General features: G+C 44.6%; 55 protein-coding genes (1 of these 55 running past the window's edge). 39 read left to right on the forward strand and 16 right to left on the reverse strand.

Annotated elements, in window-relative coordinates; translation table 11 throughout:
- From ICN35_RS00980 to ICN35_RS00995, 4 genes are all read left to right on the forward strand, one after another.
- On the forward strand, window positions 1-459 hold a 459-nt coding region (locus tag ICN35_RS00980), incomplete at its 5' end, for a proton-conducting transporter membrane subunit (protein ID WP_304608866.1).
- Between the two features lie 10 nt (window positions 460-469).
- Entirely contained in the window at window positions 470-1,969 is a 1,500-nt protein-coding gene (gene nuoN / locus ICN35_RS00985) for an NADH-quinone oxidoreductase subunit NuoN (RefSeq protein ID WP_216123540.1), read from the forward strand.
- Window positions 1,970-2,103: 134 nt separating this feature from the next.
- Window positions 2,104-2,703, forward strand: a complete 600-nt coding sequence (locus tag ICN35_RS00990) for an NUDIX domain-containing protein (protein ID WP_216123542.1) — start codon at window positions 2,104-2,106, stop codon at window positions 2,701-2,703.
- A 66-nt stretch (window positions 2,704-2,769) separates the two neighbouring features.
- The gene (locus ICN35_RS00995) at window positions 2,770-3,255 is read left to right on the forward strand and encodes a DUF1178 family protein (RefSeq protein ID WP_216123544.1); all 486 of its coding nucleotides are present in this window, start codon (window positions 2,770-2,772) and stop codon (window positions 3,253-3,255) included.
- Window positions 3,256-3,322: 67 nt separating this feature from the next.
- On the opposite strand, the gene ICN35_RS01000 is transcribed toward ICN35_RS00995, so the two are convergent.
- The gene (locus ICN35_RS01000) at window positions 3,323-4,843 is read right to left on the reverse strand and encodes a CoA-acylating methylmalonate-semialdehyde dehydrogenase (RefSeq protein ID WP_216123546.1); all 1,521 of its coding nucleotides are present in this window, start codon (window positions 4,841-4,843) and stop codon (window positions 3,323-3,325) included.
- Between the two features lie 161 nt (window positions 4,844-5,004).
- Here ICN35_RS01000 and ICN35_RS01005 point away from each other — a divergent pair, with 161 nt between their 5' ends.
- The 5 genes from ICN35_RS01005 (at window position 5,005) to ICN35_RS01025 (ending at window position 11,214) form a co-directional block, all read left to right on the forward strand.
- Window positions 5,005-6,126 (forward strand): NADH:flavin oxidoreductase/NADH oxidase, encoded by a 1,122-nt coding sequence (locus tag ICN35_RS01005; protein ID WP_216123548.1) that lies wholly within the window; start codon window positions 5,005-5,007, stop codon window positions 6,124-6,126.
- Window positions 6,127-6,204: 78 nt separating this feature from the next.
- Window positions 6,205-7,134 carry a tripartite tricarboxylate transporter substrate binding protein gene (locus ICN35_RS01010; RefSeq protein WP_251370100.1) on the forward strand — a complete coding sequence of 310 codons (930 nt, stop codon included), beginning with the start codon at window positions 6,205-6,207 and terminating at the stop codon, window positions 7,132-7,134.
- A 167-nt stretch (window positions 7,135-7,301) separates the two neighbouring features.
- Window positions 7,302-7,964, forward strand: coding sequence for a SprT family zinc-dependent metalloprotease (locus ICN35_RS01015; RefSeq protein WP_216123552.1), 663 nt, complete (start codon window positions 7,302-7,304; stop codon window positions 7,962-7,964).
- Between the two features lie 75 nt (window positions 7,965-8,039).
- The gene (locus ICN35_RS01020; RefSeq protein ID WP_216123554.1) at window positions 8,040-9,131 is read left to right on the forward strand and encodes a tartrate dehydrogenase; all 1,092 of its coding nucleotides are present in this window, start codon (window positions 8,040-8,042) and stop codon (window positions 9,129-9,131) included.
- 19 nt (window positions 9,132-9,150) lie between these two features.
- Window positions 9,151-11,214, forward strand: a complete 2,064-nt coding sequence (locus tag ICN35_RS01025) for a glycosyltransferase family 41 protein (RefSeq protein ID WP_216123556.1) — start codon at window positions 9,151-9,153, stop codon at window positions 11,212-11,214.
- On the opposite strand, the gene dnaQ is transcribed toward ICN35_RS01025, so the two are convergent.
- The 5 genes from dnaQ to ICN35_RS01050 all read right to left on the reverse strand — a co-directional run bounded on the left by dnaQ (window position 11,211) and on the right by ICN35_RS01050 (window position 17,697).
- Window positions 11,211-11,921, reverse strand: a complete 711-nt coding sequence (dnaQ, locus tag ICN35_RS01030; protein WP_216123558.1) for a DNA polymerase III subunit epsilon — start codon at window positions 11,919-11,921, stop codon at window positions 11,211-11,213. The genes ICN35_RS01025 and dnaQ overlap by 4 nt on opposite strands.
- A complete protein-coding gene (locus tag ICN35_RS01035) occupies window positions 11,921-15,019 on the reverse strand; it encodes an efflux RND transporter permease subunit (RefSeq protein ID WP_216123560.1) in 3,099 nt (1,032 codons plus the stop codon). The genes dnaQ and ICN35_RS01035 overlap by 1 nt, the downstream gene beginning before the upstream one ends.
- The gene (locus ICN35_RS01040; protein WP_216123564.1) at window positions 15,016-16,323 is read right to left on the reverse strand and encodes an efflux RND transporter periplasmic adaptor subunit; all 1,308 of its coding nucleotides are present in this window, start codon (window positions 16,321-16,323) and stop codon (window positions 15,016-15,018) included. The genes ICN35_RS01035 and ICN35_RS01040 overlap by 4 nt, the downstream gene beginning before the upstream one ends.
- Before the next feature lie 111 nt (window positions 16,324-16,434).
- Window positions 16,435-16,899 carry a ribonuclease HI gene (rnhA, locus tag ICN35_RS01045; RefSeq protein WP_215320442.1) on the reverse strand — a complete coding sequence of 155 codons (465 nt, stop codon included), beginning with the start codon at window positions 16,897-16,899 and terminating at the stop codon, window positions 16,435-16,437.
- 9 nt (window positions 16,900-16,908) lie between these two features.
- Complete coding sequence (locus ICN35_RS01050; protein ID WP_255535665.1) at window positions 16,909-17,697, reverse strand: class I SAM-dependent methyltransferase; 789 nt, start codon at window positions 17,695-17,697, stop codon at window positions 16,909-16,911.
- Between the two features lie 36 nt (window positions 17,698-17,733).
- Here ICN35_RS01050 and gloB point away from each other — a divergent pair, with 36 nt between their 5' ends.
- The 7 genes from gloB (at window position 17,734) to ICN35_RS01085 (ending at window position 27,622) form a co-directional block, all read left to right on the forward strand.
- A complete protein-coding gene (gloB, locus tag ICN35_RS01055) occupies window positions 17,734-18,543 on the forward strand; it encodes a hydroxyacylglutathione hydrolase (protein ID WP_216123568.1) in 810 nt (269 codons plus the stop codon).
- Window positions 18,543-19,976, forward strand: a complete 1,434-nt coding sequence (locus tag ICN35_RS01060) for a transglycosylase SLT domain-containing protein (protein WP_216123570.1) — start codon at window positions 18,543-18,545, stop codon at window positions 19,974-19,976. Before gloB ends, ICN35_RS01060 begins: the two co-directional genes overlap by 1 nt.
- Window positions 19,977-20,004: 28 nt before the next feature.
- On the forward strand, window positions 20,005-21,888 hold the full coding sequence (locus tag ICN35_RS01065; RefSeq protein WP_216123572.1) for a propionate--CoA ligase: 1,884 nt from the start codon (window positions 20,005-20,007) through the stop codon (window positions 21,886-21,888).
- A 250-nt stretch (window positions 21,889-22,138) separates the two neighbouring features.
- Window positions 22,139-23,326 carry a glutamine-hydrolyzing carbamoyl-phosphate synthase small subunit gene (gene carA, locus ICN35_RS01070; protein ID WP_216123848.1) on the forward strand — a complete coding sequence of 396 codons (1,188 nt, stop codon included), beginning with the start codon at window positions 22,139-22,141 and terminating at the stop codon, window positions 23,324-23,326.
- Window positions 23,326-26,589 (forward strand): carbamoyl-phosphate synthase large subunit, encoded by a 3,264-nt coding sequence (gene carB / locus ICN35_RS01075; RefSeq protein WP_216123574.1) that lies wholly within the window; start codon window positions 23,326-23,328, stop codon window positions 26,587-26,589. The genes carA and carB overlap by 1 nt, the downstream gene beginning before the upstream one ends.
- Window positions 26,590-26,645: 56 nt before the next feature.
- The gene (greA, locus tag ICN35_RS01080; RefSeq protein ID WP_216123576.1) at window positions 26,646-27,122 is read left to right on the forward strand and encodes a transcription elongation factor GreA; all 477 of its coding nucleotides are present in this window, start codon (window positions 26,646-26,648) and stop codon (window positions 27,120-27,122) included.
- Between the two features lie 8 nt (window positions 27,123-27,130).
- A complete protein-coding gene (locus ICN35_RS01085; RefSeq protein WP_216123578.1) occupies window positions 27,131-27,622 on the forward strand; it encodes a DUF4149 domain-containing protein in 492 nt (163 codons plus the stop codon).
- 52 nt (window positions 27,623-27,674) lie between these two features.
- On the opposite strand, the gene ICN35_RS11465 is transcribed toward ICN35_RS01085, so the two are convergent.
- The gene (locus ICN35_RS11465; RefSeq protein WP_216123580.1) at window positions 27,675-28,301 is read right to left on the reverse strand and encodes a YhbY family RNA-binding protein; all 627 of its coding nucleotides are present in this window, start codon (window positions 28,299-28,301) and stop codon (window positions 27,675-27,677) included.
- A 126-nt stretch (window positions 28,302-28,427) separates the two neighbouring features.
- Here ICN35_RS11465 and ICN35_RS01095 point away from each other — a divergent pair, with 126 nt between their 5' ends.
- The 4 genes from ICN35_RS01095 (at window position 28,428) to glmM (ending at window position 33,420) form a co-directional block, all read left to right on the forward strand.
- On the forward strand, window positions 28,428-29,102 hold the full coding sequence (locus tag ICN35_RS01095) for an RlmE family RNA methyltransferase (RefSeq protein ID WP_216123582.1): 675 nt from the start codon (window positions 28,428-28,430) through the stop codon (window positions 29,100-29,102).
- 158 nt (window positions 29,103-29,260) lie between these two features.
- Window positions 29,261-31,138 (forward strand): ATP-dependent zinc metalloprotease FtsH, encoded by a 1,878-nt coding sequence (gene ftsH, locus ICN35_RS01100; protein WP_215297025.1) that lies wholly within the window; start codon window positions 29,261-29,263, stop codon window positions 31,136-31,138.
- A 29-nt stretch (window positions 31,139-31,167) separates the two neighbouring features.
- Entirely contained in the window at window positions 31,168-32,037 is an 870-nt protein-coding gene (gene folP / locus ICN35_RS01105; protein WP_216123584.1) for a dihydropteroate synthase, read from the forward strand.
- Window positions 32,038-32,076: 39 nt separating this feature from the next.
- Window positions 32,077-33,420 carry a phosphoglucosamine mutase gene (gene glmM, locus ICN35_RS01110; RefSeq protein WP_216123585.1) on the forward strand — a complete coding sequence of 448 codons (1,344 nt, stop codon included), beginning with the start codon at window positions 32,077-32,079 and terminating at the stop codon, window positions 33,418-33,420.
- A gap of 216 nt (window positions 33,421-33,636) precedes the next feature.
- Here glmM and ICN35_RS01115 read toward each other — a convergent pair whose 3' ends face one another.
- The 3 genes from ICN35_RS01115 to ICN35_RS01125 all read right to left on the reverse strand — a co-directional run bounded on the left by ICN35_RS01115 (window position 33,637) and on the right by ICN35_RS01125 (window position 35,957).
- Complete coding sequence (locus ICN35_RS01115) at window positions 33,637-34,611, reverse strand: hypothetical protein (RefSeq protein WP_216123587.1); 975 nt, start codon at window positions 34,609-34,611, stop codon at window positions 33,637-33,639.
- A 2-nt stretch (window positions 34,612-34,613) separates the two neighbouring features.
- Window positions 34,614-35,033, reverse strand: a complete 420-nt coding sequence (locus ICN35_RS01120; protein WP_216123589.1) for a hypothetical protein — start codon at window positions 35,031-35,033, stop codon at window positions 34,614-34,616.
- Window positions 35,034-35,126: 93 nt separating this feature from the next.
- On the reverse strand, window positions 35,127-35,957 hold the full coding sequence (locus ICN35_RS01125; protein ID WP_216123590.1) for a hypothetical protein: 831 nt from the start codon (window positions 35,955-35,957) through the stop codon (window positions 35,127-35,129).
- A 304-nt stretch (window positions 35,958-36,261) separates the two neighbouring features.
- On the opposite strand from ICN35_RS01125, the gene pstS reads away from it, so the two are divergent.
- The 7 genes from pstS (at window position 36,262) to phoR (ending at window position 42,888) form a co-directional block, all read left to right on the forward strand.
- Window positions 36,262-37,284 carry a phosphate ABC transporter substrate-binding protein PstS gene (gene pstS, locus ICN35_RS01130; RefSeq protein WP_215320468.1) on the forward strand — a complete coding sequence of 341 codons (1,023 nt, stop codon included), beginning with the start codon at window positions 36,262-36,264 and terminating at the stop codon, window positions 37,282-37,284.
- Between the two features lie 88 nt (window positions 37,285-37,372).
- Window positions 37,373-38,359, forward strand: coding sequence for a phosphate ABC transporter permease subunit PstC (gene pstC, locus ICN35_RS01135; RefSeq protein ID WP_216123591.1), 987 nt, complete (start codon window positions 37,373-37,375; stop codon window positions 38,357-38,359).
- Window positions 38,356-39,222 (forward strand): phosphate ABC transporter permease PstA, encoded by an 867-nt coding sequence (pstA, locus tag ICN35_RS01140; protein ID WP_216123592.1) that lies wholly within the window; start codon window positions 38,356-38,358, stop codon window positions 39,220-39,222. The genes pstC and pstA overlap by 4 nt, the downstream gene beginning before the upstream one ends.
- A gap of 8 nt (window positions 39,223-39,230) precedes the next feature.
- Entirely contained in the window at window positions 39,231-40,067 is an 837-nt protein-coding gene (gene pstB / locus ICN35_RS01145; RefSeq protein WP_216860791.1) for a phosphate ABC transporter ATP-binding protein PstB, read from the forward strand.
- A gap of 13 nt (window positions 40,068-40,080) precedes the next feature.
- Window positions 40,081-40,791, forward strand: coding sequence for a phosphate signaling complex protein PhoU (gene phoU, locus ICN35_RS01150; protein ID WP_216123593.1), 711 nt, complete (start codon window positions 40,081-40,083; stop codon window positions 40,789-40,791).
- 18 nt (window positions 40,792-40,809) lie between these two features.
- Window positions 40,810-41,523, forward strand: a complete 714-nt coding sequence (gene phoB / locus ICN35_RS01155) for a phosphate regulon transcriptional regulator PhoB (protein WP_215320476.1) — start codon at window positions 40,810-40,812, stop codon at window positions 41,521-41,523.
- A gap of 66 nt (window positions 41,524-41,589) precedes the next feature.
- The gene (phoR, locus tag ICN35_RS01160; protein ID WP_216123596.1) at window positions 41,590-42,888 is read left to right on the forward strand and encodes a phosphate regulon sensor histidine kinase PhoR; all 1,299 of its coding nucleotides are present in this window, start codon (window positions 41,590-41,592) and stop codon (window positions 42,886-42,888) included.
- Between the two features lie 13 nt (window positions 42,889-42,901).
- On the opposite strand, the gene ICN35_RS01165 is transcribed toward phoR, so the two are convergent.
- Complete coding sequence (locus ICN35_RS01165) at window positions 42,902-43,102, reverse strand: hypothetical protein (RefSeq protein ID WP_215297043.1); 201 nt, start codon at window positions 43,100-43,102, stop codon at window positions 42,902-42,904.
- Between the two features lie 84 nt (window positions 43,103-43,186).
- The gene (locus tag ICN35_RS01170; protein WP_216860792.1) at window positions 43,187-43,660 is read right to left on the reverse strand and encodes an MgtC/SapB family protein; all 474 of its coding nucleotides are present in this window, start codon (window positions 43,658-43,660) and stop codon (window positions 43,187-43,189) included.
- A 446-nt stretch (window positions 43,661-44,106) separates the two neighbouring features.
- Here ICN35_RS01170 and ICN35_RS01175 point away from each other — a divergent pair, with 446 nt between their 5' ends.
- The 7 genes from ICN35_RS01175 to ppx all read left to right on the forward strand — a co-directional run bounded on the left by ICN35_RS01175 (window position 44,107) and on the right by ppx (window position 50,597).
- Window positions 44,107-44,280 (forward strand): hypothetical protein, encoded by a 174-nt coding sequence (locus ICN35_RS01175; protein ID WP_216123597.1) that lies wholly within the window; start codon window positions 44,107-44,109, stop codon window positions 44,278-44,280.
- Window positions 44,281-44,306: 26 nt separating this feature from the next.
- Window positions 44,307-44,804, forward strand: a complete 498-nt coding sequence (locus tag ICN35_RS01180; protein ID WP_216123598.1) for an arsenate reductase ArsC — start codon at window positions 44,307-44,309, stop codon at window positions 44,802-44,804.
- Between the two features lie 24 nt (window positions 44,805-44,828).
- On the forward strand, window positions 44,829-45,269 hold the full coding sequence (locus tag ICN35_RS01185; protein ID WP_216123600.1) for a tautomerase family protein: 441 nt from the start codon (window positions 44,829-44,831) through the stop codon (window positions 45,267-45,269).
- 62 nt (window positions 45,270-45,331) lie between these two features.
- On the forward strand, window positions 45,332-46,774 hold the full coding sequence (locus ICN35_RS01190) for a DUF2252 domain-containing protein (protein WP_216123601.1): 1,443 nt from the start codon (window positions 45,332-45,334) through the stop codon (window positions 46,772-46,774).
- An 82-nt stretch (window positions 46,775-46,856) separates the two neighbouring features.
- Window positions 46,857-48,602, forward strand: a complete 1,746-nt coding sequence (locus ICN35_RS01195) for an alkaline phosphatase (RefSeq protein ID WP_216123604.1) — start codon at window positions 46,857-46,859, stop codon at window positions 48,600-48,602.
- Between the two features lie 185 nt (window positions 48,603-48,787).
- Complete coding sequence (locus ICN35_RS01200) at window positions 48,788-48,922, forward strand: GDCCVxC domain-containing (seleno)protein (RefSeq protein WP_370625647.1); 135 nt, start codon at window positions 48,788-48,790, stop codon at window positions 48,920-48,922.
- Window positions 48,923-49,034: 112 nt separating this feature from the next.
- Window positions 49,035-50,597, forward strand: coding sequence for an exopolyphosphatase (gene ppx / locus ICN35_RS01205; RefSeq protein WP_216123608.1), 1,563 nt, complete (start codon window positions 49,035-49,037; stop codon window positions 50,595-50,597).
- A 69-nt stretch (window positions 50,598-50,666) separates the two neighbouring features.
- Here the strand turns inward: ppx and ICN35_RS01210 are convergent, their stop codons facing one another.
- The 4 genes from ICN35_RS01210 to ICN35_RS01225 are packed head-to-tail and all read right to left on the reverse strand — an operon-like array spanning window position 50,667 to window position 53,888.
- Window positions 50,667-51,593 carry a GNAT family N-acetyltransferase gene (locus ICN35_RS01210; RefSeq protein ID WP_255535666.1) on the reverse strand — a complete coding sequence of 309 codons (927 nt, stop codon included), beginning with the start codon at window positions 51,591-51,593 and terminating at the stop codon, window positions 50,667-50,669.
- 43 nt (window positions 51,594-51,636) lie between these two features.
- Window positions 51,637-52,041 (reverse strand): diacylglycerol kinase, encoded by a 405-nt coding sequence (locus ICN35_RS01215; protein WP_215297053.1) that lies wholly within the window; start codon window positions 52,039-52,041, stop codon window positions 51,637-51,639.
- 12 nt (window positions 52,042-52,053) lie between these two features.
- On the reverse strand, window positions 52,054-53,082 hold the full coding sequence (locus ICN35_RS01220) for a glycosyltransferase family 1 protein (RefSeq protein WP_215297055.1): 1,029 nt from the start codon (window positions 53,080-53,082) through the stop codon (window positions 52,054-52,056).
- Window positions 53,079-53,888 carry a UDP-2,3-diacylglucosamine diphosphatase gene (locus tag ICN35_RS01225; RefSeq protein WP_370624067.1) on the reverse strand — a complete coding sequence of 270 codons (810 nt, stop codon included), beginning with the start codon at window positions 53,886-53,888 and terminating at the stop codon, window positions 53,079-53,081. Before ICN35_RS01225 ends, ICN35_RS01220 begins: the two co-directional genes overlap by 4 nt.
- A 93-nt stretch (window positions 53,889-53,981) precedes the next feature.
- Here ICN35_RS01225 and ICN35_RS01230 point away from each other — a divergent pair, with 93 nt between their 5' ends.
- The 5 genes from ICN35_RS01230 to ICN35_RS01250 all read left to right on the forward strand — a co-directional run.
- On the forward strand, window positions 53,982-54,773 hold the full coding sequence (locus ICN35_RS01230) for a 1-acyl-sn-glycerol-3-phosphate acyltransferase (protein WP_216123610.1): 792 nt from the start codon (window positions 53,982-53,984) through the stop codon (window positions 54,771-54,773).
- Between the two features lie 59 nt (window positions 54,774-54,832).
- Entirely contained in the window at window positions 54,833-55,738 is a 906-nt protein-coding gene (ppk2, locus tag ICN35_RS01235) for a polyphosphate kinase 2 (protein ID WP_215297058.1), read from the forward strand.
- Between the two features lie 207 nt (window positions 55,739-55,945).
- Window positions 55,946-56,611, forward strand: coding sequence for a hypothetical protein (locus ICN35_RS01240; protein WP_216123612.1), 666 nt, complete (start codon window positions 55,946-55,948; stop codon window positions 56,609-56,611).
- Window positions 56,608-57,174: a chromate transporter gene (locus tag ICN35_RS01245; RefSeq protein WP_216123614.1), complete on the forward strand. Its 567-nt coding sequence runs from the start codon at window positions 56,608-56,610 to the stop codon at window positions 57,172-57,174. Before ICN35_RS01240 ends, ICN35_RS01245 begins: the two co-directional genes overlap by 4 nt.
- Window positions 57,171-57,671 carry the 5' portion of a chromate transporter gene (locus ICN35_RS01250; RefSeq protein ID WP_216123616.1) on the forward strand. Its footprint extends 24 nt past the window's final position, so only the first 501 of its 525 coding nucleotides appear in the window; it begins with the start codon at window positions 57,171-57,173; the stop codon falls past the right edge of the window. Before ICN35_RS01245 ends, ICN35_RS01250 begins: the two co-directional genes overlap by 4 nt.

A 57,671-nucleotide genomic window follows, 5' to 3' on the forward strand; every position in this document is an offset into this window, starting at 1 on the left:
GGTGCGATGTTCCTGTCTATCGGTGTTTTATATGACCGCATGCATACCCGTCAAATTGCAGATTACGGCGGCGTAGTACATCGTATGCCGGCTTTTACTGCCTTTGCAGTTTTGATGGCCATGGCTAACTGTGGATTACCGGCTACATCAGGCTTCGTTGGTGAATTCATGGTGATATTGGCTGCAGTTGATTACGACTTTGTGATCGGTGTCTTAGCAGCAACTGCATTGATCCTTGGAGCTACCTATTCATTGTGGATGGTCAAACGCGTATTTTTTGGCACTATCAACAACGTACATGTTGAGGTACTCAAAGATCTCAATGCCCGTGAATATTTCATGATGACTGTATTGACGATCTGCGTGATTGGAATGGGTGTATATCCAAAACCATTTACCGACATCATTCATCCAGCCGTAATCAATCTGCTGCAGCATGTTGCTGTTAGCAAACTCTGAGTAAAAGCAAATGCAAGCATTCGACCTATACGCTATCCTGCCGGAACTCGTTTTACTGATTGCTACCTGCATATTGCTGGTAGCCAGTGTTTATGTTCGCGAAACAGTCACTTCAACCCCTGGAGTTGAGCAAGATATTTTCCATACACCGCGTGGTGTAGGTTTTGTTTATTTCTTCTCTTTAATTCTGTTGATTTATTTGATTTTTGCTTTTGTGGGTCGTTTGGGTGACGTGTCTTTAGTGGCAATGAACGGCTTGTTTCAGTCTGACCCTTTGTCAAACCTACTCAAAGCATGTTCTTGTGCTGCGGTATTAGTGAGCTTGATTTATTCCAAGCAATATTTATCGGATCGCGCTTTATTCCGTCCAGACTTTATTGTGCTGGTGCTATTGGCTCTATTGGGTCAACTGGTATTAATCTCAGGCGCGAATCTCTTAACCCTTTATCTTGGTCTCGAGCTCATGGCTTTGCCGATGTACGCCTTGGTCGCGATGCGCCATACTAGTGAGAAGAGTGTAGAGGCTGGTATTAAGTATTTTATCCTAGGAGCTCTTGCTTCAGGCTTTCTACTATACGGTATGTCCATGCTGTATGGCGTGACGGGTTCTTTAGATTTAATTGAGATTTTCAAAACAGTTGCTGACCCTCGCGTAAACCATTTAGTCATGGCTTTTGGTCTGGTGTTTATTGTTTCTGGATTGGCGTTCAAGTTAGGCATTGTACCTTTCCACATGTGGGTTCCTGATGTTTATCAAGGTGCGCCAACTGCAGTTACCCTCATGATTGCTGCGGCACCTAAGTTAGCAGCATTTGCATTGTTATTCCGCTTATTGATTAATACCTTATTGCCGTTGATGGGCGACTGGCAGCCAATGTTAGTACTGTTGGCTGTTCTATCCCTAGTTGTTGGCAACGTGACTGCGATTGCTCAGACTAACGTGAAACGCATGCTGGCTTACTCAGCGATTGCGCAGATGGGTTTTGTACTGCTTGGCATGTTGTCGGTGTTTGATGATCACGCCTTTAGTGCATCGATGTTTTACGTCATCACATATGTTTTGACAACCTTGGGTACCTTCGGTCTCTTGATGGCGCTCTCGCGCAAAGGCTATGACTGTGAGACCTTAGAAGGGCTCAAAGGTTTAAATAAGCAACATCCTTGGTTTGCCTTTATTGGCTTAGTTATGATGTTCTCATTGGCAGGCATTCCGCCTACAGTTGGTTTTGCAGCTAAATTGGGCATACTAGAAGCCTTGGTGGATGCGGAGCATACCTTCTTAGCTGTCATTGCCGTAATGGCCTCTTTGATCGGTGCTTTCTATTACTTGAGAGTGGTAAAAGTCATGTACTTTGATGAACCATCTCACGAAGTTACAGTCTCAGGCTCTGCATTTGCCAAGGGATTATTGAGTCTGAACACGATCTTGGTTTTATTAATCGGTATTATTCCTGCCGGATTGATGAGTGTTTGCTTAGATGCAATGCGCCGAACTTTATTGGGCTCATAATTTTATTGACTGGATGAATTAAAGGCTCCCGTGGGGGCCTTTCTTGTTTTAGGTAGCTGGTATGACATTTGAATGACATAAGGCCTTTGTACCATTGCTTAATTATTGATTGAACCCATATTGAAAGATTCTCCATGACCGAAAAATCATTCAAAGACCTACCTGTAGGTGATGAGCATTTACGCGAAGATCGAATTTCTGGCGAAGATATCTATGGTGGCATCTTTTTAAATATGAAACGAGACCAAGTGCGTTTACCAGATGGTGAGTTAGCAGCTCGAGAGTATTTAACGCATCCTGGTGCTGTGGCAGTCCTTGCATTATTAGAGGATGGTAGGGTCCTGCTTGAGCGCCAGTACCGGTATCCAATTGCAAAAGCTTGTATTGAAATCCCAGCTGGAAAATTAGAAATTGGTGAGGATCATCTCTTGTGCGCAAAACGAGAGTTAGAAGAAGAGACTGGCTATACCGCTAGAAAATGGAGTTACATTCGCCGCATTCATCCAGTCATTTCGTATTCAACAGAATTCATTGATATCTATTTAGCGGAAGATTTAGTTCCCGGTAAGAGCAAATTAGATGATGAAGAGTTTTTAGACGTCTTTGCGGCGCCTTTAGAGCAGTTAATTGCTTGGGTGGAAGAGGGTGAGATTACAGACGTTAAAACCACGATTTCGACCTATTGGCTGGATCGTTATCGCCGTGGCTTGATTAGCCCTAGGCCTATTAAATAGGTCATTTTCAAATCCTATTAAAATAAGATCTATTGATTTTGGTAATTTTGCCCCTATATAGGTCTTATGAAAGTCTACAACCTCACTTGCCCCTTGGATCATCGCTTTGAGGGATGGTTTGCCTCAGAGGACGATTGTCTTGCTCAGCAGGATAAGGGTATGCTCGCCTGTCCAGTTTGTGATAGCCCTGAAATCACGCGTATGCCTTCTGCACCTCACATTGCAAGGACTGCCTCTACAGCGCTAACTACTCCCAATGAGAATATTGGCTCTACTAGCGGTGATGTGGTTGCCTTAACAGGAAATGATCATTCCCATTTGGAAGCCCAGGTTCAGGCTGCCTTTTTGAAGGGAATGCGTGATTTGATGGGTAAATCTGAAGATGTTGGTACTTCGTTTGCTGAAGAAGCTAGGAGGATCCACTACAAAGAGTCACCGGAGCGGAGCATTCGTGGACAAACTACCCTAGATGAGGCTGAGTCTTTAAGGGAAGAGGGTATTGAGGTCTTAGCCGTTCCTTTAATGCCGGCTTTCAAAAATACCCTGCAGTAATTTCTTGGCTGCAATATAAAAAATAGCGATCCGAAGATCGCTATTTTTTATTTGGATTGATGAGTGCTTATTTTGAGGTCGGCATGACAAACTCTGCACCCTTGGCAATACTTTCAGGCCAGCGCTGCATGACACTCTTTTGCTTGGTGTAAAAGCGAACACCTTCTTTGCCATAGGCATGCATATCGCCAAACAGAGATTTTTTCCAGCCACCAAAACCGTGCCAAGCCATGGGTACAGGAATAGGCACATTGATACCAACCATGCCAACTTGCACGCGTCGAGCAAATTCACGGGCGATATTGCCATCGCTAGTGAAACAAGCAACACCGTTACCAAATTCACAAGAATTGACGAGGTTTAGTGCCTCAGTGAAATTGGCCACACGCAAGCAAGAGAGAACTGGCCCAAAGATTTCCTCGAGGTATATTTTCATATCGGGGGTCACGTTATCAAATAAGGTGCCACCCAAGAAGAAGCCATTTTCATTGCCGGGAACTTTGAGTCCACGACCGTCTACAAGCAGTTTGGCTCCAGATGCAACGCCACTATCAATATAACCAGTGATGCGCTCTAAAGCGGCTTTAGTAACGATAGGGCCCATCTCAGCATCAAGCTCCATACCATTTTTCACTTTCAGTGTCTTGGTGCGTTCAATTAGCTTAGGCATAATCTTCTCAGCAGCATCACCAACTAAAACAGCAACAGAGATTGCCATGCAGCGTTCACCAGCGGATCCGTATGCTGCGCCTACCAAAGCATCAATGGCTTTATCAATATCAGCATCAGGCATGATTACCATATGGTTCTTGGCGCCACCTAATGCTTGTGAACGTTTGCCAAAGTGGGCGCAACGCTCATAAATATAGTTCGCAATGGGTGTCGAGCCAACAAAACTGATGGCTTGTACGTCAGGATTTTCAATCAAGGCATCAACCGCTTCCTTGTCACCCTGAATCACGTTAAATACACCATCAGGAAGACCTGCTTCTTTTAGTAACTTCGCCATGAGCAAAGATGCGGAAGGGTCTGTTGGACTTGGCTTGAGGATGAAGGTATTACCGCAAGCAATCGCAACCGGGAACATCCACATCGGGACCATGACCGGGAAGTTAAATGGTGTAATACCAGCGACAACTCCTAAAGGTTGGCGCATGACCCAGTTATCAATATCTGTTGAAACCTGTTCGGTATATTCACCTTTGAGGAGTTCTGGAATCCCAGTAGCAAATTCTACGATCTCAATCCCACGGGTGACTTCACCTTGTGCATCTGTGAATACTTTACCGTGTTCAGCGGTAATAATGGCTGCTAATTCATCGCGGTGAGCGTTGAGTAGATCAAGATACTTAAAAAGGATGCGTGCGCGACGCAGTGGGCTAGTTTGACTCCATGAAACAAAAGCCTTTTGGGCAACGGCAACGGCAGCGTCTACCTCCTTACGACTAGCTAATGCAACCTTGCGAGCAACTGAACCCTTTGCTGGGTTATAGACATCCGCAAAACGACCATCTTTAGGGTTAACAATAGAGCCGCCAACAAAGTGGCCGATATCTTCTTTAGATTCAAAGGCTTGGGGTGCATTCATAGTCTTTTTTGCTTAGTTTGGATAGTTTTTCAGGGTAGAAAAGCCGGATGCTAGGTTAGCCTGCGCGACTTTGCTGTCTCGTATATTCTGGTTTTTAGTATTCTATCGCTTTAAGGCATTTTTAGTATTTTGACCCATTTTTCGACCTTTAAGACACCTTTATGAGCCTGCTGTTTTCAAGCTATACCCTTCATTCTCCGCGTGGACCCCTAGCACTTGCCAATCGCATTGTTGTCGCCCCCATGTGCCAATACTCAGCCTCCAATGGCGAGGCAACCGATTGGCATTTAATGCATTGGGGTAACCTGCTCAATAGCGGGGCAGCATTATTTATTATTGAAGCAACAGCGGTTACCCCAGAGGCTAGGATTACCCCGGCCTGTTTGGGATTGTGGGATGACCGCACTGAAGCAGCTCTAAAAGACAAGCTGAGCCGTGCACGTCAATTGGCCCCAGCAAGCCCAGTGTTTATTCAGTTAGCTCATGCTGGCCGCAAAGCCTCGAGTGCAACACCTTGGCATGGTGGTCAGCTATTGCCAGTTGGTCAGGGTGGCTGGGAAACGGTAGCTCCTTCAGCGATCCCTCAGCTAGAGGGCGAGCGTTTGCCGCACGAACTCTCAAAAACAGAGCTTAAAGAATTAATTGATGCATTTGTGATTGCGGCTAAACGCGCAGATCGCATAGGCCTTGATGGGATTGAGCTCCATGGCGCCCATGGTTATTTGCTCCATCAATTTTTATCGCCGATTGCGAATCAACGAACCGATGAATACGGTGGCTCTTTTGAGAATCGCATCCGTTTTCCCTTGGAATTGTTTGCAGCAGTAAGAGCTGCCTATTCAGGTGTATTGGGTATTCGTATTTCAGCCAGTGACTGGGTGGAGGGCGGCTGGACTCCTGAAGAGACTGCGAACTTTGCAAAGCAACTCAAACCTTTGGGTTGTGACTTTGTTCATATTTCTTCAGGTGGAATTTCGCCTAAACAAAAAATTGCCTTAGGACCAAACTATCAAGTGCCTTTTGCAAAGATTGTCAAAGATCAATCTGGTTTACCAACCATGACGGTTGGTCTAATCACTGACCCTCATCAAGCCGAAGCTATTTTGCAAGCTGGTGATGCTGATTTTATTGCCTTGGCTCGGGCTTTTTTATACAAACCGCGATGGGGCTGGGAAGCTGCAGCAGCTCTAGAAGGCACAGTGAATGCGAATGAGCGTTATTGGCGTTGTTTACCACGAGAGGCTCAAGCAGTTTTTGGTAACGTTAAGGTAGGCCAGAGATAAGCTTATTCAAGAAATGATCAGGAGATAGACATGAACACATACACTATTACAAAAAAAGTATTGGCAATCTTCAGTTTTATGACGGCCACCAGTATTGCTAGCGCGCAATCCTATCCCGATAGGGCAATCACCTTGGTCGTACCAAATCCTCCAGGTGGTTTGGTTGATACCTCTGCCCGCTTACTTAGTGAGCCGCTTACAAGAGTGATTGGTCAAACTGTTGTAGTAGACAATAAACCAGGTGCCAGTGGAAATATTGCCTATCAATACGTGGCTAATGCAAAACCAGATGGCTACACATTATTAATTTCATACTCTGGTTATCACGTTGGTAATCCAGCCTTGATGGATAAATTGCCCTGGGATCCTGTTAAGGATTTTTCACCAATTGCTTTACTGACTGTGTCGACCAATGTGATCGCAGTTCACCCTTCAGTACCAGTCAATAATTTGAAAGAATTCATTGCCTACGCAAAAGCCAATCCAGGTAAGCTCAATTACGCCTCACAAGGTAACGGTTCTGTTTCTCATATTGGCACCGAAATGTTTAAGCAAACTACTGGTATTGATATGGTTCACGTTCCCTATAAGGGCTCTGGTCCAGCGATTCAGGATGTATTAGCAGGTCAGGTGCAGGTATTTATCTCTACGCCACCGTCAGTCATGCAACACGTTCAGAGCGGCAAGTTGAAGGGCTTAGCGGTTACTGGTAAGAATCGTCACCCTGGTATGCCTAATGTTCCAACGACTGCCGAAGCTGGTTTACCATCATTTCAGTTGGAATCATGGGTCGCATTATTTGCCCCTGCTGGAACTCCTGCTCCAATCGTGACCAAACTCACTGATTCTGTCAAAAAAAGCTTAGCACTGCCTGAAGTGAAAGAGCGTGCGGATGCAGCAGGTGTGGAATTACGTTATCTCACTCCAGCTCAAACTGAAGCTTTGGTAAAGAAAGAATTGCCTTATTGGAGCAAAGTCATTAAGTCAGCGAATATTACCTTGGACTAAATCTTTAATAAATGAAGCCTGATCTCGTGCTTAGGATCCGGGATCAGGTAATGAAGAGGATTGGGTAACTTGTGATGTGCTTACCCTTTTCAGATCTTCCGCCCATTCTATTTTTGGTGGCGCATAATCGCCGCTTTCCTTTTTTCTTAATCTAAATCTTTATATAAATGAAGCAACATTCTGTTCGTGAAGCATGGTTGGAAGATGCTGTGAGACATCTTGAGCCAGTATTTTCTAAAGCCGGCTATGCTATTCCTCCTGTCAGAGTGTCTTGTGGTTTTCCAGCGTCTAGTAGCCCCAGAACGACTTTAGGGCAATGCTGGCCGCGTGAGCGGTCTGGTGGCGGTGTAAATGAGATTTTTATTTCCCCTAAGATTGATGATCCAGTTCAACTGCTTGATACCTTGGTGCATGAGCTTTGTCATGCTGTAGACGATTGTTTCAGTGGACATGGAGAGGATTTCAAAGGCATTGCCCAAACCGTTGGTCTTGAGGGGCCAGCCAGAATGGCGCATGCTACTGAAGAACTCACCGTCAAACTCATGATGATTAGCCAGGAGCTCGGTCCGTATCCACATCAGGCCATCGTTTTTCCACCACCAAGGCCTAGCAATGCCAGTCGTAGCAAAGCGAAATGTGGTCAATGCGGTTACGAGGTCACATTATTAAAAAAATGGGCCAGTTATGGTGCGCCTATCTGCCCAAAAGACAATATTCGGATGCTAGAGGATGCTCCTGAAACAATTGAAAATACCAGTGATTACGATAGTGATTCTGTCGGCAAGCGTGGCAAAGCCCCACCTGATGAGATCCGCCGCGCTATTAGCTAGCGATAGATAAGTGGGTAAAATTAAGGTTTTATGCCAATAATTTGGCCAACAATCATTACTTGAGACTATTAACAAATGAACACCAAAAAAATATTTAAGAATCCTAAAATTGCAGTAATCCCGGGTGATGGAATTGGTAAAGAGGTTATTCCGGAGGGTGTGCGTGCGCTGGAGGCTGCCAATCGTAAATTTGATATTGGTATGCAGTTCGATCACTTTGATTTTGCAAGCTGCGATTACTACCTCAAGCACGGCAAGATGATGCCGGATGATTGGTTTGATACCTTAATGAAGTATGACGCTATTTTCTTTGGCGCAGTGGGTATGCCTGATATTTTGCCGGACCATGTTTCATTATGGGGTAGTTTGATTCAGTTCCGTCGCGGTTTCGATCAATACGTCAATTTACGTCCAGTGCGTTTATTGCCAGGAGTACCTTGCCCGCTTGCAAATCGTAAACCTGGGGATATTGATTTCTTCGTAGTACGTGAGAATACAGAAGGAGAGTATTCCAGCGTTGGTGGAAAAATGTTTCCAGATACTGACCGCGAGTTTGTGATTCAAGAATCGGTCTTTACAAGACAGGGCGTCGATCGTATTTTGCAATATGCCTATGATTTAGCCCAGAGTCGTCCAAAGAAACACCTCACTTCAGCTACCAAATCAAATGGTATTGCGATCACGATGCCTTATTGGGATGAGAGAGTGGAGACGATGTCCAAAAAGTTTTCTGATGTAAGAACGGATAAGTACCATATCGATATCTTGGCAGCACATTTTGTGATAAATCCTGATCGTTTTGATGTAGTTGTTGCTAGTAATTTATTCGGAGACATCTTGTCAGATTTAGGCCCTGCGTGTACTGGCACTATTGCGGTAGCTCCATCGGGAAGCATTAATCCAGAAGGCAAGTTTCCATCATTATTTGAGCCGGTACATGGTTCAGCCCCCGATATTTACGGGAAGATGATTGCCAACCCTATTGGGCAAATTTGGAGCGGCGCAATGATGCTGGATCACTTGGGATATCCAGAGGCAGGTAAAGCGATTTTTAACGCCATTGAAAAAGTATTATCAGCAGGCTCAGGACATGCACCATTAACCCCTGATTTTGGTGGTACTGCTAAAACGGATGATCTTGGTAAAGCGATTGCTGCAGCAATTTAATTGCTTGATGAATTAAGCTATGGCTCAGCCCTACGCGCCATTACTCCAGCAAATGATGCTGGAGTTTCAAAGCCAGCGGCTTGAGTCTGCAGAGCGAATAGCGCGCTCGATATTGCGCATTAATTCTAAAGATATCGTAGCCCTTCAAGTTCAAGGCCTATGCTTGGCAATGCAAGGGCGAGTAGCAGAGTCTGTAGAGCCCTTTACTAGAGCTTCAGCATTAGACCCTAAAAATCCTGAGCTACTTACCAATCTAGCGAAGGCCCAGTATGGAGCCAATCTATTTGGTGAATCCGTCAAGACCTATGAGAAGTTGACTCGCCTGATTCCAAATAATGCTCAAATCCTGACGGACATGGGAACTTCTAATGCCAAGCTCAAAGACTATGACAAGGCTTTTTCACTGTATGACAAAGCAATTGAATTACAGCCCCAATATTATTTGGTCTGGTCAAATCGAGGTAACTTACTTGCAGATTTAAGCTTTAGTCTAGAGGCCATCGACAACTATCAAAAGTCCCTAGAGTTAAATGCAAATTACCCAGAGGCCTGGACTAACTATGGCAATGCATTATTTGACTTGGGGCGTTTTGAGGAAGCAAGATTAGCTCATGAAAAAGCCTTAACGCTGAATCCAAAATATGCCGAAGCTTGGTCAAATCACGGAAACACTTTGCTTGAGCTTAAATCTGGTGAAAACGCTTACGAGAGTTATAGAAATGCCTATGCGTTAAAGCCCTTGCACCCTTATTTAATTGGGCAGCTGCTTTCTGCAAAGTTAACGTCGTGCATTTGGGATGATGTTGATCCAACCGTTTCTCAGATGCTATCTTTATTAGCTGACAACAATGCTGTCACCATTCCCTTTGCCTTGTTACAAACTCCGGCAAGTCTTGAGCTCCAAAAACGTTGCGCACAAATTTTTGTTGCTGATCGCTATCCAGGAATTGATTCGCAACAGATTGAAAAACGTAGTAGGACTCCTGATGACATAATCAGGATTGGATACTTCTCTTCAGATTTTAAGAATCACCCGGTCGGTATCCTGATGCAAAATCTGATTCATTTTCATGATCGGTCAAAGTTTGAGGTGTTGGGCTTTTTCTTGAATCCCAAATCCAATGATGAGGTTGAGAGTGGGCTCATCTCAAGCTTTGATAGCACCTTCGAGTTATTTGCACTGAATGATACTAGTGCAAAAAATCTCATTCTTGAGCAAGAGCTTGATATAGCGATTGATCTCAATGGCCACACTGCAGGTGCTAGAACGGGCTTATTTTCTAAAAAAATTGCACCCTTACAAGTTAATTACCTTGGTTATGCGGGAACATCTGGCTCTGATTTTTATGACTACTTAATTGCAGATGAAGTGTCCATTCCTGAGAGTCACCAAGACTTCTACACAGAAAAAATAGCGCGTTTGCCGCATTCATTTTTCCCTGTAGATACAAGCATTTCGATTGCTGCACTTGGTGATTTACCAACAAGAGAGAGTCAAGGTTTGCCTGCAGCTGGATTTATCTTCTCATGCTTCAATAATTCTTACAAAATTAATCCAGATATCTTTGATCTGTGGATGAGATTACTAAAACAGGTCTCAGATAGTGTCCTTTGGCTATCAAAGACTTCTGAGAAGGCAATGAAGAACTTACAAAATGAGGCTATTGCACGTGGGGTTGATGCACGCAGGCTTGTGTTTGCGACCCGTGTGCCGGCAAGGAAAGACCATTTAAGTCGTCTTCGTTTAGCAGATCTTTTTTTGGATACTCCCAACTACAATGCACACGCTACGGCTGCTGATGCTTTATGGGCTGGTGTGCCTGTCTTAACGCAGTTAGGTCAGACCTTTGCAGGCAGGATAGCAGCTAGTCAGGTGTCTTCATTAGGTATGCCTGAATTGATTGTGAATACCCCAGAAGAGTATTATGCAAAAGCTCTAGAGCTTGCTACTCAACCGCAACTAATAAAAGATTTACGCATGAAACATGAGGCTAATCGCTTAACAGCCCCTTTGTTTAATACCAAAGAATATGTGAGAGATTTAGAAAAACTTTACACGGACTTTCTTGAGCAGAAGTCTTAGTTGATAACATTCATAGGACTCCAAACGGGGTCTTTTTTGCTTGATTTAGCGATCTCAGCCAAAATCTTTTCATGCTGTTCCAAGTCTTCACTATTAGCTAGCATTAATTTTAAGCTTGTTGGCAGTGCTTTTGTATGGCCGGTTGAGTCAGTGCCTACTGTGTAATCGATTAAGTCAATGGAGAGGTCTTCCTGACCTCGAGTCATTGCGATATAGACTTCAGCTAACAGCTGAGCATCTAATAACGCTCCATGCAGAGTACGATGTTCGTTACTGATTGAGAAGCGATCACATAAGGCATCTAGAGAGTTTCGTTTACCCGGAAACATTTGCCGTGCATCTAGCAAAGTATCAATAATCTTAGAGGCCAGGCCACGAAATGGTGGTCGCTTGAGAAGTGCAAATTCATTGTCCAGAAATCCCAAGTCAAAGGCTGCGTTATGAATCACAATCTCAGCACCATCTACAAATTCAATCAACTGTTCAACAATACTGCCAAATAATGGCTTGTCAGATAGAAATTCTCTAGAGAGTCCGTGAACGGCAAAAGCCCCCGCATCAATATCTCGCTCAGGGTTGACGTAATAATGGAAGGTGCGATCCGTCAAGCGACGGTCGATAACTTCAACGCAGCCAATTTCAATAATGCGATCACCAGTTGCTGGATTTAAACCAGTGGTTTCAGTATCTAAAATCACTTGACGCATTAAGTTCCCTCGAGAACGGATGGTGGAATTTCCATAGGACCATTACCTGCATATTTATCTAGATAGAGATAAATCACGGGTGTAATGATCAGAGTTACAAACTGAGAGAAGATGAGCCCACCTGCCACGCTAATACCTAAAGGTTGTCGTAACTCTGCACCTGCACCAATACCAAAGGCAATTGGAAGGGCGCCCATTAATGCAGCAATTGTAGTCATCATGATAGGGCGAAAGCGCAAGATACAGGCTTCACGAATCGCTTTTTCGGGCGTCATACCTTGATTACGTTGTGCATCCAAGGCAAAGTCAATCATCAAAATCGCATTTTTCTTCACAATACCAATGAGCAGTAAGATGCCGATCGAAGCAACAACGGTTAGCTCAAATCCGAAGATGCGAAGGGATAAAATTGCACCAATCGCTGCAGAAGGTAGGCCTGCCAGAATGGTGAGGGGGTGGATATAGCTCTCATACAAAACACCAAGCAAGATATAAATAACGCCTAGTGCAGCCAATAGCAAAATAACCTGACCCGATTGATTGTCTTTAAATACGGCAGCATCACCACCATAACTCGTGATGATGGAAGACGGTAAATCAACCGCCTTAACAAAGCCATCTATTGCCTTAGTTGCATCCCCTAAGAAAACATCTGGAGCAAGGTTAAAAGAAATCGTTACTGCTGGAATCTGACCCTGGTGGTTTACTGCAGTGGGTCCCACGGTTCTGACAAAGCTCGCCAAACTGGATAGTGGAATCAATTTATCTGTCGCTCTACCCCGCACGAAGACCTTGTTCAAGTCAGTTTCAAATTGACGATCATTCTCTGCTGTTTCCAAAATAACGTAATAGGTATTGACAGGGGTATAGATGGTGGATACCTGCCTCTCACCGAAGGAAGAGTAGAGAGCTGTACGTATATCGGCGATGGATACTCCCGCACTGGCGGCTTTTTCTCGATCAATTTCAATCTTGACGTTCAAACCTTTTAATTGAGAGTCACTAGTGACATCCTTAAAAATGGGATCAGCGCGCATTTTTTGTAACAATTTTTCAGCCCATTCATTGACACCTTCAAAGCCAACGCTTTGCAGGGTAAATTGATAGCGACTTTTACTGCTTCGACCACCTAGCTGTAAATTTTGTACTGGACTCATGTAGACCTGAATACCAGGAATTTCTTTGAACTTGGATCTAAGACCCTCCATTACCTTGCTCATTTTTTGGCGCTCATCCTTGGGCTTCAGAATGATAAAGAACCTTCCGGTATTGCGACCTGAACTTTGGCCGCCACCAAGAATAGAGATTGAGGTTGCAACATTGGGGTCGCTATCCACTACTTTCGCAGCCTGATCTTGTAGAGCCATCATTGTGCTAAAGGAAGTGTCCTCAGAGGCTTCTACAGTCACGCGTAACTGACCAATATCTTCTTCCGGAAAAAATCCTTTAGGGCTATAAACAAAGAGAGCAATAGTAATCACAAAGCTGGCTAATGCCCCAAATAACACTCTCCTTCTGTTTGCCAAGGCTAAATCTAAAAAGTGAATATATTTTTTTAATGTCCATTCATAGGCGCGATCGAACTGCTTTGTAATTTCATATTCTTTTGGATGCTCACCAGGTTTAGGCAAAAAGCGGCTGCATAACATGGGTACTACTGTTAATGAGACAACCGCTGAGACCAATATAGACAGTGTTACCACAACGGCAAATTCTCTAAAGAGAAGGCCGATTGGACCTGCCATGAAAAATAGCGGAATAAATACAGCAACCAAGGAAATAGAAATGGAGATGATGGTAAAGCCAACCTCTTTGCTACCTTTTAATGCTGCTTTTAAGGGGTCCATACCTTCTTCAACATAACGCATGATGTTTTCTAGTACTACGATTGCGTCATCCACCACTAAGCCAACGGCAAGAGTGATGCCCAGTAAGGAAATGTTATTCAGGCTGTAGCCTAAAAAGTAGAAAACAAAGAACGCGCCGATCAGAGAAATCGGTAAGCTAATGGATGGAATGACAGTTGCAGACAAATGCTTTAGGAACAAGAAGATGACTAAGACAACGAGTGCGATAGTGAGAAGCAATGTCAGATTGACATCATGAATTGACTCAATAATCGAAAGGGAGCGGTCATTAACCAGTGTTAACTGAATAGATTCCGGCATTTGCGCTTTGAGAGAAGGCAACAGTTTTTTGATTGAATCAACAACTTCAACCGTATTGGCATTTGGTTGGCGCAGTACGGCAATCGCTATTGATCGTTCACCATTTGCTGAGGCAAAGGTCTTTACATCTTCAAAGCTTTCTTGAACATCGGCAACATCTTTGAGATAAATTGGAAGTCCATTGCGCTGTGCAACGATCAAGTTGCCAAATTCCTCAGCTGTCACTAACTGTGGATTGGCATAGATGGTGATCAGTTGGCGGGGGCCATCGAGAGTTCCAATGGGGCTATTGGTATTGGCTTTATTGACCGCAGCAGCCACCTCATCCATGGTGATATTGCGATTGCCTAAGGCATCTGGTCTCACACTTACTCGGACTGCATAACGCTTTGCTCCATACACTAATACTTGTGACACCCCAGTGATAGTGGATAAGTTTGGAGACAACAGATTCTCTGCATAAGCATTCATTTCAGAGAGACTGATTGACGGGGAGCTCATACGCACAATTAATACGGGCGTATCGGCAGGATTAATCTTTCGATATGAAGGAGGCACCGTCATTTCAATTGGTAAGCGGCGTTGCGCCCGTAAGAGGGCTGCCTGAACATCAACAGCTGCTTTATCAATATCACGATCGCTTGTAAATTCAAGAGTAACGCTCGTTGAACCAAGTGAATTCGTAGAGCTGATGACTTTGATGCCATCAATCGTTGAAAATTCTTTTTCAAGCGGTAGCGCAACAGCCGAAGCCATGATTTCAGGTGATGCACCAGGTAAGGTGGCCGTTACAGAAATCACTGGTGTATTGAAGCTAGGAAGTGCGGCTACCGGAATCTTAAAATAGGCAACCCCTCCAGCAACGACAGTTGCAATAGACAGCAATACCGTCATTACAGGGCGTCTAATGCATAGCTCAGAAAGCGTCATTTTGGTTCAGCGGGAGTGGTTTTATTAGCAGGGGGCTGCTCTGATTTGGAGGATTTTGCTTCACGCACTTTGCTGCCAGTACGTAAATTCTGCTTACCTTCAACCACAATGCGATCACCAGCATTAATTCCAGTAATTACCGAAGTGCCAAGGTATTCATAGGTCGCCTTTACCGGTTTTGCAGTGACCTTGTCATCCTTGTCAACAACATACACTAGGCGTCCATTGGGGCCAATGACAATGGCCTGAGTAGGCACAGCAATCACATCTTTTAGGGTGTTGGCGTTCAATGAAACACGAGCAAATTGCCCAGGAAGCACTTCTAACTTATCGTTCGGAATTTGTGCCTTAACACGAACAGCGGCAATCAGAGGGTCTACTTGATTGTCGATCACCAGAACCTGACCCTCATAAGTATTTTTTCCAGTATCACCAATAGTGACTTTTACAGTTAAAGGTGCATCACCCTTCTTATTTTCTAGGATGATGGGAATATCCTTTTCTGGAATAACAAACTGAACATTAATTGGATTGAGTTGCGTAATTGTCACCATCGAACCTACGCTAGAGGTGGCAGTAGAGCTTGTTGCAGTAGATACTATATTGCTTGCTTGGACTAGAGAGCCAGGGAACACATTAATAATTCCCGCTCTTCCATTAATGGGCGAGCGAATAGAATCAAAGGAGAGTTGCACCTCCGCAGAGCGAGCAGCAGCTTGTGCAGACTTGGCATTAGCTAAGGATGTCTCCAAGCCAGCCCTAGATATAAAGTTTTTCTCTACCAACTCTTTGGCACGTTGATATTGTTTCTGAGCATCATCAGCCAATGCTTTAAGCCGTTCGTAATTAGCCTTGTCATTGCGATCATCAAGAGTAAAAAGAAGCTGTCCCTCTTTAACTTCTTCGCCATCCTTGATATGAATTTTAGAGACTATATTGGTTACCATTGGACGGATATCTACAATGCTGTTAGAAACCGTCGTGCCGGTAGCTTCAATAACCAGGGGGATATCTTTCTTCTGTACGACTACGCTAGTAATAACTTGCGGACCACCAGCTTTTTTTCCTGCTGGTAAAAAGTAATCAAAAGCCTTCGATCCTGCGTACAAAATGATGATGACTATTAGGATCCGCCATTTGTATCGAATCGCAAAGGATTTGACAGTAGCAAAATCGAGCTGCTTGAACTTACCAGTAATGGGTGATAGTTTTTGCCAAAGAGCACACAAACGGGCTTTGCCAACATTTTTAAGCTGGCCTAACTTGGCGACTAACTGATCGAGAGAAGATTCTATTTTTGACACAGTCTCGTTTTTCTAAGTTTTTTGTAGTTTAAATGCGGTTTCTGGCTAAATAATGCCTACCCATTCTCTCATAAGCGGGCTTTAATCGCGCTGGGCGAGGGCTAATCTAACCTAGGGTAAAAACTCTTCAACACCCTTATTAGCAAGCTGATCAGCCAGCTCGTTTCCGGGGTGACCGTTGTGACCCCTGACCCAGTGCCAAGAAATATCGTGGTCAGGAAGCAAGGCGTCCAATTCTTGCCATAAATCAGCGTTTTTGACTGGATCTTTGCTGGCGGTCTTCCATCCTCGCTTTTTCCAGCCCTCAAGCCATTCAGTGACCCCTTTTTGCACATATTGGGAGTCCGTCCAAAGCTCAACGGAGCTTCGTTGTTTCAAGGCGCGAAGGGCAAAGATCACAGCACAGATTTCCATGCGATTGTTGGTGGTGAGTTTTTCGCCGCCATGGATCTGCTTCTCATGATTACCTGAACGCAGGACCGCACCCCATCCTCCTGGCCCGGGGTTACCTTTGCAGGCACCATCGGTATAGATGACGATATGAGGAGGGTGATGTGCTGGTTTGGTATGAGGCATATTGCTAATTTAATTGACCTCAGTCTTGTTCAAGGAATCGCATAATTGATTACGTTCGGCAGCAGGGGCTAACTGGTTGATTGCTGGAAGGCGAACAGATGCCACTTGTCCTATCAGCCTCATGCCTTTGTGACGCTTGATTGCCGAGATGATGAACACTGCACCAAAGATAGGCCACCAACGGTTGCCCATCGGTTCGAGAAAGTCCATGCGGTTCATGGCAGGTTCGCCATGCAAAGGAAATTTGTAACACCCGAAGTGACCACGGTCGAGTGAATAATTCAATAGTTGCAGCCAATCTTTAATACGTAAGAGGCCAATAAATTGGCCATCCCGCGGTAGATAGGGATTGCCAATCAGCCTACTGAGATATTGTCTGGCACCCCATAAGCTGGCAGGATTAAAACCAGAAATGACCAAGCGACCCTCAGGGAGCAATACTCGATCCACTTCACGCAAAATTTGATGGGGATCGGCTGCAAACTCGAGGACGTGAGGCAAAACAATGAGGTCAATACTTTCATTGGCAAAGGGGAGCTCATTCGCGTTACCTTCTATGACACGCCAACTAAAACGGTGCGCATCTTTTCGACTATCTTGTGAGTTCACCAAGAGGGCATGCAAGGGCATGCGGTTTTCGCTTAGGGCATTGATTTGGGGTAAGCCAATCTGGACGGCATGAAAGCCAAAAACATCCGCAACCATGCGATCAAAGCACTTTTGCTCCCAGCCAAGCACATACCGCCCAGGAGGCGACTGGAGCCACTTCTCCCATGAACTCCAAGGGGGTGCTGGCATCTGCGAAGGAATAGGTGGGGTTGGTATCATCGGTTTATGGATAAGAATACTTTATTGCAAGTTTGGCCGATCACGGCCTTTGACGACAACTACATCTGGTGCATCCATGATGGAAAGTCAGCCTTGGTGGTTGATCCGGGCGATTCTGCTCCTGTTCTGGATTACCTCTCACAGTCTGAGCTGACGCTAAAAGGCATTCTGATTACCCATCATCATGCGGACCATACTGGTGGCATTCTCAACTTATTGAATGCATTGGGTCCCCAGATACCGGTATATGGCCCTGCCGGTAACAATATTCCTGGGCGAACTCAAGTGGCAAAAGAGGGCGATCAGTTTGAGATCGATTCCCCGCGTATTAGTCTAGAAGTTTATGAGGTGCCAGGCCATACCTTAAGTCACATCGCTTATTTTGCGAATAAGCAATCTAACCTTGTCGAGCCTATGTTGTTTTGTGGCGATACCCTATTTGCTTCTGGGTGCGGTCGCTTGTTTGAGGGCACACCAACCCAGATGACAGAGTCTTTAGCCAAGTTTGCTGCACTCCCTAAAAATACATTGGTGTACTGTACCCATGAATACACTTTATCCAATATTCGATTTGCGCTTGCAGTCGAGCCAAATAATGCGAACTTAATCTCTTGGTCAGAGCGTGCGCAGAAACTTCGTCAACAAGGTTTGCCAACACTACCGACAACAATTGGACAAGAGCTACAAGTAAATCCGTTTATGCGCAGTGATCAGGCGGAGGTGATTGCGTCTGCAAAAGAGGCTTCTCATCAAGCAGATCTTCCGAGTCCAGCGCATGTGCTAGCAGTGATTCGTGCTTGGAAAGATCGATTCTGATGCGTTTGATCTATGCGGCAATCGCGGTTGCCGTTTTTTTATCAGGTTGTGCCAGCACGGGTGTTTGGTCATCGGATACGCCAACTAAAGCAGGCTCTAAAGCATCCAAGGCTACCTCGGTTAATCTGAAGAATCAGTCTGTTAGTAAGGTGTATGCACCTTCTGATAATTTATGGATACGGATTCGGGATGGCTTTCAAATGGAGCCGATGATTACCCCATTAGAGATTGAGCAAGTTCGCTGGTTAAGTGCTCGACCTGATTATGTCAACCGCTCTATGACACGTTCATTGCGTTACCTTTTTTATATTGTGCAAGAAGTCAATGCGCGCAATATGCCAACCGAAATAGCCTTGCTTCCCTTTGTGGAGAGTGCATTTGTTACCCATGCTAAATCGAGTGCAAAAGCGGTAGGCCTGTGGCAATTTATGCCAGCAACTGGAAAAGATTTTCAATTAACGCAAAACGTCTTTCGCGATGAGCGTAGAGATGTCCTGCAATCCACCGATGCTGCTTTGGATTATTTACAGCGTCTCTATAATCAATTTGGTAGTTGGGAGTTGGCTCTTGCTGCTTATAACTGGGGTGCCGGCAATGTTGCTAAAGCCCAAAAACGCAATCTCGCTGCAGGCCTATCAACGGATTATGAGAGTTTGAACATGCCTCGCGAAACCCGCATGTATGTTCCTAAATTGATGGCCTATCGACAGATTGTTTTAGATCCATCGGCTTATGGCATCGTCTTACCAGAATTAGAAAACCACCCTTACTTTGTTGCGCTAGATGTTGGTAATGATATTGATGTTGCCTTGGCGATTAAGTTGGCGGAAATTCCAGAGGATGAATTTCATAGTTTGAATCCCTCATTTAATAAGCCTGTAATTCTGAGTAATGCTAACCAACAAATTTTATTGCCGTTTGGCCATGCAGAAATCTTTCAAGAAAATCTCAAGAAGTACACGAAACCCCTGTCTTCTTGGACCGCAGTGAGGATTAGTAAAACAGAAAGCGTTGATCAAGCTGCCAAAACATTAGGCGTCAGTCCAGAGGCGCTAAGACAGGTGAATGCCATTCCGAGTGGTATGCGTATCAAGGCGGGATCTACCGTGATCATTCCTAAGGTTGGTAATCGTTCAGGAGATGTTTCTTCGGCGATGGCAGACAATGCCAGCCTGAGTCTAGTTAAGCCACCGCCACCCACACCGAATTGCCCTAAACCCGCTAAAGGGGTGAAGAATGCCAAAGCAGTGAAATGCGCCCCAGTCAAGCCAAACAAAGGCGCTGAAGCGGTCGCTAAGGTTAAATCTCCGCAAAAAAATGCTGCATCTCAGCATAAATCCGCATCGACAGGACTTGCAAAATCTGCGAAAAATGTTACTTCAGCGTCCTCAAGCGGTAACCCTAGTGCCAAGGGGGCGAGTAAAAACCCGTAATTTCAGATACTTTTAGATTAGGTTGATCATGTCTTATAAAGCACATCACGAACGCTCGATCAAAGACCCAGACGGATTTTGGGCTGAGCAGGCTAATTTGATTCACTGGGAAAAGCCCTTTGATCAGGTTCTGAACTACGACAACCCGCCATTTGCAAAATGGTTTGAAGGTGGCTTGACGAATCTTTGCTACAACGCAGTGGACCGTCACTACCAAGCCAACCCAAATCAAATTGCATTAGTAGCGGTTTCTACAGAAACCGATCAAGAGAAGGCGTACACATTTAAAGAGCTCTACGAAGAAGTGAATCGTATGGCTGCTATTTATAAAGCCAATGGCATTAAAAAAGGTGATCGTGTACTGATTTATATGCCGATGATTGCCCAAGCCTGCTTCGCAATGTTGGCTTGTGCCCGTATTGGTGCGATTCACTCAGTAGTATTCGGTGGCTTTGCTTCCCATAGCCTTGCTTCCCGCATTGATGATGCAAAACCAAAAATGGTGGTGACTTCTGAGGCAGGTATGCGAGGTGGTAAAGCGGTGCCATATAAGCCACTATTGGACGAGGCAATTACTCTCGCCAGCTACAAACCAGAAAAAGTATTGATCGTAAATCGTGGACTTTCTGAGTTCACTACTGTGGCTGGAAGAGACTTGGACTATGCGTCTGAGCGTCAACAACACCTCAACGATATTGTGCCAATTGAATGGGTAGATGCAACGCATCCTTCCTACATTCTGTATACCTCAGGAACGACCGGCAAACCTAAGGGTGTTCAACGTGACACCGGTGGTTACGCAGTGGCATTGATGTCCACCATGAACCATATTTTCTGTGGCAAAGCTGGTGAAACGATGTTCACCACCTCAGACATTGGTTGGGTAGTGGGGCATAGCTATATCATTTATGGCCCATTGCTCAATGGCATGGCAACCATCATGTATGAAGGCACGCCATTGCGTCCTGATGCTGGCATTTGGTGGGAGTTAGTTGCCAGATACAAAGTATCGGTGATGTTCTCTGCACCTACTGCGGTGCGTGTTCTCAAAAAACAAGATCCTGCATTCTTAACCAAGCATGATCTTTCCACATTACGTGCTTTATTCTTGGCTGGTGAGCCACTCGATGAACCAACAGCAAGTTGGATTCATGATGCGATTAAAAAACCAATTGTCGATAATTATTGGCAGACTGAAACTGGTTGGCCAATGTTGGCTATTCAACGCGGCGTAGAAGTGATGCCCCATAAGTTCGGTTCACCAGGCGTGCCATCCTTTGGTTACAACATGAAACTTCTAGATGATGCTAGCTCCGCCGAGTTAGGCCCTGATCAAAAGGGTGTCATCGCGATTGAAGGTCCGCTACCTCCAGGTTGTATGCAAACTGTTTGGGGCGATGACAAGCGTTTCGTGAGCACCTATTGGGAAACGATTCCTGGGAAGTTAATTTATTCCACCTTCGACTGGGGTATTAAAGATAAAGATGGTTACTTCTTTATCTTGGGTCGTACTGATGATGTGATTAACGTTGCTGGCCACCGTCTTGGCACACGGGAAATTGAAGAAAGCATCTCTAGTCATCCCAATATTTCTGAAGTTGCGGTGGTTGGTATTGAGGACAAGCTAAAAGGTCAGGCAGCCATTGCCTTTGTGATTCCCAAAGATTCAGCCAAAGCAGAAAATTTAGAAAAAGAGTGCATGAAGACAGTAGATAGCCAGTTAGGAGCGATTGCTCGTCCTGGTCGTGTTTATGTCGTGACCGCATTACCGAAAACCCGTTCTGGCAAGATCGTGCGCCGCGCATTGCAAGCGGTTGCTGAAGGGCGCGATCCGGGTGATATCAGCACTATGGAAGATCAGACCGTGTTGGCTCAAATTAAGACCATCATTGAGCAAGGTGCAGCTCCTTAAACTCCAGCAGTAAAAAACACTTTTTTGCATCTCCCCAGATTTCGGATTTGGGGAGGAGCCGCCTCTAAAGGCTATTAGACTGGGGATTCAAGGGTTTATGGACCAAAACTGGTATGATTGCAAGGTTCGAAACTTATTAAATACCCTAGCGCTTAAAGACACTCACCTCCCGCATAAACAAGCCTCGGGTTAGTCTTTTTAGGGGTTTTGAGCGTCGGATGGAGCAGGGACTGGAGATGGTTTGTCACCCTTGCTTCCTTCTTTTCCTCCCGCTGTGTTGGCTCTAGCCAACGGCACTGTACTCCCCGGTTTTAGTATTGGTGCTCCTGGCGAAACTACCGGTGAAGTTGTTTTCAATACCGCCTTGACGGGTTATCAAGAGATCATTACCGATCCAAGTTATTCACGCCAAATCGTGACCTTGACCTACCCTCATATTGGGAATGTCGGCGTAAATCCACAAGATGCTGAATCAGATCAAATTCATGCTGCTGGTCTCGTGATTAAAGATCTACCAAAACGGGTTTCTAATTTCCGCTCTGAGGGGAGTTTAGAGAGCTACCTCACCAAAGCCGGAGTTGTCGGGATCTCTGGAATCGATACCCGTAAACTCACCCGTATCTTGCGTGATCAAGGCGCCCAATCTGGCGCTATTGTGGCGGGTAAGTTGGGCGAGGATTACGAGGTCTTGGCTAAAAAGGCGCTTGAGCTAGCTAAAGCCTTTCCCGGAATGTCTGGTCTCGACTTGGCAAAAGTAGTGACAACTTCAAAAGCGTATGAATGGCGTGAAGCTGAGTGGGAATTACATGGCCCCGATGACAAACCAGTTTATAGAACTCTGAATAAAACCAAACCCACCAAAAAAGTAGTTGCTTATGACTTTGGTGTGAAGCGCAATATTTTGCGCATGCTCACTGAACGTGGATGCGAGTTGACAGTGGTACCTGCACAAACTTCTGCTGCTGAAGTTTTAGCAATGAATCCTGACGGCGTATTTTTCTCAAACGGCCCTGGAGATCCTGGTCCTTGTGATTACGCAATCGCTGCTGCAAAAGAAATCATTGAAAAAGGCGTACCCACTTTTGGTATCTGCTTAGGCCATCAAATTATGGGCTTGGCAGCAGGCGCTAAAACCCTGAAGATGAAGTTTGGTCACCATGGTGCAAATCATCCAGTGAAAGATTTGGATACTGGCCGTGTTGCTATTACTTCTCAGAATCATGGCTTTGCTGTGGATGCCAATACCTTGCCAGATAACATTCGCGTGACGCATGTTTCCTTATTTGATGGATCGTTGCAAGGTTTGGCTTGGAAAGATAAGCCAGCGCTTTGTTTCCAGGGTCACCCTGAAGCATCACCTGGACCGCATGACATCGCCTATTTATTTGATCGATTTGTGGAGCTTATGAATGCTGCCAGTAAGAAGGAGGGCAAATAATGCCTAAGCGTAGCGACATTCAGAGCATCTTGATTATTGGTGCTGGTCCGATTGTGATCGGACAGGCGTGTGAGTTTGACTACTCCGGTGCACAAGCTTGTAAAGCACTACGTGATGAAGGTTACAAAGTCATTCTAGTAAATAGTAATCCTGCAACTATCATGACTGACCCTGAGATGGCTGATGTAACTTATATTGAGCCAATCACTTGGGAGGTAGTAGAGCGCATCATTGCAACCGAAAAACCAGATGCCATCTTGCCAACTATGGGCGGTCAAACTGCTTTGAACTGCGCATTAGATTTGCATCGCCATGGTGTATTAAAAAAATATGGCTGTGAATTAATTGGTGCTTCACCAGAAGCTATTGATAAAGCAGAAGATCGTCAGAAATTTAAAGATGCAATGACCAAGATTGGTCTTGGCTCTGCAAAATCTGGTATTGCTCACTCCATGGATGAAGCATTAGATGTCCAGCAGCGGATTCAACAGGAAACTGGCAGTTCTGGTTTCCCAGTAGTAATACGTCCTTCCTTCACCATGGGTGGATCGGGTGGCGGGATTGCTTATAACCGTGAAGAGTTCGAAGAGATTTGCAAACGTGGTCTTGATTTATCCCCAACTCGTGAACTCTTAATTGAAGAGTCGTTGCTTGGTTGGAAAGAATTTGAGATGGAAGTGGTGCGTGACCGTAACGACAACTGCATCATTGTTTGCTCAATTGAAAACTTAGATCCAATGGGTGTCCACACGGGTGACTCCATTACTATTGCGCCCGCCCAAACATTGACCGATAAAGAATATCAAATTATGCGCAATGCATCGATTGCGGTTCTCCGTGAAATCGGTGTGGATACTGGTGGCTCAAACGTTCAGTTCTCGATCAATCCAGTGGATGGTCGCATGATTGTGATTGAGATGAACCCTCGAGTTTCCCGCTCATCAGCTTTAGCCTCCAAAGCCACTGGCTTCCCGATTGCCAAGATCGCAGCCAAATTAGCAGTGGGTTACACCCTGGATGAGCTGAAGAACGACATTACTGGTGGTGCTACTCCAGCATCATTCGAGCCATCGATTGACTACGTAGTCACTAAGATTCCCCGTTTTGCGTTTGAAAAATTCCCGCAGGCCGATTCTCGTTTGACAACCCAAATGAAGTCGGTTGGAGAAGTAATGGCTATTGGCCGCACTTTCCAAGAGTCTTTTCAAAAAGCCTTACGTGGCTTAGAGGTTGGTGTGGATGGTTTAGATGAGTTTTCGACAGATCTAGATGACATCATCAATGAAATCAATGAGCCCGGACCTGACCGTATTTGGTACCTTGCTGATGCCTTCCGCATGGGCATGGGTTTAGATGAAATCTATAACGAAACCAAAGTAGACCCTTGGTTCTTAGAACAAATTGAAGAACTCATTACGATTGAGACTGAACTGAAGCTACGCAAGATTGATAGTCTCTCAGCTGCAGAACTACGTTTTGTAAAGCAAAAGGGCTTCTCTGATCGTCGCTTGGCAAAGTTACTGGGAGTTGACGCATCTTCCGTGCGCGCTGCACGTCATCGCTTAAAAGTAGTGCCAGTCTATAAGCGGGTAGATACCTGTGCTGCTGAGTTCTCGACCAATACAGCATATATGTATTCGACATATGAGGCTGAGCATGGTGAATGCGAATCTCGTCCCACAAGTAAAGAGAAAATTATGGTCTTGGGCGGCGGCCCTAACCGTATTGGTCAAGGTATCGAATTTGACTATTGCTGTGTGCACGCTGCCTTAGCGATGCGGGATGATGGTTATGAAACCATTATGGTCAACTGCAATCCAGAAACTGTTTCTACTGACTACGATACTTCGGACCGCTTGTATTTTGAGCCCCTCACGCTTGAAGACGTATTAGAAATTGTTGCGAAAGAAAAACCCAAAGGGGTAATTGTCCAATACGGTGGCCAAACGCCTCTGAAACTCGCTTTAGACCTAGAGCGCAATGGTGTACCGATTATTGGTACATCGCCCGACATGATTGACGCAGCGGAAGATCGCGAGCGCTTCCAAAAACTCTTGCAAGACCTAGGTTTGCGTCAACCGCCTAACCGGACTGCACGGGCTGAAGAAGAGGCATTGAAACTTGCCGAAGAAATCGGCTATCCCTTGGTAGTGCGTCCCTCCTATGTATTAGGCGGTCGCGCCATGGAAATCGTTCACGATGGTCGTGATCTTGAGCGATACATGCGTGAAGCAGTCAAAGTCTCTCATGACTCTCCAGTTTTACTTGATCGCTTCCTCAATGATGCAATAGAGTGCGATGTGGATTGCATCAGCGATGGTCAGAAGGTTTTTATTGGTGGAGTGATGGAGCACATTGAGCAGGCCGGTGTTCACTCAGGTGACTCAGCATGTTCATTACCTCCTTACTCACTATCCGATGAAACAGTTCAAGAGATCAAGCGTCAAACTGCAGCGATGGCTAAAGGTCTCAATGTTATTGGTCTCATGAATGTTCAGTTTGCGATTCAGAACGTAGATGGTAAAGATGTGATTTACGTTTTGGAAGTAAACCCACGGGCATCTCGCACCGTACCGTTTGTCTCTAAGGCAACGGGTTTACAGCTAGCGAAGATTGCTGCTCGTTGCATGGTGGGTCAATCTTTGGAGCAGCAAGGTATCAAGTCTGAAGTAAAGCCTCCATACTTCTCGATCAAAGAGGCAGTATTTCCATTTAACAAGTTCCCGGGCATTGATCCTATTCTGGGACCGGAAATGCGTTCGACTGGTGAAGTGATGGGTGTGGGTAAAACCTTTGGTGAAGCACTCTTCAAATCTCAATTGGGTGCTGGCATTAAATTGCCGAAGAGCGGTACTGTGCTCCTGACAGTGAAAGATAGTGATAAGCCCAAGGCAGTTGAGGTGGCTAAGTTATTGCACCAGCTCGGTTTCCCAATGGTGGCTACCAAAGGAACGGCTGCTGCCATTGAGGCTGCTGGTTTTCCAGTACGTGTCGTAAATAAAGTCAAAGACGGTCGTCCTCATATTGTGGATTTCATTAAAAATGGTGAAATCTCCTTGGTGTTCACGACGGTGGATGAGACCCGGACTGCCATTGCTGACTCTAGGTCTATTCGAACTAGTGCTCAAGCAAATGGCGTGACCTACTACACCACCATTAGTGCAGCTCGTGCAGTCATGGATGGATTGCTGGCATCCCAAAATGGCAGCAAAGAGTCCCTCGAGGTATATTCATTACAAAACTTACATCGGACGCTCATTTAATCTAAAATCCAATCTATAGGCGCGTTTTGCGCCTGTTTTTAAGTTAGGTTAGTAGCATGAGCACAATTCCCATTACTAAGCGTGGTGCAGAACTCCTGAAAGAGGAGTTGCACCGCCTCAAGCATGTCGAACGTCCAGCAGTGATTAATGCCATTTCTGAGGCGCGCGCTCAAGGTGATCTTTCAGAAAATGCTGAGTACGATGCCGCCAAAGAAAAGCAAGGTTTTATTGAGGGTCGCATTCAAGAACTAGAGGGCAAACTCTCTGCTGCTCAAATTATCGATCCTGCAACATTAGATGTTTCTGGCCGTGTCGTTTTTGGTGCCACAGTTGATCTTGAGGATCTCGAAGACGGCACAAAGTTCACTTATCAAATCGTAGGTGATGATGAAGCAGATATTGCATCAAACAAAATCTCTATTAGCTCTCCGATTGCCCGTGCCTTAATCAGTAAAGAAGAGGGTGATGTGGTTGCTGTGCAAGCTCCTGGCGGCAATCGCGAAGTTGAGATCTTGTCAGTACGCTATATCTAATTAACATCATGAGCGCTGCTCACTATTTTGGAGCGCAAAGACTTTTTACGCTAATAGCATCATTTTGGGTAGGTAGCCTTCTAACCGTTGGCTATTTAGTGGCACCAGCTATCTTTAGTACTTTGACAGATCGTCAAGTTGCCGGGATGGTAGCGGGAGCCATTTTTAGAATTGAAGCGTACTTGAGCATTACCATTTCCATTGCATTATTGGTACTGGCCAATCTCTTGGTTAGACGTGGCCTGAATGCTTATCGCTTGGCTCGTTGGCTTTTGCTAGCAATATTGCTGTGTTCTTTGCTGGGTGTGCTGGTCTTGATGCCTTGGATGAATACTCTTCGCGATCAAGCTTTAATACAAGGTATGCCGGTCATGCTCTCGCCCTCCGCCGAACTCTTTGGCAAACTCCATGGAGCCTCTAGTGCGTTGTACTTAATACAGAGCGCGCTTGGCATCTATTTAGTCTGGCGCTTAATCGGTTCATATACCAAGCAGTATTAGATTGCTAATAAAAAACGCCGACTAGCGGCGCTCTTTATGAAACAATAAGCTCTTAGGAGCCAAGAGATTTTTTCTTATTGCTACTCATACGAACCTTGCGTCTCTTAATCGGGGCAGGTGCTGCAGCTGCCTTGCGATAGCCAGGCGAGGACCAGCCAATCTTAGATTCAGCAGCTTCTGAGCGAAGAACGCGCTTCTTAGGTGTTGAGGATTTGACGGCCGCCGCACGTTCAAACGGCGATTTATTGGACGCAGAACGACGGTCTGATCTTTCAGAGCTGCTGGTGCGAATACCCGATTTTGCTGGTGCACGATTAGGTTGACGTTTGGTGCGGGGTGCTTGCAAAGTTTTTTTAGTTTGTTTGCTGGAGCGACCTAAATTGGCATAAGCCTCATCAACGATATCTTTTGGTTTCCAAAGCACCAGTAATTTACCAATGTGCTGCACTGGTGCGGCATCTAATTGCTCACATAACTCTTCATAGATTGCGATGCGAGCTTCACGATCATCACCAAATACGCGGACCTTAATTAAGCCATGATGATTGATGGCTAACTTTGCTTCCTTAATGACTGCTGGAGTGAGGCCGTCCCCCCCAATCATCACCACAGGACTTAAATCGTGTGCATCAGCTTTGAGGGATTTACGTTGGGCAGGGGTAATAGTCAGTGCTGTCATGGACTTGATGATAGAGCATTGATTGGTAAAAGCGCCTATTTAGACTGGATTTGCTTGGTTTTCAGTCGATTCCTTTTGCTTTAGGGGGCAGAAACTAGGAAAATGTAGGGCGAAAGTGGGTAAGTTGTGGCTAAGAATAAATTTAATAAAAGTTGGTTGCAGGATCATCTGACGGATCCTTATGTGAAGATGGCTCAAAAAGAGGGCTATCGCGCAAGAGCGGTTTATAAGCTCAGTGAAATCGATGAGCAAGATCACCTGATTAAGGCAGGGATAACGATTGTTGACTTGGGTAGCGCCCCTGGCAGCTGGTCTCAATATGCCCGTAACCGTTTGACTGAATTGGGCAAAAGTAATCCCAAGATTGAGTCAGGTAAACCCGATGGCCAAATTATTGCGATTGATATCTTGCCAATGGAAGATATTGCTGATGTGAGCTTTATCCAGGGCGATTTTCGTGAGGAAGAGGGTCTTACAGCACTCGAAGCCTTATTGCCAACAAATGCAGAAGGCAAGGTTGATCTTGTTCTCTCGGATATGGCCCCCAATCTTTCGGGGGTCGGCGTGGCTGATGCTGCCCGCATGGCCTTTTTGGCAGAGATTGCACTCGACTTTGCAGTTGATCACCTTAAGCCTGAGGGTGCCCTACTGATTAAATGCTTCAATGGTAGCGGTTATAGCCAGATCGTGGAATCATTCAAAAAGGTCTTCAAAACCGTTGCCTCTAGAAAGCCCAAGGCGTCTAGGGCCAAGTCTTCAGAAATCTTTCTCTTGGGAAGAAACCTAAAATCTCCTAAATAAGGGAGCAATTCGTCCTAGAATAGTCCAATAACCCCCTGAAATGAATGGGTTTATCAAATAAACATCCCATTAGCCCTTGAAAAAGGCTGGTAGTAGAATCAAATACTTATGTAGCGATTCGCTTTAACTCCTGGTTCACTCCAGAAAAGGACTCAATTTTGAACAGCAATATGTTCCAAAAAATCGGTGTGTGGCTCATTGTGGGCTTGGTGCTTTTTACTGTTTTTAAACAGTTTGATAAGCCTAAGGACCAGAATCAGGTTACCTATTCCCAATTTATGGATGACGCCAAATCCGGCAAAGTAAAGCGCGTTGATGTACAAGGTCGCACATTGCAGGTTACTCCTGCGGATGGTAATAAATATTCCATCATCTCTCCAGGTGATATCTGGATGGTGGGTGATTTAATGAAGTATGGCGTACAAGTGACTGGTAAAGCAGAAGATGAACCGAATATGCTGGTTTCTGCTTTGTACTATCTTGGACCTACTTTATTAATTATTGGTTTCTGGTTTTTCATGATGCGTCAAATGCAAGGTGGCGGTAAAGGCGGCGCATTTTCGTTCGGTAAGTCGAAGGCGCGTCTCATTGATGAGAACAGCAACACCGTTACCTTCGCCGATGTTGCGGGTTGCGATGAAGCAAAAGAAGAAGTATTTGAGTTGGTCGACTTCTTAAAAGACCCGCAGAAGTTCCAAAAGCTTGGTGGACGTATTCCCCATGGCGTTTTGCTTGTAGGCCCTCCCGGTACTGGTAAGACCTTGTTAGCGCGAGCGATTGCGGGTGAAGCGAAAGTTCCTTTTTTCTCGATTTCAGGATCTGATTTCGTAGAAATGTTTGTGGGCGTTGGTGCATCTCGCGTGCGCGATATGTTTGAAAACGCCAAGAAGAATTCTCCATGCATCATCTTTATCGACGAGATCGATGCAGTAGGTCGTCATCGTGGCGCTGGTATGGGCGGTGGTAATGACGAACGCGAACAAACCTTGAATCAAATGCTGGTTGAGATGGATGGCTTCGAAAGCAATAGCGGCGTGATTGTGGTTGCCGCAACTAACCGTTCAGACGTGTTGGATAAAGCCTTATTGCGTCCGGGACGTTTTGATCGTCAAGTGCATGTTGGCTTGCCAGATATTCGTGGCCGTGAACAAATCTTGCAAGTACATATGCGTAAGGTTCCGATTGACCCAGATGTGAATGCTGCAGTATTGGCCCGTGGCACTCCCGGTTTCTCTGGTGCTGACTTAGCGAATCTAGTAAACGAAGCTGCTTTATTTGCTGCACGCCGTAATAAGCGTTCAGTCGATATGAAAGATTTTGAAGACGCTAAAGACAAGATCTATATGGGTCCTGAGCGTAAGTCTGCTGTGATGCGCGAAGAAGAGCGTCGCAATACGGCGTATCACGAGTCTGGGCATGCAGTAGTTGCTAAGGTGCTGCCTAAGGCTGACCCTGTGCATAAAGTGACCATCATGCCGCGTGGTATGGCACTAGGCGTGACCTGGCAGTTGCCTGAATTTGATCGTGTAAATCTTTATAAAGATCGCATGTTGGAAGAGTTGGCAATTTTGTTCGGTGGTCGTGCTGCTGAAGAAATATTTTTGCATTCCATGAGTACTGGTGCTTCTAATGACTTTGAGCGTGCCACCAAAATGGCTCGCGATATGGTTACTCGTTACGGCATGAGTGATAGCCTCGGTACGATGGTGTATGTCGATACTGAATCAGAAAGTATTTTTGGTCGCAACAGTACTAAAACGGTTTCTGAGTTGACACAGCAAAAAGTGGATGCAGAAATTCGGATGCTGATTGATAGCCAATATGCCTTAGCAAGATCAATCCTCGAGCAAAACCGCGATAAAGTTGAAGCGATGGTAGCCGCATTGCTAGAATGGGAAACCATTGATGCTGAACAAATCAACGACATCATGGAAGGTCGTCCACCACGGACGCCTAAGCCACCACCTGCAACCCAGTTCGGTAACTCTGCTGGTACACCAGGTCCAGCAACGGGTAGCGCCCCAGCAACTGCATAAATATCAGTCTTAGTTAACGGGCTGTCTTTATGGATAAACAAGGCATGCATTTAATGCCCACAACATGGTGTTGTGGGCGTTTTCTTTTTAACTTTCATCAACGCAAGCGTCCCCTCGTTATGGGGATTCTGAATACCACACCGGATTCGTTTTCTGATGGTGGGAAATTTAGAACGGTAAAAGATGCATTGGCCCAAGCAGAGCTAATGATCACGAATGGCGTTGATCTGATTGATATTGGTGGTGAGTCGACTAGACCGGGTGCTGAACCTGTTTCTCTTCAAGAGGAATTAGATCGCGTATTGCCTGTTATCGAGGGTTTAAAGGATTGCGGCGTGCCGCTATCAATTGATACCTACAAAGCTGAAACGATGCGTCAAGCGTTAAGGACGGGTGTAGATTGCATTAATGATATTTGGGCATTGAGGCAAGAAGGTGCAATAGATGCCGTGCTAGAGCATGCTAATTGCGGCATCGTCTTAATGCATATGCAACGTCACCCTCTCACAATGCAATTTAATCCGGAATATCAAGATGTGATTGCAGAGGTGAAGCAATTTCTCCAAGAGCGGGCTGAATCATTGCAAGCAAATGGTGTTGAGCGAAACAGAATAGTCATAGACCCAGGCTTTGGCTTTGGTAAAAGTCTTGAACATAATCTGCATATGCTTTCTCAATTTCAAGCATTCTTAACACTAGGCTATCCCATCCTTGCGGGGATATCCCGCAAATCAATGATTGGTAAAATTACTGGTAAAGATACAAACGATCGGGTTGCCCCTAGTATTGCAGCAGCGATCATGGCCGCTGATCGAGGCGCTAATATTATCCGTGTGCACGACGTAGCCGAAACGGTTGACGCCTTAAAGCTTTGGGAGGCCATAAACACCCAGACTTAGATCCAAAAATCTAAAGTTCTGAGTTTTATAATGATATTTATGAAAAAACAATACTTTGGCACTGATGGTATTCGCGGCGAAGTAGGCACCTTTCCGATAGTTCCGGAATTCATGACCCGCCTAGGCTATGCCGCTGGCATGGTATTGAATCAGGATGTCAAAGCAGGTGAGCATTGCAAAGTGCTGATCGGCAAAGATACCCGCGTATCGGGTTACTTGCTTGAAGCGGCCCTAGAGGCTGGCTTTGCTGCTGCAGGTGTTGACGTTCTATTATGTGGCCCCATTCCAACTCCAGGCGTTGCCTATCTCACGAAAGCTTTGCGTCTTTCTGCAGGCATTGTGATCTCTGCATCACACAATCCCTATCAAGATAATGGGATTAAATTCTTTTCCGCTAATGGCGATAAGTTATCGGATGAGTTTGAACTATTAATTGAGGCTGAGCTAGAAAAAACCATGGGGTGCGTAAACTCCAAAGAATTAGGAAAAGTCTATCGCTTAGACGATGCAGCAGGGCGCTATATTGAGTTTTGCAAGTCTACCTTTCCAGGTGAATTAAATCTTAAAGGTTTGAAGCTGGTAGTGGACTGCGCCAATGGCGCTGCTTATCACACTGCACCTCATGTATTTCATGAGCTTGGTGCCGAAGTCATCTCTATTGGCGTTAACCCAGATGGACGCAATATTAATGATGGATGTGGAGCTACAGCACCAGCAGCCTTGATTGCTAAAGTTAAAGAAGTTAATGCTGATATCGGCATCGCCCTTGATGGTGACGCAGATCGCTTGCAAATGGTAGACGCTACCGGTCGCCTCTTCAATGGCGATGAGTTGCTCTATGTCTTGGCAAAAGATCGGCTAGATCGTGGCCAAAAGCTGGGTGGGGCAGTAGGCACCCTCATGACAAATTTAGCCGTTGAGAATGCTATTAAAGGACTTGGCATTCACTTTGAGCGTGCGAATGTTGGCGATCGTTATGTTTTGGAATTGCTCAAGCAAAGAGGCTGGATCATTGGTGGTGAGGGATCTGGACACTTACTTTGCTTAGATCAACACTCTACAGGTGATGGCACGATTGCAGCATTACAAGTCTTAGCGGCTATGAGTCAGAATAAGAAGAGTCTTGCCCAACTGCTGGAAACAGTGAAGATTTTCCCGCAAGTACTCTTGAATGTGAAATTCAAACCAGGGTACAACTGGAAGTCGGATGAATCTCTACAGCAGCAGATTGCTAAAGTAGAAAATGATCTCAAAGATACTGGCAGGGTATTGATTCGGGCATCTGGCACTGAGCCTCTCTTGAGGGTCATGGTCGAAACCAAAGATGCTGATGTTGCCATGAGTGCTGCAAAGAGTATTGCAGATCTAGTGCCTACAATTTAGTCATACATCATCATCGCTAATTCTGAATTTGGTTACCTATGGGCTGTTAGTGCAAACTTATCGTAACCAGTAACGAGAGAATTGCACCACATCTCCCATAAGTAGATCTCCACTCTACAAACGAAATATGACACGTGTGTGTGGATTGCGTGATATTTCATGTAGTGATACGAATCTGATGCAGGATATCAAAAAATATGTCTTAGGTCTTAGGTCTTAGGTCCTAGGAAGACTCATATTCTGCCTTAACAGAATTGGCGTGAAACTAAATGGTTGCTCAGACTCAGGATTGACTTGGACTTTAACTGCTTGGACTTGTTCGGCACCCATTACCTCTAGGCGCAGAACATTTTCGACGACGTGTTTTTGGTCTATGGTTTTTAATGGCTGGTCTATGATAAGTCGATGGCTATCGCCATGGATTAAGAGAACGGGCTTCTTAAACTCCTGCGCATGTTTGCTGAGCGTGTGTAAGGTATCTCGATAGCCGCTTTCCGCATGAGTTGCTTGCGTAGGGGTATAAAACATATCGGCCTGATAGCCAAAGACAATGCCTAAATAGCCCTTCATCGAGGCAAGTGCAAAAGCACTTTGTATCCAATCTAGATTAGCTTGGTTTCGTTCATAGTATTCCGCTTTGGATCGTTCATCTCGCTCAAAATTATTATTGGATCCAGGGATATGGAGATTGACAAAGAGAAAATGATTTTTAACCCAGTAAGCATTCTCAACGAACTTTTTATTTTTAGGATCTACATCGGCTTGTCTGGTGAGATCAAGCGTTTTTTTCCCCAGACTCTTAGTGGTATTGAAGAAGATGTTTCTGAGCTTATCTAGTCGCTCAATGGGATCATAAGAACCAGCGAGCGGTCTATGACAATCAGTCCATTCATTATCACCAAGGCTATAAATGAGAGGGGAGGTAAATTGATTGAAATAGGCCTTAACTTTCTGATTGTATTCATCGCTACATGGAGTGGAGCCCGATTTTGTATCGCCGATAAAGATGCTAAAGCTCGGTTTGGTTTTATTAATCTCAGAAATTAATCTTTCATAGCGAACATTATCTTCCGGAAGAGAGTAGGGCATGTCACCTAAAGCGACAAACTGAAAAGGCTCAAATGATTGGGCAGAGATAACGCCCGAGCAGGCGATGAGCAGCCAAACTAAAAACGCTTTAAATAACCGCATATTTATTTGTGAGAGATAGATGCATCAGTTAACTCCTTAATTTCCAGTTCGCCAAAGATATAGGATTCTAAGCTACAGTGTTTCCAGCCGAGATCGTGAAAGACATCCGCATAATTCTTGGAATATTTGCGGTTACTTTGGTAAAAGATATCCGTGAGCTCATCTTGCTCATCTTCCCCGACAGTATCGGAAAAGTAAATCACTTTCTCTCCACCATAAGTCTTGCTGATTGTGCCACCAGGAATATCATCGACGCAAATCCCAATATTAGGATCGTAAGCCTTGATGAAGGATGGCTTGATGCTGGTTAAAACGGAGCCTAATTTCCAAACTGTTCCACACTTAATCTCTTTATTTTCTTGCTGGAAGATATTGCGTTCTACTAAGGAGCCCATCTCTAGGGGAATGATTTGATAGTACATGGCAGACTCCAATTCAATGCATTAATGGTTAGGGTGATTTTGCTATGCGATTGTGACAATTTTGTAGCTGTTAAAAATAGATGTCGAGGTTACTCAGAATCTCCAAGTGATTCCGACTTCGCTGCGCGTGGCACTAGCTTGTTGCGATGCAAAAGTTTGACTGTAATTCATGCCGGTACGCATATAAGAAAGTCCTAAATCCAGGCTCTCAGTAAGTGAGTAAATTCCTGCGATCAGGGCGTAATGGCTGACATATTGTTCAACTGTCGGTGGGTTTGTTGTTACTCCAAGATCGAGTGCTATTTTCAAATCTTTGCTGATGGACCAAACAGGCGCTACTGAAACTAGAAATATGTTCGTACGATTATTGTCGGTAGCAAACCCTACGCTGTAATTGATGTTGTAGGGCGATCGCATATACATCGCATTCATATGAACTTCTATGTCATGCCAGTATTTTGAGGCGATAAAGTTCATTCCGTAATTGAAGGCTGCTAAGCCTAGTCCAGCCACTTGTTGCTGTTTGCCGGCCGGCAATACGACTGTGGGCTTAACGGCAAAGGCATAACCTAGTTGCTCGTCCTCATAAAACCGCCATTTACTTGCAAGGACATAGTTGGCAAACTTTGCGTAATATCCACTAGGTTGGTTGTAGTAGGTAGTAGAAACTGAGGCCTCAAATTGATCGCTTAAGCCACGTGTATAGGTAAAAGGAAAGGCTTTTGCATCTGTTCTGCCCGTATATTCCTCACCAGGCGTGGTCACGTCTGCTTGTTGATTGCCGCCATTACGATTAATCGAGAAAAAATACTGCTCTATTTGATTGCCACCAGCTTTTACCGTACCTGCATCATCCGTATTCAATGGTTCAAATCCATGGGACAGCATTGGGAGAAGCAGAAGAGCAAAGCAAAGGCGTTTCATGAGAATCTTGCAGGACGTACTAATGATTTAAAGATTTTTTATAGTCCAATTCCATGTCATTTAGATGTCTAGTGCTTAGGGAGTTCTTTTGCTTCTCTTTGCTTGAAAAACATGCATAAAACAAGGTGCTTCGAGTCATTCATGATCATTTTCTGACCGAGTAATGAGTTTAATCAATATTCTGCAAGATATTGATTAATATAGATATTATCTGTAAACGTTGGCTTGTCACTAAATCGTCATAGTGAAAACGTATCGTCAACCCATCGCAATGTTGCGTTATTTCAATATCGGGACTAATCACATGAAATCTTTTTTGAAAAAGGCACTCGTTATCGGCGCTATTTCACTTGCTCCAGCAGCATTTGCTGTGGACATGACCGGTGCAGGCGCAACTTTCCCATATCCTATTTATGCTAAGTGGGCTGAAGCCTTCAAGGCCAAAACGGGTTCTAACTTGAACTATCAATCTATTGGTTCTTCTGGCGGCATCAAGCAAATCAAAGCAAAAACCGTTGATTTCGGCGCTACTGATAATCCAGTCAAATTTGATGAACTCGAAAAAGATGGCATGGTTCAGTTCCCAGCCATTATTGGCGGCGTTGTTCCAGTGATTAACGTGGATGGTGTGAAGCCAGGCGAGATCAAATTAGACGGACCAACATTGGCAGACATTTTCCAAGGCCTTATTTCTGATTGGGGTGATAAGCGTATCGCCATCATGAACCCAGGCGTTAAGATTCCTTCTGGTCCAATCACGGTAGTGACCCGTGCAGACGGTTCTGGTACTACTGCAATTTTCACTGACTACTTAGCAAAGACTAGTACTTTATTTAAGGATTCAGTTGGCTCTGGTGCTAACGTGAAGTGGCCTGCAGCCTCTACAGTTGGCGGTAAAGGCAATGAAGGTGTTGCTGCAAACGTGACCCGCGTGAAGAACTCGATTGGCTATGTTGAGTACGCCTATGCCAAAAAAAATAAAATGACCTTTATTTCTTTGAAAAACAAAGATGGTAATTATGTTTCTCCTGATGATCTTACTTTTGCTGCAGCTGCAGCTGGTACTGACTGGTCAACTATTCCAGGTATGGGTACATTTATTACCAATGCTCCTGGTGCTAAATCATGGCCAATCACTGGTGCATCTTTCATCCTGCTTTATAAGAATCCTGAAAATAAGGCAAATGCTGCTGAGGTGATCAAGTTCTTCGACTTTGCCTTCAAAGATGGCAAAAAAATGGCAGAAGAGTTGGATTACGTTCCAATGCCAGACAAGACTACTGAATTCATTCGCAAGAATGTGTTTACGAAGGTTGTAACTAAGTAAGATTTGATGCTTGTTTTCTTAATCAATCATTCATGAGCAGCTCCACAACTTTGTGGAGCTGTTTCAATATTTAAATAAGCCAATCTCAATGGACATTACTCAGTCTCACTCGGCACCTACGCCGCAAGCTCTGAAAATCGCGAAATTACAGCGAGTACAGGATTTTTTATTCCATGCGGTCACGCAATTCTTTGCGGTGTCAGTTTTAATTGCATTGATGGGAATATTGATCTCTTTGGTGATGAATGCTTGGCCAGCCTTGCATACATTTGGCCCAGGATTCTTTTTCTCACAAGAGTGGGATGTTGTTAATGGTGAGTTTGGTGGACTGATTGCAATTTATGGCACAGTAATTACCTCATTAATTGCTCTGTTGATAGCCGTTCCTTTGAGCTTCGGCATTGCTGTCTTCTTAACAGAGTTATGCCCAGGTCCACTTCGCAGACCATTGGGTACAGCAGTTGAATTATTGGCTGCAGTGCCATCCATCATTTATGGCATGTTTGGTTTATTTATTTTTGCTCCTTTATTTGCTGAATATATTCAACCAGTATTAGCTGGCACCTTAGGACAAGTTCCTGGTTTGGGAATCTTATTTTCTGGTGCCTTTAATGGCATTGGTATTCTTTGTGCAGGTTTGATCTTGGCAATGATGATTCTGCCTTTTATTGCCTCTGTCATGCGCGATGTGTTTGAAATCGTGCCACCAGTTCTCAAAGAATCGGCGTATGGCATTGGTTGTACTACTTGGGAAGTGGTTAAGAATGTTGTCTTGCCCTATACCAAGGCTGGCGTAATCGGTGGCGTGATGTTAGGATTAGGTAGGGCACTTGGCGAAACGATGGCTGTTACCTTCGTCATCGGTAATGCACATCGCTTATCAGCTTCTTTATTCTCCCCAGGCACTTCGATTGCTTCAACTCTGGCCAATGAATTTGGCGAGGCTGAAGCTGGTAACCATTTATCTTCTTTGTTTGCCCTAGGCTTGGCGCTGTTCATTATTACCTTCGTTGTTTTAGCGTGCGCAAAGTGGATGCTAAATAATATGGAGAAGAAGCAGGGCTTGAAAACATGAACAATTCTTCCAACATCGATAAAAGCATTTTTGCCAAACGTAAAAGAGCCAATAAAATTGGTCTTACCTTGTCTATGGGTGCCATGCTCCTAGGAATGATCTTCCTTTTTTGGATTCTGGGTGTTTTGTTATTTAAGGGCTTTTCAGCCATTGATTTGAGTCTGTTCACTCATAGCACGCCAGCTCCTGGTTCAGAAGGTGGTGGACTGGCTAATGCAATCGTTGGCAGTCTTCTATTGGTAGGAACCTGTACCTTGGTCAGTACCCCCATTGGTGTTCTAGCAGGTCTGTATTTATCTGAATACGGTGATCGCAGCCGTGTTGCGGCAGTGACCCGCTTTGTAACCGACATTATGTTATCTGCACCATCGATTGTGATTGGCTTGTTCGTCTATGCCTTTATTGTGGCGCAAGCAAGGCACTTTTCTGGCTGGGCAGGTACTGTAGCTCTTGCTCTGATTGCGATACCTGTTGTGGTTCGCACTACTGAAAATATGTTGCGTTTAGTACCAGGCAGTTTACGTGAGGCAGCTTATGCATTGGGTACACCCAAGTGGAAGGTAGCTTTTATGATTACTTTGCGGGCAGCGCAAAGTGGTGTCATGACTGGTATCTTGCTAGCCTTAGCACGTGTAAGTGGTGAAACAGCCCCATTGCTCTTCACAGCACTGAATAATCAATTTTTCTCAACCAATATGAATGCGCCTATGGCCAATTTGCCAGTGGTGATTTTCCAATTTGCCATGAGTCCTTATGACAACTGGGTTGAGCTTGCCTGGGGTGGTGCCTTGCTGATCACGTTTGCCGTTCTCGGCTTAAATATTTTGGCACGCGTTGTATTCCGAGAGAAGGTCCAAGGATGATGAGTAATATGAAATCAATGTTTGACTTAAATAAGATTGATAGTCAAGGGGGTAGTGTGGAAACAACAAATCAACAATCAGGCCAAGCTGCGATTAATGCGCTTGAAGTGAGAGATCTTAACTTTTATTATGGCTCTTTCCAAGGTCTGAAGAATATCAATCTTGATATTGAGCAAGGTAAAGTTACTGCCTTTATTGGCCCATCAGGTTGTGGTAAATCTACTCTGTTGCGCACACTAAATCGTATGTATGACCTCTATCCAGGTCAACGTGCTGAAGGTCAAATCAACTTCTATGGTCAAAATATTCTTGAGCCAGGCCAAGATTTGAATTTATTGCGTTCACGTATTGGCATGGTTTTCCAAAAACCAACGCCATTTCCAATGTCTATTTATGAAAACATTGCCTTTGGTGTTCGCTTATATGAAAAACTCTCACGCTCTGAAATGGAAGAGCGGGTAGAGTGGGCGCTCAATAAGGCTGCATTATGGACTGAAGCAAAAGATAAATTGAATCAAAGTGGTTTATCTTTATCTGGTGGTCAGCAACAGCGTTTGTGTATCGCCCGTGGCGTTGCCGTGAAGCCATCCGTCATCTTGCTTGATGAACCTACTTCTGCCTTAGATCCAATTTCTACAGGTAAAATTGAAGAGTTGATCAATGAGCTTAAGCATGAGTACACGATTGCAATCGTTACTCACAACATGCAACAAGCTGCCCGTGTTTCGGATTACACAGCTTATATGTACCTTGGTAGTTTGGTGGAGTATGGTAAAACAGATGAAATCTTTATCAAGCCTAAGCGTAAAGAAACAGAAGACTATATTACCGGTCGCTTCGGTTAATTGGAGACATTAAATGCCAGATAAACACCTTTCATCCCAATTTGATGTTGACCTTAATTCGCTTTCAAGCCGTTTGCTTGAAATGGGCGGATTGGTCGAGTCTCAAATTGCTACAGCTATGCGTGCCTTCACGCAAATGGATCTTGATACCTGTAATATCGTCATTGAAAATGAAAAGCTGGTAAATGACCTAGAGATTCAAATTGATTTAGCTTGTACAGAAGTTATTGCTCGCCGCCAACCTACTGCTCGTGATCTTCGTTTAGTAATGGCAGTATCCAAAGCGATTACGAATTTGGAGCGCGCAGGTGATGAGGCAGAGCGTGTAGCCAAGAGAACCAAACGTTTAATTGAGGCTGGTGCACCACATAACATCAACGTTGCAGAGATTCGTCTTTCAGGACAGATGGCTATTAATCTCTTGCGCCGTAGCTTAGACGCCTTTGCAAGGCTTGATACCACAGCTGCTGCTGAAGTTGTTGCTGAAGATCGTCAGATTGATGAAGAATTTAGAGGCTTCGTCCGCAAGTTGATTACGTATATGTCTGAAGATCCTCATACCATTTCTACAGGTCTCGATATGCTGACGATTGCTAAGGCGATTGAGCGTATTGGTGATCATGCTAAGAATATTGCTGAGTTTGTGATTTATATCGCAAAAGGCTCTGATGTACGCCATATTCCGCACGAAGATTTAGTGCGCGAAGCGAACAAAAGCGACTAAATAAGCCCAACTATTCGCATGACTCACCGCATACTAGTTGTTGAAGATGAGCCATCGATTGCAGAGTTGATTGCAATCAACTTATCCCATGCTGGCTTTGAGGTAGAGAAGGCGATGCAAACTGACATCGCCCAAGGTCTCATGAAGGAGCGACTGCCAAGCCTTATCATCTTAGACTGGATGCTCCCTGGAAAATCCGGTGTGCAGTTTGCAAAAGAACTGAGAGCAAATGAGCGCACCAGAGGTTTACCAATTTTGATGCTCACTGCTAAAAGCGAAGAGGCCGATAAGGTCTTAGGATTAGATTCGGGTGCAGATGATTATGTGACCAAGCCTTTTTCTCCTAAAGAGCTCATTGCCAGGGTTAGAGCCCTTTTACGCAGACAAACTCCAATTGAAGATACTGGCCCGCTGACCGTGGGTCCTTTGAGGCTCGACCCAAGTTCCCACCGGGTTTTAGCTATTTGGCCCAATACTGATCCAAGACCGATTTCTTTAGGACCTACTGAATACAGACTCCTTCAGTTCTTTATGAGCAATCCTGAAAGAGTCCATTCACGTACCAATTTACTTGATAACGTATGGGGCAATGAGGTCTACATTGAAGAACGTACGGTTGATGTTCATATTAAGCGTTTGAGGGCTGCACTAGCCCCGGTCGATTGCGATCGTTATATTGAAACGGTCAGGGGTAGCGGTTACCGGATTACCAAGACTCCTACAGAGTCTTAAATCCATCAATTTTTGTCCTTTTCGCTCATTTCCGTGGTGTTTCTGGAGATGATCTAAGATGGCAGCATGATTTCCGCCTTAACCCGCTTTTTTTTCATTGTTGGTCTTGCAATCATTGCCGCCTTCATTACCCTATTTAATCTAGGTGCTGAGTGGGCTATTGTTGTTGGGATTGCGCTCTTGGCGGTACCGCTCATCTATACCTATATCAACTTAGCGCGACTAGGTAAATATGTACAAGATGACTCCATTGAGTCCATGCCTTTGCCAAGCGGACTTTGGGAAGAGGTGCTTTATAAGTTGCAGCGTTTAGTGAAGAACTTAAAGCTAAGAATGCGCAATATTGAGCAGCAACACGAGAATTTTATCGAGGCTTTTCAGGCTTCACCTAACGGCATTGTGATGCTAGATGAAAATGATCAGATTGAATGGTGCAACTCCATCGCTGAAAGTTTCTTTGGTTTGAACTTTAGGCGCGATGCGATGCAAAGGATTAATTTTCTGATCCGTCGCCCTGAGTTTATTCAATATTTAATGAGACGAGATTTTGAGGAACCTTTGCTATTAGAGCGAATGGGGCCTCAGAGTAGTCTGAGCTTAATATTGCAACCATTTCCGTTTGGTAATCAACGACACTTGCTACTGGTACAAAACGTCACCGATCTGCAAAAAGCAGATGCGATGCGTCGCGATTTCGTAGCCAATGTTTCGCATGAGATGAGAACCCCGATTACTGTTTTAATGGGGTTTCTTGAAACAGTCCAAACATTGGATCTTGAGAAGAGTCAACGTGATCAGTATTTCGACATGATGATGTCTCAAGCGCAGCGTATGAAAAGCCTCGTTGAAGATCTATTAACACTTGCTAATCTAGAATCTAATTCGCTGCCTGCCACTACAAATAAGGTGAATGTCGAAACAATCATGGCATTACTTAGGAATGATGCGGAAGCTTTGTCTCAAGGAAAACATAGTTTTAGTTTTGAGGTGCTTGCTAAGGAAAATATCTTGGGAGATGAGCGCGAGATACTGTCTGCATTTAGCAATTTAGTATCCAATGCTATTCGGTACACACCAGATGCTGGGGAAATTCAGGTGCGATGGGATGTGAGCGCACAAGGTCAGGGTGAATTTTCTGTAACAGATACAGGCCCTGGAATAGCGTCAGAACACTTATCAAGATTAACAGAACGTTTTTATCGGGTAGACCGGAGCAGATCTCGTGATACTGGAGGGACTGGCTTAGGCTTGGCCATCGTTAAGCATATTGCCAACAGGCATCAAGCTCTATTAAACATTGAAAGTACTTCAGGAAAAGGGAGTACTTTTACCTTGCAGTTTCCAAAAAACCGCTTAACTGCTTAAGCCTTTTAGAAAATCAATCCTTCTTTTTCTTTTTCTTTTTCTTGGATTCTTTTGGCAATTTATCGGCTTTGCCGCTGGCGTATAAACACCAAACCTTGATTTCTTCAAATAACTCGACAAGGTCCTCATGTGGGAGACTTTTTAAGTCAACTAGCCCAATTGCGCCAGTTTCTTGCAGTTGTTTAACTGCATCTTCATATCGATAATCACTCATGGCTTCAACTTGTCATTGTTAGGAATAGGCAATCCTATCAAACTAATATGACAACTCCCCCTTTTTGACTGTTTTAATGGGTTTTTAGTCCGGATCGTCAGAAACTTCGGACTCTCTTTTAACCCCGGTTAGCCCTGCCATCAGTCGCTCTAGAGGGCCTCCAATGATGAGGGTTAACAAAATTGCTCCCAAGGATAATCCCCCCAAAACAAATTGCCCAGCCCCAAAAGACGCGCCAATCAGAGCGCATGCCCAAAGACTGGCTGCCGTAGTCAGGCCATGAACCTTTTGGGAGCGTTGCTCACGAATGATGACTCCAGCACCTAAAAATCCTAGACCAGTGATCAGTCCTTGGAGTACGCGACTGACAGCCTGTGCATCATCTTGGACAAAGTCACTAATCAGCATGACCGCTGTTGCCGAGCCAATGGCAACTAAAGAGTGAGTCCGAATGCCAGCAGATTTGTGATGAAGCCAACGGTTAAGGCCAAGAATAGCGCCAACTATCAAGGCTAGAGCTAGTCTTAATGCGATAGTGCTGTAAAGGCTCCAATCCATGATTCGAATTCCTTAATGAATGATTATCAAATCAGTGTATCCCAGTCACTTCAATCTGTCATAAAAACGCCTCTCCCTTGTCATTTCATTATTGAATAATCTGAATGAGGTTGTTACTGCATTTCCACACAATGGAAATGCCGAGACTAATCTTTCACCACAAGGATGCAATATGAAAAAATTGATTTTACGTTTATGGAACGCTTGGAATGAAGCAAGAGTAGGGTATGCAAATCGATATGCGAATCACCGAATTGGTAGCTAGTCATCAGCATGTCATGTATTAACGCAATATTTATTTTCGGATATTTTCTGACCAAGATATAGTGGTAGCACTCTCCCTTAGACCCAGTTTCGACTGGGTTTTTTCTTTGATTGATATTAATAAAACTGAAATAAAGACGCACTAGGATAGTGTCATCTTCTCTTTAGAAAGTGAAATCGACATGAACACAAATCTTACTCAATATTTGTCTGATGTATTTCGCAACGAAGTCCAAGAAAAACCTCCACTAGACTCCGGTGAAGTTAAGCCTAAAATTGCCTACTTAAATGATCGAAAAACAAATCAATTTCTAATAGACGGAAAGTATGCATTGCGTCTCGATGAAATTATTTGAACTGAAAATTTATCTATTCATTTCTGATGACTCGCCCCTATAACATTCTCTTTCTGTGTACTGGCAACTCTGCTCGCTCTATTCTTGGAGAAGCCCTAGCTACGACTCTTAGTCATGGCCGCTTTATTGGCTATTCGGCTGGTTCAAAGCCAAAAGCCTATGTACATCCTATTGCTTTAAAACTTGCTAGGGAGATGGGTTATCCACTTGAATTACTGAGAAGTAAAACCTGGGACGAGTTTGGTAAAGAGGATTCACCTCAAATGGATTTCATCATTACCGTTTGTGATTCTGCAGCTGGAGAAGAATGTCCATATTGGCCCGGTCATCCTACTACTGCCCATTGGGGCTTTATGGATCCTGCTGCTGTAACTGGTAGCGAGCATGATATGTGGGAAGCCTTTAGAAAAGTTGAAATGGGATTGCGTAATCGGATTGAATTATTAATTGATCTTCCAATAGATAAGTTGGATCACTTGCAGATCAAAGATGAACTGCATGCTATTCATCATCAATGCAAATAAGACGGATTAATAACAGACCTTAATATGGCGACCTATAGTATTTATTACGCCGGCTTATCGCTGACAACCCATCAAAAATTCACCCTTGCCAAAGCGATCACCAAAATTCATGCAGATGTGACTGGTGCAGAGGCCTATTTTGCTCAGGTGATCTTTAAGCAATTAGATCAGCATGATTGCTTTATTGGTGGCGTTCTGCTTGATGAACCACATATTTTTCTAAATGGTCAAATCCGCATCGGTAGAAGCGAGCAAATGAAGAAACAATTGTTAGTTGAGCTCGAGATTGCTATACAAAGCACTACTAAATTAGCAGGGCACCAAATTTGGGCCTATATTGACGAAATTGTCCCCGGTCAAATGATTGAATACGGCCAAATCTTGCCTGCCGTAGGTGATGATAGTGTTTGGTTCTCGACTCTCCCGGCAAGTATTCAGAAAAAGCTGATTTACCTCAATTCTTAATCAACCCTCCTTATTTGTATAAGCATTAAGATGTGCAGGTAAGTTCATTGCCTAGGTAGCCCATGTCTTCTGAGAAGAAACCCCTATTTGCCGTTCTGAGGTCAGTAGAGTCCTTTAAAAATCCTCGCCCAAGTATCAAAAAGCGAATGGCCGATGGCAAGGCCTTACGTAAGCAGGTGAGCATTGCCGAGCAAGGGGTATATACAGCGCCAAAAAGCCGCATTGATCCTGTCACGATCTTGGAAGAGCAGGCCAAGCAACGCATTCAATCTTTAATTCCGATTCGCTATGAACGGATGCTGCAGTCTCCCTTCGCTTTTTACCGTGGTGGCGCTGCCATCATGGCACAAGATTTAGCCAATCAACCCACAACTAATATCATTGTCCAGCTCTGTGGAGATATGCATGTTTCCAACTTTGGTTTATTTGGAACAGCGGAACATCGATTGGTATTTGGTATAAATGATTTTGATGAAACGCTACCTGGCAGCTGGGAGTGGGATATCAAACGTTTAGTTTCTAGTGCTCTGATCGCATCAGAGAGCTTGGGTGGCGATAAGGCCTTGGGTAAAAAGTTGGTTTACCACATTGCATCAGAGTATCAAAAGCGGATTGAGCAATACTCCAAAATGCCTTATTTGGATTTGGCGCAAGAATTTATTGGTGAGAAAGATATTCGCAAGCACTTTAGCAAGGAGCATCAGAAAAAATTAGATGCCTACCTGAAGGAGACCAAGGGGCAGGGTAATATTCAGGTGCTGCAAAGTTTGACAACACTGGTGGGCAAAAATCGACGCATTATCAATAGACCTCCATTAATTGAGCATTTTAAAAAAGATGCTTATGGTATCTCCTTAGAATCGATGATTGATAAAGCCTTGTTGAATTACTCCAGCACATTATTGGTAGATCGACAAATCTTGTTTCAGCGTTACTCACTCAAAGATTTCGCCAGAAAAGTAGTCGGTGTTGGTAGCGTTGGAACCAATTGCATGGTCTTATATTTTGAGGGTGATAGCGAAAACGACCCCTTATTTCTGCAATACAAGGAAGCGCAAAAATCGGTCTTAACGCCATATCTTGGCGAATCTATCTATCGCGATATGGGTCACCGTGTTGTAGCTGGCCAGAGATTGCTTCAGGGTGCCCCCGATATCTTCTTAAATTATGGCGCCGTTCAATATGATATCCATAGGAGTCAGGGTTTCTATTTGCGTCAATTGCGCGATATGAAAGGCGGTATTGGAGTTGGTACTGGTGGAGTGACTTTAAAAAACTTTCCTGATTATGCAAAGTTATTCGGTTGGGCCTTAGCCTTAGGTCATGCACGTTCGGGTGATGCTGCCATGATTGCGGGATACTGCGGTCAATCAGCAGAGCTCAATGAAGCGCTATATTCTTTTGCCAAGTCGTATTCAAAGCAAAATATGAAGGACTATGAGCAATTCTGTAAGGCGGTTAAATCCGGAAAATTACAGACGGCAAAGAAAAAAATCGCCCTTTGAGGCATATTATGGTTTAGTCATCAGACTGTCATTTTCTGGGTGGATATTGTAGTTTCCCCCAACTTTTTTCTTGCTTCATTCTATGAAAATATCCTATCTCATTAAAGCCGTACTCCCGGTTTTATTTACTTCCTTTGCGGGATTCATTGAGGCGGCTGCGATCTATCCAATTGATCAAGCTAGTATTTTGGCTAGCTCTAAATTCGATATCAAAGTAGAGTTCAATCAAGTAATTGATCCCAGTAATCTCTCCCTCACTATTAACGGAGCACCTGTCAATCAACTGATCACTAGCAAATCAGAATTTATTCCTGACGAAAACGGTAAGGGTAGCTCAGTGATCTATCGGGATGTGCAACTGCCTAAGGCAGGAAAATATGAGTTAGTAGCTCGTACACCACAAGAAAAGTTACAAGTGACTTGGGATGTTTATGCAAGCGGTCCACGTAAGGTAAAAAATATCATTTTGTTTGTGGGTGATGGCATGACCATTGCCAACCGAACTGCTGCCCGTGTTTTATCCAAAGGCATCACAGAGGGTAAATATCAAGGTAGGCTGGCATTCGATGACATGCCCAGTACGGCGATGATTGGAACTTCGGGCTCTGATTCTTTGATTACCGATTCTGCTAATTCCATGAGTGCTTACACAACAGGACACAAGACTGCTGTTAATGCCATGGGCGTTTATGTTTCTCGTGCCAGTGATAATTTATCTCACCCTAAGGTAGAGACGATCACTGAGTTGCTCAAGCGCAAGACCAAGATGTCAGTAGGCATTGTGTCTGATGCTGAATTACAAGATGCCACCCCAGGAGCTATGGTAGCCCATACAAGACGTCGCGCTGATAAGCAATATATTGCTGATCAATTATTAGCCAGTGGGGCCGAGGTTATTTTGGGCGGTGGTGCTGCTTACTTTTATCCTCAATCGGCAAAAGCATCTAAGCGTAAGGATGAAAAAAATCTCATTGAAGCATTTAAAACCGATGGCTACCAACTGGCATTTACTAAACAAGAGTTAATGTATGCTGCGGATAATAAAAACACGAAAAAATTATTTGGCGTGTTTCATCCAGACAATATGGACGGCTCTTTAGATCGCCTTTTTCTCAAAAAGAATACTGTTGCCCAATACCCGAATCAACCTGATCTCACAGAGATGACTCAGTCGGCGATAGAGGTTTTATCTAGAAATCCAAATGGATTCTTTTTGATGGTAGAGGCTGCTCTAATTGACAAGTTCAACCACCCATTAGATTGGGAGAGAGCGGCTTTTGACACCATCATGCTGAGCAATGCTGTACAAATTGCTAAAGATTTTGCCAAAAAGAATCCGGACACACTGATTATTGTGACGCCGGATCATACCCATAGTGGTTCGATCAGTGGCGTAGTTCATGACGATATACCGGGCCCACTGCGCGAGAAGGTGGGCACCTATGCATCGGCTGGATTCCCTAATTACCCTAAGGCAGATGTGCAGGGTTATCCCAATCAAATTGATGTGACTAAACGTCTGGCATTCTTCTACGGCAATTACCCAGATCATTATGAAACCATGCATCCGAAACTGGATGGGACGTTTGTCCCAGCAGTCAAGAATGATTCTGGAAAATTCGTAGCTAATCCGAAATATATTCAGCTACAAGAAGATGCCATTCATGTGGGTGGCAATTTACCATCTCATCAGGATGTTGGTGTGCATACTGCAGACGATGCCTTGCTTAATGCAATGGGCCCAGGTTCTGAGAAATTCAAAGGCTTTATGGATAACACAGAGGTATTTAAAGTTATGGTTCAGTCTTTGGGTCTTGGCTCAAAATAAATTCCCTGCTTATGAGGTTTGTTACTCATATTAATTAGCTGTCATTGACTGAAACTGCAATCAGTCAATGACACAATACTGAAACATTCCTGGTTCAGTATTGCGCTGTGAATATTAAATCTGAACTTCTAGAATCAATCCTTACCTGTCCTCATTGCCAAGCCTCTGAGGTCATCAGCATTGAAGTGGGTAGCTCTTACCACCTCTATCGTTGCCATTCTTGCAGCACGATTCTTAAGCCCAAGTCAGGTGATTGCTGCATTTTGTGTAGTTTTGCTAATCGCGATTGCTCAAGCTCTGAGCAAAACTTGGCTGCCTAAACGAGTCCTGCCAAGCCCAGCCCATTAGGTCTGCTGTCATTTTCATCAATGTGTCACGGTTTTTACATAAAATAGACATATTTGATACAGCATTCCATTTTTGGGGAATATTTTGGCAAGTCATCCCGTAGATCCTTTATCTAATCCTGCAGACCTTATTGCTGCAGTGGATTTGGGATCTAATAGTTTCCGGATGCTCATTGCTCAGGCAGTCAATACACCCTCTGGCACTCAACTAAGACCTATAGATACCTTGCGTGAGTCGGTGCGTCTCGCTGCCGGCCTTACAGAGAATAAATTACTTGGTAATGATGCGTACCAGAGAGGCTTATCCGCTATTCGCCGCTTTGGCGAGCGTATTAGAGGATTTGATCCTGCCAACGTGCGCGCGGTTGCGACAAATACCCTACGGGTTGCAAAAAATGCTCAGCAATTTGTGGATGACGCTCAAATAGCTTTAGGCTTTCCAATCGAAGTGATTGCAGGGGTTGAAGAGGCGCGTTTAATCTATATTGGTGCCGCCCATGAAGTCCAAGCCGTGCAAGGCAATCGTTTGGTGGTTGATATCGGCGGTGGCTCGACAGAATTTATCATCGGCAAAGGCTATGAACCCAAGCTCTTGGAAAGTCTCTACATAGGCTGCGTTTCTCATAGTATGCGTTTTTTCCCCAAAGGCAATATCGATGCACATGAATTTAAAGAGGCGGAGTTAGCTGCCAGACGGGAAATTCAAGTCATTGCTGGGGCTTATCTCAATTCTGGCTGGAAACAGGCAATTGGGTCATCAGGTACGGCGAGAGCTCTGGCGGAGCTGATTTCCGCAAATGATCTCAATGGTCACGGGGATGGCCTGAGCATGGGTCGCGCGAATCCCAGCAGCGGTTTGATTACGCGTGAAGGCTTAAAAGCCCTTAAGAAACTTTTGCTTAAATATGAGAATGTCAATCAAGTTGAGTTGGTAGGTCTTAAGGATGACAGAAGGTCTGTTTGGCCTGGTGGCTTAGCCATCATGCTGGCGGTGTTTGATGAGTTGGGCATCGAAGAGATGGAAGTCACTGATGCGGCTTTACGAAGTGGTGTCTTATACGATTTACTGGGGCGCTCACAACATCATGACATGCGCTACGTAACAGTTGAACAGTTCATGCAGCGTTATGCGGCAGATCGTGAGCAGGCTAATCGGGTTGGCAAACTGGCGGTTGATTTTTTACAGCAGCTACCAAAGCCTGAGGCAGAGAATAGAGCAGATAATGTGGCTTTGTTGCAGTGGGCGGCTAATTTGCATGAAATCGGCCTTTCAATCTCGCATAATGGTTATCACAAGCATTCAGCCTATATCGCAGCGAATGCCGATATGCCTGGATTTTCCAAGAATGATCAAGCTAGATTAGCAGCCTTATTGATTGGCCATACTGGCAAGCTTGGAAAGCTCGCAAACAACCATAGTTTTTATGATTGGCGCATGTTGTTTTGCTTGCGCTTAGCTCAAGTGCTGTGCCGTGGTCGCAATGACACCAATTTACCGCGTATAAAAGTTTCTGAACACGATGGATCTTATCTAGTGAGTCTTTCTAAAGAGTGGGCTGCTGAACACCCTCTAACAGAATTTAGTTTGATTAAAGAGGCGGCTGAATGGGAAAGAGTAGGTCGGTCTTACCAAGTCAGTCTGAAGTAATACTGCTGCAGAATAAAAAAGCCTCTTCACGTGGAAGCGGCCAAATCACCTGAAAATATTTTCTTAGAATTACATCCCCAAGAAATGCTTTGCATAACGTGGATTGATATCTGACAAACGCAGCATAGTCAGTAAATCTACAGTATTGAAGTCAGGATCCCATGCTGGAGCGCTACAAATCTTGGCACCCAATTTAAGGTAACCCTTAATCAATGGAGGAGCGTCAACTTCTAGACCACCATTGAGCTTATCTAAGGGCAATGGTAAGCGGGGGAAGGCATGAAACTCAGTTGGCGCCATTTGATCGCTGCCAAGGGAGTTATAGAGACTGGCTGCAAAGTGACCACCGTCTGCCATCGGAATGCTTGCGCAACCGAGCATGATTTCGTAGCCATTTTTCAGCATGTACTGGGCTAAACCACTCCACAGAGCCATGATGACAGCACCAGAGCGATAGTCCTGGTGAACACACGATCTGCCAAGCTCGACTAATTTAGGGCGCAAGTGATCTAAACGGGTGAGGTCAAACTCAGAGTCAGAATACAAGCGACCAATTTCCTTAGCCTTGTGTGGTGGCAGAACGCGATAGGTGCCAACCACCTTAAGTGTGTCTTGATCGCGAATTAATAGGTGGTCACAATAAGCATCAAACTCATCGACATCTAAACCCTCTGGGTTTTGAGAGAGATTTGCGCCCATTTCTTCTGCGAAGACTTTATAACGTAAACGTTGTGCTTCTTTGACTTCACTTGCGCTACTAGCCCATTGAATCTGAAAAGCAGGACGTTTTGCTTTTGCTGCCTGAGGTACAACGGCAACTGCTTCAGCTGCCGCTAATTCAGCACGGGCTTTGGTGGCAAATTTTTTCCCAAATAGCTTCTTGGCCAGCTTTTTAGAGAGCTTTTTAATGGGATTTAACTTAGATTGGCTTGGATCCTTTTTCTTCCTAGGAGAAAAGATCTCAAAGGCGCCAATTGGGTTTGGTATATCAGACATAGTTAGCCTTGTGTATGGTTTATATGATCGTAGAGCGCATTTATTACGGTTTTAAGACAATCGGAATACAGACGGCAGACCACATCAGAACGGCAATAAACAGGGCTAACATGACCGCAGCAGAGCCAAAATCCTTGGCGCGCTTAGAGAGGTCGTGATGTTCAAAGGAGATGCGATCAATGGCCGCTTCAACGCTGGAATTGAGCAACTCAACGACCAATACCATGAGCAAAGAGGCAACTAGCAAAGCCTTTTCCAAATAACTAATTGGCAAAAGGAAGGCGACTGGCGTTAATAAAACGAATAGCGTTAATTCTTGTCTAAAAGCACTTTCTTCTTGAAAGGCATAAACCAAGCCACACCAAGAATTCTTAGCTGCATGCCATGCTCTAGCAAGTCCACGATTCCCTTTGTGGGGGTTTTGGTCTATGTGATAGGGGGAGGTCAAAACAAGCCCTTATTAAGCAATGGCAGTAACATGCACATCAGTCGTTGGTACCGGCTTGAGATGTTTTGCAAACTCTTCAGAAGCGGCTCTCCATGAAAATTTCTCAGCGTGCGCACGGGCAACTTCACGAGGAATTTTTAATGCTTCGATACAGGCCACACGTAAATCTTCATTCATGGCGCCCGCTTTGGAGTTTCCGAGAACATCAATGGGGCCGGTAACGGGATAAGCCGCCACAGGAGTACCGCAAGCCATGGCTTCTAGTAAAACAAGTCCAAACGTATCAGTCTTACTAGGAAACACGAATACATCAGCTGCTGCATAGACTTTGGCAAGCTCATGCTGTTGCAGAACACCAAGATAGTTCACTTCAGGATATTTTTCTTTGATGCCTGCCATCGCTGGACCATCACCAACTACCCATTTAGACCCTGGTAAATCGATCTCTAAAAATGCATTGATGTTCTTTTCAATCGCTACTCGACCAACATACAAAAATATGGGATGTGCAGTATTAAGAGTCTTGGATTCTTGCATTTTGAAAATATCCAAATCAACACCGCGTGACCACAGAACCACATTATTCAGACCGTATTTCTCAAGGTCATCTTTCACAACAATCGTTGGTGCCATCACTGCCATTGAAGGGCCATGGAACCAGCGAATAAAGGCATAAGTGATTGCCAGCGGAATACCAGTACGTGCTTTTACATACTCTGGGAAACGGGTGTGATACGCAGTAGAGAAGGGTAGATTGTTCTTAACAGCGTATGAGCGGGCAGATAAACCTAAAGGACCTTCTGTAGCAATATGCATGGCATCGGGAGCAAACTCTTTGATACGACGGGCTACTTCTTTGCCTGGAAATAAGGAGAGCGCGATATCTGGATAAGTCGGGCAAGGGATGGATTTAAATCCATTGGGCGTAATCATTTCAACCTCATGACCCATCGCAGTCAATTCAGCGCGGGTTTGCTTGAGGGTGCGAACAACGCCATTTACCTGTGGATCCCATGCGTCAGTAATGATCATAATTTTCATAGCACAGCCTCTTTCAGAAGTGATTCAACAGCAGGTTGGAAGGCAATTTCAGGAGTTTCAACAGGTTCACCCTTGATATAGGGCCAGTGAACAATTTTTAGCTCACCCGTATGGGTTTCAACTAAGGCGGTTAAACTTTCGACCCAGTCGCCATCGTTGCAGTAGAGCAAACCATCAATCTCACGGATTTCTGCTTTATGGATGTGGCCACAGACAACTCCGTCGCATCCGCGCAGACGGGCTTCTCTAGCCATAATATGTTCGAAGTCAGCGATGTAACTCACTGCATTCTTGACTTGATGCTTTAAGTATTGAGAGAGTGACCAATACTGCAAGCCCATTTTGACTCGCAGCATATTGAAGTAACGATTAATATAGAGAATGAAGGAGTAGAGCGTATCACCAACATAGGCAAGCCATTTGGCGTACTGCATCACTCCATCAAAAAGATCGCCATGGGTAACCCAGAGCTTCTTGCCATCTAAGGTAGTGTGAATTACTTCCTCAACAACCTTCACATCGCCGAAAGAGAGTCCAAAAAATTGACGGGCGCTTTCATCATGGTTGCCGGGTACGTAAATCACTTCAGCTCCCTTACGAGCCTTACGTAATAGTTTTTGTACGACGTCGTTATGAGCCTGTGGCCAATAGAATGACTTCTTTAAACGCCAGCCATCAATGATGTCACCAACGAGATAAAACTTATCGGCTTCGTTATGCTTTAAAAAATCGAGGAGGTAGTTTGCCTGACACCCTGATGTTCCTAGGTGTACGTCTGAAATCCAGATGGCTCTGTAATGCATCATGAAACCGTATTAAGCCAAGCCACTATGTAAGCATCATGACATTTTTAAGTCAGTTTGATGACGCAAGGCATTTGCTATATATTGAAGCCGTATATGAGTATTCCTCCAGCATTCATTGAGAAAGAAACCCCTTTTATTACCCGTTTTGGTCTATGGATGGCCATTTGGGCTCATGTTCTTTCTGGAGTAGCCACCCTCTTCATGGTGTTTCCATTCGCTAATCTGAAAACCAGACACTTTCATATTCAGCAGTGGTCAATAAAGCTGCTGAAGATTTTTGGCATTCAATTGCGGGTGATGAACCCAGGTATTCTGCCGAGCAATTCCTATTTACTGGCGTCCAATCATATTTCCTGGCTAGATATTCATGCTATCAACGCCTTCAAACCCATTCGGTTTGTGGCTAAGTCTGAGGTAGAAAAGTGGCCTATATTTGGATGGATGGCAAAACAGTTAGGTACGGTTTTTATCAAACGGGATAGCTCTAGACATGCCCATGTGGTGGTGGGGGAGATGAGTGCCGTACTGAAATCGGAGTCAGTCTGTATTTTTCCCGAGGGCACATCCACCATCGGTGAAACTGTGCGTCCTTTTAAGCCAAACTTATTCGAGGCCGCTGTGATGGCAGATTTGCCGGTCTACACCCTAGCAATTCGCTATTTATTCAAGGCAACTGGTCAACGCTCAGATGTGCCTGCTTTTGTAGGAGATATGGGGCTTTTGGAGTCAATGAGCAAGATTCTCAAAAACCGGAATTTGATTGCGGAGCTCACCTTTTTTCCACCCCCTGCCGCAACGTCTGAGCAGCCAAGTGATCGAAAATGGCTGGCTCTGCATAGCCATGAGCAAATTGCCAAGTACCTAAGCTCGTCAAATACCTTGTAGTCTGTAACAATAATGTCATAAGTTAGGGCGTAAACTTCACATTATTCAGTGGAAATAAGATGACTTCAAAGCATACAGAGATGGCAGAGTGGTATCAACGTGCTCAAGAAGAGATTCTTGATAGCATGGATGAAGAGCTCGAAATGGAGCTTGATGACGATCGTCTCTCGCCTGATGGTGAAGCTGGTTCCCAAGTCCCTCGCAATGTTTACTTTAAAGAGCTCTTCAGATTGCAGGGAGAACTTGTAAAGCTCCAAGATTGGGTCGTTGCGAATAATGTAAAAGTAGCTGTGCTGTTTGAAGGTCGCGACTCAGCCGGTAAGGGTGGAGCTATCAAGCGGATTACCCAGCGCCTGAATCCGCGCGTTTGTAAAGTGGTGGCTTTACCTGCGCCAAATGAACGTGAAAAGACGCAGTGGTATTTCCAAAGATATATTTCTCACCTGCCAGCTGGCGGTGAGATAGTGTTGTTCGATCGCAGTTGGTATAACCGTGCTGGCGTTGAAAAAGTGATGGGCTTTTGTACCGACGCAGAGTATGAAGAGTTCTTGAGAACTGTTCCTGATTTAGAGCGCATGATGATTCGCTCTGGAGTTATCTTGATTAAATACTGGTTCTCAATCTCTGATGATGAGCAGTACAACCGTTTCATGATGCGTATTCACGATCCATTGAAGCAATGGAAACTCAGCCCAATGGACTTAGAGGCTCGTCGCTTATGGGAGCAATACACCAAAGCAAAGGAAACGATGCTGGAACGCACGCATATTCCGGAAGCCCCTTGGTGGGTAGTAGCGGCCAATGATAAGAAAAAAGCCCGCTTAAATTGCATTACGCATTTGCTAAACCAGATCCCTTATAAAGAGATCGATCACCCTGTAATTACTCTACCAGCCCGCGTTCACAACCCTGATTACCTCCGTGGACCGGTGCCACCAGAGATGTACGTCCCTCAAGTCTATTAATCCTCGCGGTATAGTGATAATCTCTTGCAAACAGAGGTTATTGTGAAAAAACTCCACCCGTAGATTACCAATAGAGAATTTAAGCTGCTTATCAAGCCCAAAGGCTTAGATCGTCGCAGCAAAATCACCGCCCTTAGCGAACAGCTGATCAAGTTTTGCAAGAAAAACAAGGTTGATTTTTTTCATCTAGATAATGCTAATACCGGTTTGCGTAACATTTATTTTTATGACACGCCGGGCGAAGATTTTCGCCTGAACAATATTATTTTACGTGTCCGAGAATCACGCCAAAATGTTTGGGTGGATGATTACGCTGAGGTCACGCTGAAATGTCGTGCGCATGAGATGGATCATGCCTCAAACTTTGACCCGACACCGCAGAAAAAGATCAAATCACGGATTCGCTTCAAAGAAGAAATTCTCCGTGGAGATGGGCTGGGTACACAACGTCAAATATATTCAAACAATGCCATCTTGGATGCTGTTCCGATTGATGATCTCTTTGATAGAACACTCAGCAGCGCTAATAAATTCTTTCCTGGTCTTGCTAAACTCGCCATTGATAAAAAATCACCGCTACGTATTGTGGGCGGATCAACCAATAAAATATTAGAGGCCTGCTTGCCATTGGGCAATCTCGTCTTTGGTGATGGTGTTCAGGCGCATTGTGATATTGCTATTTGGATGAAAAGTGCGGGAGACCCTATTGTTGGCGAACTGGCTTTTTCATATCGAGTCAATGATGAAAACCGAGCACAAGCTAAAGCTCATAAGCGAGCAGATAAATTCTTCAAACAACTTCAAATTGAGCTTGCCGATTGGCTAGAAATAGGGAGTACTAAAACTGCCTTGATCTATGGAAAGCCTGAATGAGCCTTGAAAACCCTAGTGGGGATAAAGTCAAGGTCACTCTGAGTGATTTATTTATACAGTTTTTGATTATTGGTGCAGTGAGTTTTGGTGGTGGAATCATTGCTTACGAGCGGATTCTTCTCATTGAAAAACGAAAATGGCTCAGCGCTGATGAATTCATGGGTTACTTGGCGATTAGTCAAACCATGCCTGGTTTAAATTCAGTGAACTTAGCAGTGCTCGCTGGCGATCATTTGCGGGGAATCTGGGGTGCAGTGATTGCTGCATTAGGATTAATTCTTCCGGGATCTCTTTTTGTCTTAATCATTGGCATTGCTTTTACCAACAATAATGATCATCCACTTGCAAATCTGCTTTTAACTGGGATTGCCGCTGGTGCATGCGGTCTATTGGCTGCGATTACATACCGTATTGGCGATGAGCACTGGAAGCACTTGAAATCCGTCATCATCATTGCATGTACCTTCGGACTCATGAGCATTGCAAAACTCTCTTTGCCTTTAGTTCTGTTAATCATGGCGCCGATTTCTATCTATGTATATAGGCCAAAACTACAGCCATGAGTTTGCTAGTTCAACTCGCACTCACCTTTAGTCTTTTATCGATCCTGGCTGTTGGAGGAGGTACTGCTGTCTTGCCAGAGATGCAAACTCTTTTCGCTCATCAATTTGATATTACTCATGCACAATTTATTCATATCTATAGTATTGGGCAGGTAGCGCCTGGCCCCAATATGTTGATGGTGCTTATTATTGGTTTCAAAGTAGCAGGTATAGTGGGTGCGGGTATTGTGCTGCTGGCCTTTTTTCTACCTTCTAGTATTTTGTGTTTTTATGCAGGTCGTCTATGGAGTCATTTTGCTCATAATCCCTGGCGACGCACTATCCAGAGTGCTTTAGAGCCTATCTCTATTGGATTGATGGCATCTGGCGTGTATGCCGTTGCTAAGGCATCAATCGTCAGCCCAATGACTCTGATCTTGGCGCTGTGTACGCTTTACTTGATTCTGAGAACCAAGATCAATCCCGTTTTTGTGATCTTAGGATCAGGCGTGCTGGGT

This window comes from Polynucleobacter sp. es-GGE-1 (assembly GCF_018882005.1).
GTDB lineage: Bacteria > Pseudomonadota > Gammaproteobacteria > Burkholderiales > Burkholderiaceae > Polynucleobacter.

Bases quoted from the DNA above. Each gene is read 5' to 3' on its own strand.
- nuoN (WP_216123540.1), top strand. From the start codon at position 470: ATGCAAGCATTCGACCTATACGCTATCCTGCCGGAACTCGTTTTACTG.
- ICN35_RS00990 (WP_216123542.1), top strand. From the start codon at position 2,104: ATGACCGAAAAATCATTCAAAGACCTACCTGTAGGTGATGAGCATTTA.
- ICN35_RS00995 (WP_216123544.1), top strand. From the start codon at position 2,770: ATGAAAGTCTACAACCTCACTTGCCCCTTGGATCATCGCTTTGAGGGA.
- ICN35_RS01000 (WP_216123546.1), bottom strand. From the start codon at position 4,843: ATGAATGCACCCCAAGCCTTTGAATCTAAAGAAGATATCGGCCACTTT.
- ICN35_RS01005 (WP_216123548.1), top strand. From the start codon at position 5,005: ATGAGCCTGCTGTTTTCAAGCTATACCCTTCATTCTCCGCGTGGACCC.
- ICN35_RS01010 (WP_251370100.1), top strand. From the start codon at position 6,205: ATGACGGCCACCAGTATTGCTAGCGCGCAATCCTATCCCGATAGGGCA.
- ICN35_RS01015 (WP_216123552.1), top strand. From the start codon at position 7,302: ATGAAGCAACATTCTGTTCGTGAAGCATGGTTGGAAGATGCTGTGAGA.
- ICN35_RS01020 (WP_216123554.1), top strand. From the start codon at position 8,040: ATGAACACCAAAAAAATATTTAAGAATCCTAAAATTGCAGTAATCCCG.
- ICN35_RS01025 (WP_216123556.1), top strand. From the start codon at position 9,151: ATGGCTCAGCCCTACGCGCCATTACTCCAGCAAATGATGCTGGAGTTT.
- dnaQ (WP_216123558.1), bottom strand. From the start codon at position 11,921: ATGCGTCAAGTGATTTTAGATACTGAAACCACTGGTTTAAATCCAGCA.
- ICN35_RS01035 (WP_216123560.1), bottom strand. From the start codon at position 15,019: ATGACGCTTTCTGAGCTATGCATTAGACGCCCTGTAATGACGGTATTG.
- rnhA (WP_215320442.1), bottom strand. From the start codon at position 16,899: ATGCCTCATACCAAACCAGCACATCACCCTCCTCATATCGTCATCTAT.
- ICN35_RS01050 (WP_255535665.1), bottom strand. From the start codon at position 17,697: ATGCCAGCACCCCCTTGGAGTTCATGGGAGAAGTGGCTCCAGTCGCCT.
- gloB (WP_216123568.1), top strand. From the start codon at position 17,734: ATGGATAAGAATACTTTATTGCAAGTTTGGCCGATCACGGCCTTTGAC.
- ICN35_RS01060 (WP_216123570.1), top strand. From the start codon at position 18,543: ATGCGTTTGATCTATGCGGCAATCGCGGTTGCCGTTTTTTTATCAGGT.
- ICN35_RS01065 (WP_216123572.1), top strand. From the start codon at position 20,005: ATGTCTTATAAAGCACATCACGAACGCTCGATCAAAGACCCAGACGGA.
- carB (WP_216123574.1), top strand. From the start codon at position 23,326: ATGCCTAAGCGTAGCGACATTCAGAGCATCTTGATTATTGGTGCTGGT.
- greA (WP_216123576.1), top strand. From the start codon at position 26,646: ATGAGCACAATTCCCATTACTAAGCGTGGTGCAGAACTCCTGAAAGAG.
- ICN35_RS01085 (WP_216123578.1), top strand. From the start codon at position 27,131: ATGAGCGCTGCTCACTATTTTGGAGCGCAAAGACTTTTTACGCTAATA.
- ICN35_RS11465 (WP_216123580.1), bottom strand. From the start codon at position 28,301: ATGACAGCACTGACTATTACCCCTGCCCAACGTAAATCCCTCAAAGCT.
- folP (WP_216123584.1), top strand. From the start codon at position 31,168: ATGGATAAACAAGGCATGCATTTAATGCCCACAACATGGTGTTGTGGG.
- glmM (WP_216123585.1), top strand. From the start codon at position 32,077: ATGAAAAAACAATACTTTGGCACTGATGGTATTCGCGGCGAAGTAGGC.
- ICN35_RS01115 (WP_216123587.1), bottom strand. From the start codon at position 34,611: ATGCGGTTATTTAAAGCGTTTTTAGTTTGGCTGCTCATCGCCTGCTCG.
- ICN35_RS01120 (WP_216123589.1), bottom strand. From the start codon at position 35,033: ATGTACTATCAAATCATTCCCCTAGAGATGGGCTCCTTAGTAGAACGC.
- ICN35_RS01125 (WP_216123590.1), bottom strand. From the start codon at position 35,957: ATGAAACGCCTTTGCTTTGCTCTTCTGCTTCTCCCAATGCTGTCCCAT.
- pstS (WP_215320468.1), top strand. From the start codon at position 36,262: ATGAAATCTTTTTTGAAAAAGGCACTCGTTATCGGCGCTATTTCACTT.
- pstC (WP_216123591.1), top strand. From the start codon at position 37,373: ATGGACATTACTCAGTCTCACTCGGCACCTACGCCGCAAGCTCTGAAA.
- pstA (WP_216123592.1), top strand. From the start codon at position 38,356: ATGAACAATTCTTCCAACATCGATAAAAGCATTTTTGCCAAACGTAAA.
- pstB (WP_216860791.1), top strand. From the start codon at position 39,231: ATGAAATCAATGTTTGACTTAAATAAGATTGATAGTCAAGGGGGTAGT.
- phoU (WP_216123593.1), top strand. From the start codon at position 40,081: ATGCCAGATAAACACCTTTCATCCCAATTTGATGTTGACCTTAATTCG.
- phoB (WP_215320476.1), top strand. From the start codon at position 40,810: ATGACTCACCGCATACTAGTTGTTGAAGATGAGCCATCGATTGCAGAG.
- phoR (WP_216123596.1), top strand. From the start codon at position 41,590: ATGATTTCCGCCTTAACCCGCTTTTTTTTCATTGTTGGTCTTGCAATC.
- ICN35_RS01165 (WP_215297043.1), bottom strand. From the start codon at position 43,102: ATGAGTGATTATCGATATGAAGATGCAGTTAAACAACTGCAAGAAACT.
- ICN35_RS01170 (WP_216860792.1), bottom strand. From the start codon at position 43,660: ATGGATTGGAGCCTTTACAGCACTATCGCATTAAGACTAGCTCTAGCC.
- ICN35_RS01175 (WP_216123597.1), top strand. From the start codon at position 44,107: ATGAACACAAATCTTACTCAATATTTGTCTGATGTATTTCGCAACGAA.
- ICN35_RS01180 (WP_216123598.1), top strand. From the start codon at position 44,307: ATGACTCGCCCCTATAACATTCTCTTTCTGTGTACTGGCAACTCTGCT.
- ICN35_RS01185 (WP_216123600.1), top strand. From the start codon at position 44,829: ATGGCGACCTATAGTATTTATTACGCCGGCTTATCGCTGACAACCCAT.
- ICN35_RS01190 (WP_216123601.1), top strand. From the start codon at position 45,332: ATGTCTTCTGAGAAGAAACCCCTATTTGCCGTTCTGAGGTCAGTAGAG.
- ICN35_RS01195 (WP_216123604.1), top strand. From the start codon at position 46,857: ATGAAAATATCCTATCTCATTAAAGCCGTACTCCCGGTTTTATTTACT.
- ICN35_RS01210 (WP_255535666.1), bottom strand. From the start codon at position 51,593: ATGTCTGATATACCAAACCCAATTGGCGCCTTTGAGATCTTTTCTCCT.
- ICN35_RS01220 (WP_215297055.1), bottom strand. From the start codon at position 53,082: ATGAAAATTATGATCATTACTGACGCATGGGATCCACAGGTAAATGGC.
- ICN35_RS01225 (WP_370624067.1), bottom strand. From the start codon at position 53,888: ATGATGCATTACAGAGCCATCTGGATTTCAGACGTACACCTAGGAACA.
- ICN35_RS01230 (WP_216123610.1), top strand. From the start codon at position 53,982: ATGAGTATTCCTCCAGCATTCATTGAGAAAGAAACCCCTTTTATTACC.
- ppk2 (WP_215297058.1), top strand. From the start codon at position 54,833: ATGACTTCAAAGCATACAGAGATGGCAGAGTGGTATCAACGTGCTCAA.
- ICN35_RS01245 (WP_216123614.1), top strand. From the start codon at position 56,608: ATGAGCCTTGAAAACCCTAGTGGGGATAAAGTCAAGGTCACTCTGAGT.